This is a genomic window from Janthinobacterium salmonicoloratum, assembly GCF_051380845.1.
Lineage (GTDB): Bacteria > Pseudomonadota > Gammaproteobacteria > Burkholderiales > Burkholderiaceae_D > Janthinobacterium > Janthinobacterium lividum_F.
The window spans coordinates 170,065-225,216 of record NZ_JBNYXV010000006.1 but is presented as its reverse complement, the minus strand read 5'-3'; the positions used below and the strand labels follow the sequence as shown (position 1 = coordinate 225,216).

Sequence of the window (55,152 nt, the reverse complement as noted above, 5' to 3'; positions counted from 1 at the left end):
TATGCGGAATGAACAGGTAACGCGCATACGTGGCGTTACCCGTCAGGTAGGCGAACAGGCCCAGGGCCGTGCCCACCATCACGGTCGGCATGATGGCCAAACCATCGAGACCATCCGTGAAATTGACGGCGTTGCTGGTGCCGACGATGACGCAATAGGTCAGCGCAATGAAGCCCCACACGCCCAGCGGATAGCTGATGGTCTTGAAGAACGGGACGATCAGGTCGGCCTTCGGCGGCAAGTCCATGGCGAAGCCCGATTGCACCCAGGCGTAGATCAGATTCCACACCTGGCCGGCATTGGGCTCGGAGATGGAGACGGAAAACGCCAGGTAAAACGCGGCGGCGATGCCGATCAGCGACTGCCAGAAGTATTTTTCACGCGAGCGCATGCCTTCCGGGTCCTGGTGCACCACCTTGCGGTAGTCATCGGCCCAGCCGACGGCGCCAAAGCCCAGCGTGACGATCAGCACGGGCCAGATGAAACGGTTCGACAGGTCGGCCCACAGCAAGGTGGAAATGCCGATGGCGATGAGGATCAGCACACCGCCCATGGTCGGGGTGCCGTGTTTTTTCAGATGCGTTTGCGGACCGTCCGTACGCACGGCCTGGCCGACCTTCATGCGCGTGAGCATGCGGATCACGGCGGGACCGGCGCACAGGCCGATCAGGATCGCCGTCAGGGTGGCGAAGACGGCGCGGAACGTGATGAAGTTAAAGACCCGCAGTGGGCCAATGTCGTCCTGGAAATAATGAGCGAGCCAGAGCAGCATGATTAGTGAGCTTCCTTGTTATTGTTGTTTGAACCAATCAAATGCTGCACGGCCCGTTCCATCTTCATGAAGCGGGAGCCCTTGATTAATACTGTTGCATCCGAACGGCCGGACAAATGCGCATCGAGCGCCACCAGCAAACCGTCGAACTGTTCGAAATACTCCACGACCGTGCCTGATTCCTGGCTGGCGGCTTCCTGCGCCGGATTGACCAGATGGCGCGCCAGGCCGCCCGTCGCCAGCACGTGTTCGATGCCTTTGGCGGCGGCGTAAGCGCCGATCTCTTCGTGGAACTGCTGCCCCTGCGTGCCGACTTCGCCCATCTCACCCAGCACCAGGATGCGCGGTGCCGCGGCCTGCGCCAGTACATCGATGGCCGCGCGCGCCGAATCCGGATTGGCGTTATACGTGTCGTCGATGATGGTGGCGCCATTGGCGGCACGTTTTTTCTGCAGGCGTCCATTCACGGGAGAAAACGCCTCCAGGCCCTGCTTGATATATTCGATGGCAATGCCGGCGCCAATCGCGCATGCCACGGCCGCCAGCGCATTGCGCACATTATGATCGCCTGCCGCCTGCAAGCCGACGAAGAACTGGCGCAGGCTGCCGTCCTGTGCGCGCACGCTGACGAATAGATCGCTGCCAAAATCCTCGGCCGCGCGGTGCGTGCAGCTGACATCCGCCTCCTTCGACAGGCCGAAGGTGATGACGGCGCGCGCGCCGGCCAGTTCGCGCCACAGGGGCGTGAATTCATCGCCATGCGGGAAGACGGCCACGCCATCGTCGGCCAATGCCGCCAGCGCGGCGCCGTTCTCGCGCGCCACCGCTTCCACCGTATGCATGAATTCCTGGTGCTCGCGCTGCGCGTTGTTGACCATCGCCAGAGTCGGCGCGGCGATCGCCGCCAGGCGCGCGATTTCCCCCGGATGGTTCATGCCCATCTCGATGACGGCCGCCTTGTGTTCTTCATTCAGGCGGAACAGGGTCAGGGGCACGCCGATCTCGTTATTCAGGTTGCCGCGCGTGGCCAGCCGGCCTTCTTCGCCAAAGGCCGCCGCCAGGATGGATGAAATCATTTCCTTGACGGTGGTCTTGCCGTTGCTGCCGGTGACGCCGATGACGGGCAAGCTAAAACGGCCGCGCCAGAGGTTGGCGATGCGGCCCAGTGCGACCAGGGTATCGGCGACCACGATGGCCGGTACCTTGCTGTTATCCCAGCCTGCCGGCAGGCGCTCGACTACCACGGCGGCGACGCCGCGCGCGGCCACCTGGTCGAGGAAATCGTGGGCGTCGAAACTCTCGCCGCGCAGGGCGACGAAGAGCGAACCGGCTTGGGCGCTGCGGCTGTCGGTGGAAACGCCGTCAAAAACGGCGTCGCCCGTCAGCTGTGCGCCATCCAGTGACGGCATCAGTTCGGCCAGGCTGGCGTGCATGAGGCGGTCCATCAGTTCGTCCTCATCATCGTCAGGCGCGCGGACAGGGCCAGCTGCGCATGGTCTGCATCGGAGAACGGCAGTTTCTTGCCCTTGATTTCCTGGTACGGCTCATGGCCCTTGCCTGCCAACAGGATCACGTCCGGCTTGGCCGCGTGCTTGATGGCCGACAAAATGGCCCCGGCGCGGTCTTCGATGGCTTGCGGCTGCGGACCGTCGGCACGCATGCCGGCGACGATCTGCGCGATGATGGCGTGCGGATCTTCGCTGCGCGGATTGTCGCTGGTGACCAGCACGTGATCAGCCAGCTGCGCGATGGCGCCCATCTGCGGACGCTTGCCCGGATCGCGGTCACCGCCGCAGCCGAACACGCACCACAGCTGGCCGCCCCGCTCCTGCGCCACCTGGCGCAAGGCGGCCAGGGTTTTTTCCAACGCGTCCGGCGTATGCGCGTAATCGATGACGACCATTGGCGCCTCCTGGCCGCCCACCTGCTGCATGCGGCCCGGGGCCGGCTGCAGGGATTCGATGCCGTCGATGGCGGCGCGCAGGCCGGTGCCATGCGCCAGCAAGGCGCCCAGCACGGCCAGCGCGTTGCTGATATTGAAATGGCCCACCAGCTGCGTCTTGACCAGCGCCACGCCCAGCGCGCATTCCAGGTGGAAGTCGGTGCCGGCATGGCGGCTGCGGAACTGGCTGGCGCGCAGCATCAGCACGCCCGGCAAGTCGGGCAAGGCTGCCGCATCCTGCAAGGTGTAGCCAATCACCGGATATTCACCGGCCAGCTTGCCTTCCACGTGGCGCGCCAGGCGCAGGCCCATGGCGTCATCCAGGTTGATGACGGCCGTTTTCAGGCCGGGCCAATCGAACAGCTTGACCTTGGCCGCTTCGTAGGCCGCCATGTCGCCATGGTAGTCGAGGTGGTCGCGCGTCAAATTGGTGAACATGGCGACATCGAAATGCATGCCGGCCGCGCGGTCCTGGTCCAGGCCGATCGACGATACTTCGATGGCGACGGCTTTGGCGCCGGCGTCGCGCATGGCGGCCAGTTTACGCGCCAGCAGCACGGCGTCGGGCGTGGTGTAACCGGTGACGTCGAATTCGATGGCGCCGCGCGGCTTGCACAGGCCCACGCCCAAAGTCCCTATGACGGACGAGGTGTCACCGAGGCGCGCCAGGGCCTGCGCCAGCCATAGCGCGCACGAGGTCTTGCCATTCGTTCCCGTCACGCCGGCGCTGAACATGGCGCTGTCAGGCATGTCGTAAAAAGCATGCGCCACGGGGCCGGCCAAGCGTTTCAGGTCGCTGACCAGCAGATGCGGCACGCTCCATGCGGCGTTCCATTCGACGGCGTCATGCACGATGGCGGCGGCGCCCTGCTCGATGGCGGCGGCGATGAAATGCGTGGCGCCTGTGTAGGCGAAAAACACGTCGCCGCGCTGCACGCGGCGCGAATCGGACGTCAGCTGCCCGCACGGGGCAGCCGTTTTGATCCACAAACTGATGTCTTGTATGGTCATGAGTGACTTCACATGGCCTCCGGGCCGGCATTGGCCGGGACCACGATTTCGGTAACGGAGGAATCGGGCGGTACGTTCATCGCGCGCAGCGCGTTGGTCGCAATCGCCGCAAAAGCGGGAGCGGCAACCTGGCCACCATAGTGGGCGGCGCCGGTCGGTTCATCGATCATCACGGCAATGATGAAGCGCGGCGCCGACATCGGCACCATGCCCACGAAAGAGCCGATATATTTGCGCGGCATCGCATAGCGGCCGTTTTCAACTTTATAGGCGGTGCCCGTCTTGCCACCGACTCTGTAGCCGGCGACCTGGGCGCGCTTGGCCGAGCCGTGCGCGCCGGAGACCACCAGTTCCAGCATGGCGCGCATTTCGGCGGCCGTCTTCGGCTTGATCACTTGCTGGCCCACGGGCAGTTCATTGACCTTCTGGAACGACAGGGGAATCGTGTCGCCGTCGCGCGCGAACATCATATAAGAGCGCGCCAGCTGGATCAGCGACACGGAAATGCCGTTACCGTAGCTCATGGTTGCCTGTTCCACCGGGCGCCACGATTTATACGGGCGCACGCGACCGGCCACGGCGCCGGGGAAGCCCCATTTCGGCTGCTGGCCAAAACCCACCTTGGTAAACATTTCCCACATTTCCTGCGACGGCATGCCCAGTGCGATTTTCGAGGTGCCGATGTTCGACGACATTTCGATGATTTCGGAGACATTGATCACGCCGTGCGGCTTGGTGTCGGTGATCGTGCGGTCGGCGATGGTATAGCGGCCAGGGCCCGTGTCGATCAGGGTGGTCGGTTTGACCCGGCCCGTGTCGAGCGCCAGCGAGACCGTGATCGGCTTCAGGGTCGAGCCGGGTTCGAAGGTATCGGTCATGACGCGGTTGCGCAGCTGCTGGCCCGTGAGCTTGCGGCGGTCGTTCGGGTCGTAGCTGGGGTAATTGGCCAGGGCCAGCACTTCGCCCGTATGCACGTCGAGCACCACGGCGCCGCCGGCCTTGGCGTTGAATTTTTCCACCGCTTCCTTCAACTGCGTGAAGGCGATGTACTGGATCTTGCTGTCGACGGACAGGGTCAGGTCCTTGCCGTCATGCGGTTCGTGGATGAAGCCGATATCTTCGACGATGTGGCCCAGGCGGTCCTTGATCACGCGGCGGCTGCCGGTGGTGCCGACGAGGGTTTTCTGCTGCGCCAGTTCCATGCTTTCCTGGCCCACGTCTTCCACGTTGGTAAAGCCCACCACGTGGGTCATCACTTCGCCCTGTGGATAAAAGCGCTTGTACTCCTTGCGCTCGTCGATACCATCGATGCCCAGCTTGGAGATCTTGTCGGCCACGTCCATCTCGACCTGGCGTTTCAGGTAAACGAAGCTGCGATCCGAATCGAGCTTCTTGCGCAATTCGTTGACATTCATTTCCAGCAAGCCGGCCAGCGCATTGATTTTTTCGGGCGACGCCTGCAGCACGTCGTCGGGAATGGCCCAGATGGCTTTCACAGGGACTGACGACGCGAGCACCTGGCCATTGCGGTCGGTGATCTTGCCGCGCGTGGCCGGCAATTCCAGGGTGCGCTCATAGCGCGCCTTGCCCTGCTTTTGCAGGAACTGCGTCGACACGCCCTGCAGCCACAGAGCGCGCGCGCCCAGGCCGGCGAAAGCGAAGAACAGCAGGAACAGCACGACGCGCGAACGCCAGACGGGCAGGCGCACCGCCAGTACGGGGTTCTTCGAGAATGGCACGCCTTTCGATGCTGCCACCCGGCCGTTGCTGTTACCACCCAACTTCATTATTCGCCCTCCGTCAGGTATTGCGTACGCGCCGCTGTCAGCGGCGTCATGCTCAGATCGCGCCGTGCGATCGATTCGATGCGTTCATGCTTGCCCAGGGTGGACTGGTCCAGCTGCAGCTGCGCCCAGTCGATGTCGAGCTGGCGCGACAACGCTTGCGCGCGCTCCAGGTCGATCAGCAGGTGGCGCGACTGATACTGCGCGTTCACCAGCGACAGGCCGCAGCACACCAGCAGGGCCGACAGCACGACACATAGCTTGCCAGTCATCGGGGGCCGCCACTAAGTGGAATGGGCAAACGCTGCGCCACGCGCATCACGGCCGAACGCGAGCGGGGATTGCCCTCGATCTCGGCGTCGGACGGCTTCATCTTCGAAATCAGCTTCATTTCCGGCTGCGGCAAGTCGACCGCGCGGATCGGCAGACGGCGGTCAGGCTGCTCCACGTTCGCCTTCGAGGCGAAGAAGCGCTTGACCATGCGGTCTTCCAGCGAATGAAAGCTGATCACGGCCATGCGCGCGCCGGGCGCCAGGCAGGCATACGCCTGGTTCAGGCCGACCTCGAGATCCTCGAGCTCTTTGTTAATGAAAATGCGTATGGCCTGAAAGGTGCGGGTAGCGGGGTCCTTACCCTTCTCGCGGGTCTTGACGGCGCCTGCCACGATGCCGGCAAGCTGTCGTGTGCTTGAAATTGGCTGGACTGCCCGGCCAGCAACAATCGCCTTTGCAATCTGAAAAGCAAACCGTTCTTCCCCATAATCGCGTATCACTTTCTCTAAATTCTGCTCGGTTTCCACCGCCAGCCATTCGGCAGCGGAGATGCCGCGCGTGGTATCCATGCGCATGTCCAGCGGTCCGTCGTTGCGGAAGCTGAAACCGCGCGCAGCGTCGTCGACCTGCGGCGACGAGATGCCCAGGTCGAGCAAAATGCCATCGACCTGCTGCACGCCACGTTCGGCCAGGCTGGCCGTCATGGTGGCAAAGCTGTCGTGGACGATCTGGAAACGGGGGTCGCCGATCTGTTCGGCCGTGGCGATGGCCTGCAAGTCCTTGTCGAAGCCGATCAGGCGCGCGTCGGGCGCCAGGCGCGACAAAATCAATCGGCTATGGCCGCCGCGGCCAAACGTGCCGTCGACGTAAACGCCGTGCGCGCGGTCGCCCGACAGGTCGAGCGCATCGACCGCTTCATCGAGCAGCACCGTGCGATGCTGAAATTCCGGCACCGTGAGTTGTGTCATTACGGAGCCTTAGAAAGAAAAATTGGAAAGTACATCGGGGGTGCCGGCATCGATCGCCTGCTGTTCTTTGTCGGCCAACTTGGCGGCATCCCATATTTCAAAGTGGCTGCCCATGCCGATCATCATGACTTCGCGCGACAACCCGACGGCGTTGCGCAATTCGGGAGAGATCAGCACGCGGCCGGCCGAGTCCAGCTCGACGTCGACGGCGTTGCCGAGGAAGATGCGCTGCCAGGCGCGCGCCGACATGGGCCAGGCGGCGATTTGCTGGCGGTGGCTTTCCCACACGGGACGGGGGAAAAACAGCAGGCAGCCATCGGGGTGTTTGGTCAGGGTCAAGCGGCCTTCGCATTGAATCGCCAGCGCGTCACGGTGCTTGGCAGGGATAGACATCCTGCCTTTGGCATCGAGATTGATTGCGGACGCGCCTTGAAACACGGAAGACCTTTTTTGAGCTTGGGTTGCGACGCTTGCGCATCACGATGAAAAGGGAAAATTTCCCACAAAAACACACTTTTTCACACAGTTCCCCACTTTAGAGGAAGCAAAGATAGTGGTCAAGCGGTTTCCGATTGGTAAAACAGGAATTTTATTAATGAAATTAAGGACTTAGCGCATATCGTTGAAGGAGCTTCAAATAAAAATATATCGATAAATTAGATACTTATGAAAGATAGTGAATGTGCTACCTCATCTGCACACATGTGTTTTCCTACCGTAAACATCGAAAAAAACGAAATCAGAAAATTGAATTTTTTACAGTTAGTTGACACATGACAATACTTTCGTCATCCAGGCACAACAGCAATTAGCCACAGAGAAAGAGTTGGTTTAAAGCAAAAAACAATCGTCCATGGCGCGCACCGGCCCTGTTTTCCGGGGCTGAGCCCACGCGGGAAAAACTATTTTTGCAATGCAGCAATTAATTGAAAACAAGAAACTTTAACCAATTGTTCATCTTAGTTGTATATACAACTTTATCCTGAGTGCTATTCTTTTAGAAACAAAAAAAGCCCCGTTGCGGGGGCTTTTTTTGGCGCGCAACAGGCAAAGCGCCTGCTGCCGAGATGCTCCCTGGCGGGCCAGGGAGCAAGAATTCAAGTGAAGCAGGCCGGTAGGCCGGATTTTGTTACGGCGCCTTCCCTTGCAGGTCGGCACTATGACAGTCATTCCTCTAGGCGCCAGATTACTCGGGCGCTCAAGCTTTCTACCCGCACGCTCCGCGAGCAGCATCATCGCGTGCCTATTTGAAATTGCACCAGGTGGAGGTTACCGCGTTTCACCGTAACTTAATACGCTCGTCTCTGTGGCCCTATTCCTCGCCTTATACCTTACGGCTTTCGACGGACGGCCGTTAACCGTCACCCCGCTCTATGGAGTCCGGACCTTCCTCCCGCCAGCGCATTGCTGCGCCGGCCAGCGACTGTCTGGCCTGCTTCACCCGCCATTGTACCGCGCCGCAGCATGTTTCTGCAAAAAGGCCCGTGCAGGCGCGACACCGCTCACCGGGCCCCTCGTCGGGCCCCGGCCCGGGGGATTGTGTAATTCGGTGTCGCCATTTCAAAAGCCGGGCCAAATCGGCTCACATAGAATGAGGCAAGCTGCTTGCATGCAAGCGCATGCGCACCGCTTGCCCCACTTCTTTGCCACCCACTAGAACATAAAGAGCCGAACATGACGCAACAATCCCGTACCGGCGGCCAGATCCTGGTCGATGCCCTGCAGATCCACGGTGTCGACACCGCCTTTGGCGTGCCTGGCGAAAGCTACCTCGACGTACTCGACGCCCTGCACGATTCGGGCATCCGCTTCATCATCAACCGCCAGGAAGGCGGCGCCGCCTTCATGGCCGAAGCCTACGGCAAACTGACGGGCAAGCCGGGCATCTGTTTCGTCACGCGGGGACCGGGCGCCACCAACGCCTCGATCGGCGTGCACACGGCCTACCAGGATTCCACCCCGATGATCTTGTTCATCGGCCAGGTGGGCAATGATTTCGTCGACCGCGAAGCGTTCCAGGAAATCGACTACCGCCGCATGTACGGCCAGATGGCCAAGTGGGTGGCGCAGATCGACCGTGCCGAGCGCATTCCCGAATACCTGGCGCGCGCCTTCCAGGTCGCCACCAGCGGGCGCCCCGGCCCCGTCGTGCTGGCCTTGCCGGAAGACATGCTCATTTCCATGGCGACTGTCGCCGACACGCGCGCCTACCAGCCGGTGCAGGCGGCGCCATCGGACGCGCAGCTGCAACAGTTGCGCAGCATGCTGGCCGGCGCAAAGCAGCCGCTGGTCTTGCTGGGCGGCACCACCTGGACGCCGCAGGCATGCGCCGACCTGCAACAGTTCGCGGTAGCGAATCACCTGCCCGTCGCCTGCACCTTCCGCTTCCAGGACTTGCTCGACAATGCCCACCCGAACTACATCGGCGACGTCGGCATCGGCATCAACCCGAAACTGGCCGCGCGCGTGAAAAATGCCGACCTGGTCATCGCCATCGGCCCGCGCCTGGGCGAAATGACGACGGGCGGTTACACCCTGTTCGACTCGCCCGTACCACGCCAGCGCCTGGTGCACATCCATACGGATGCCGAAGAACTGGGCAGCGTCTACCAGGCCGAACTGATGATCAACAGCGGCATGCCGCAAGTCTGCGCCATGCTGGCCGCCATGGCCCCCGTCGACGCTTCCGTATGGAAACATACGCCTGCCGAAGCCAGGGCCGAGCTGGCCGCCTACCAAGAGCAGCCGCCCATCTTCCAGGATGGCCAGGCGCCGCTGGACCTGTGGCAAGTGACGCAAGAGATCATGGCGCAAGCGCCCCGTGACACCATCCTGACGAACGGCGCCGGCAATTACGCCTCGTGGGCACACCGTTTTTATCGTTACGGCGGCATGCGCACGCAGCTGGCGCCAACTAACGGCGCCATGGGCTACGGCGTGCCGTCCGGCGTGGCGGCGAAGATTGTGCACCCAGAGCGCACCGTGATCACCTTTGCCGGCGATGGCGAATACATGATGAATGGCCAGGAACTGGCCACCGCCGTGCAATACCAGGCAGGCGTGGTCATCATCGTCTTCAATAACCAGATGTTCGGCACCATCCGCATGCACCAGGAACGCGATTACCCGGGCCGCGTGTCGGGCACGACCCTGCACAACCCGGATTTTGCGGCCCTGGCGCAAGCGTATGGCGCGCATGGCGAAGTGGTGAATACGACAGAAGAGTTCGCTCCCGCCCTACGGCGCGCGCTGGCGCACGCCAAGGCCAACAACTTGCCGGCCCTGATCGAACTGCGCTACGACGGCAACCTGATCACGCCGAACGCCACTCTGGCCACCATCCGCGCCACGGCGGAAAAGGCGCAAGCGGCCAAATAAGCCCCTTGCAAGGCTGAAAATAACAAAGGCCCGGTCGATACCGGGCCTTTTTCTTTTTGACAGCAGCAATCGCTCAGGCAGCGGGCACTGGCGCGCTTTCCTCGGCAGGCACTGCCTCGGCGGGCGCCTCCGGCATCGGCGGGCATGGGGTGCAGTTTTTCAGGGGACGGCCGAAATCGCGCACGCGGCTCAGTTTCATGGGCATGCGCACGTTGCCGCCGCAGTAATCGCCTTCCAGGGTCAGGGTCTGTCCATCCTTCGAAAACTTGCCGACGATGGTGCGCTCTTCGCTGTCGGCGCCGGCGATGGTGAAGTCGAAGGCGCCCGTGGCGGCGTCCAGGTTGACGTCGTTGGCCACGATGGGCCAGCTCAGGGCGCCTGCCGTGAATTCATAGATGACGGAATCGGCCTCGGCAAAGCGGTGCAGGGTCACGCGCTGGCCGCCGATTTCACCGCTATCCTTTTGCAGGCACAGGTCGGAGTAGACGGCCACGCCGTAGCGCTCCAGTCCGGCCGGCTTCTTGCCCTTGACGGCAGCGACAGCGGCGCCCGTGGCGCCAGCGAGCAACAGCGCGGCCAGCATGGCGGCCAGGCGCGGCGATGGGTATGGATACATGGCATTCCTTTACTTGAGTAACGGCGCCATTATAACTGGCGCCGCACATGCAAAAACGCGCCGCCAGGACTAGCCTGGAGACGCGTTTCCTTGCTTATCAGCATCCCCGAAGGGATGCTGGCAGCGGTACTAAGCTTCGCTTGCGCGAATATTAGAACGAGTGACGAACACCAACGTTGAAGGCTTTGTCGCCCGTACCGACGTTGCTGTTGTTGCCAACAGTGTAGCCAGCGTTGTTTTTGTTCGAGATCTTAGCGTACGAAGCGTAGGTGCTGGTGCGCTTCGACAGAGCGTACGAGTAGCCCACTGCGAACTGGTTAGCATCGGCGTTCAGGCCCGATTTGTCGTTCACGTGGATAACCGAAGCCATCACGGTGCCGGCTGGACCAACTGGTACCGTTGCGCCGATCAGGGCGGTGGTGCTGTCGTCGCTGGTTGCGGCCGAGGTGTAGTTGAATGCATTCAGGTTGCCGTTGTTACGCAGCGAGCTGTTTGCACCTTTGTTGACGCCGTAGGCAGCATACGCTTTCGCAACTGCGAAGTCGTAGTTAGCAGCAACCAGCCAGTTACGTGCGCTGCCAGCATCGCTGATAGCGGTTTCGTTGCTGGTGGTGTTGTAAGCAACACGTGCGTTCAAAGGACCGTTAGCGTAGCCAACCGACGCGCCCATTTGGCGACCGATTTTGCTGGATACCAGGCTCTCTTGGCCGTTGTTGGCGGTGCTGTAAGCAACGTCAGCATCGAAGCCGTTGAAGTTTGGCGAGGTGTACAGCACGGTGTTGCTGGTGCGGGTCGTGTTCGCTGGGAACAAGTTCTTAGCGGAACCAGCGTAGCCAACTGCGAATGGATCAGCAACTTTCGACAGGGTGTTGTACCAAGGGGTGTATTGACGACCCAGGGTTACCGTACCAGCCGTTTTGCTGCTCAGGCCAACGTAGGCTTGACGACCAAACAGCGCTTCACCTTCTTGCGCACCGGTATCAACTTTGAAACCCGATTCCAGAACGAACAGTGCCGACAGGCCGCTGCCCAGATCTTCGGTGCCTTTGAAGCCCAGACGGGAAGCCGAAGCAACGCCGCTATCGATTTTGTTAACGTTGCCGTTAACACCACCGCGCTCGCTGACGAAACCAGCGTCAACGGTACCGTAGATAACAACGCTCGATTGAGCTTGGGCTACGCCAGTGGCTGCTGCCAGAACTGCCAGGGTGATCAGAGTTTTTTTCATTGCGATTTCCTTTAATTTTGAAGCAAAAAGTAATACAGCCTATGCATCTCGAGCTGCGCTCTAACAGAGCGCTTTTTATGAGTGAGGGCAAGGTCTCCACCTGCCACATTGCTGTTCCGGTCAGAGGAACAATTCATATCGGTATCGGCACGCTATTGCACCGATAAGCTTGAAGGCTGCAGAGCGACCGTATTTTCATGCGACGGTTCGGTGCTCAAAGGGCACCGGAAGCGGCACTATAACGACCGTTTCACATTCCATCAAGTTCCGACATGTTACTTCCGGTACCAGGCCGGTTGCTTTTTCAGGCATCCCGATCATCGCCAACCGTACTACGCGATAGAGCCAGTGCCCCTTGCCAACCAATGCATTGGCCTGATTGACCATTCCATCATAGCGCATGCCTTGTCGATACCCGTTGTATTAGTGCAACAGTATCAGGCATATGATTAAAACATCAACATGCTTTACCCATCATTTGCCCTGCATCATTTACGCGACAAAGCGCACAATTTGTCAGGCGATAATGGATAAACGGGACGAAGCATACACGGCATCGCCAATGTTTGCTGCCGGATGCCCGAAAACGGGAAATAAGGCGCCCTGTTTTGGTGCGTTGCCGCATTATTCAGGGGCGTAGGCGCGATTTTCGACGTCGTCGCACGCGTCGAAAAACTAGGCAGAGTATCAATATAATTACTGACTTTGCGGTAATTTAAATTGCTCACATAGAAATGTTTTTCCTGTTTTCCAGCACGCGCGCCGGGTGCCGGCTTGGAACGGATGAGGACGACTCTTGCTTGCAAATTCCGCATCAGTTGAAACAATTTCTTACAATGTTGCCTTCTCAATATTTTGACATTTTTGTCTCTAAAAAACGACACATTGACCGAAATCAAGTTTTCGCCAGCCCAATTCCACACAATTTACTTTTTCTTTTTCGCATTTTTTGCTTAAAAGCATCAAGAAACACGCTTAGCGCTGACTTGCGCGCCTGAGCATGCGCATGAAACCACCGAGCAATGGCAGTTTTTCATACAATTCTTCCACCGCATCCCAATAATCCCGGTGCAATATCACCCGTCCCTGCGCATCGAAACGCAGATGTGTTGCGCCACGGATACATTGTTCGCCAGATACCAGGCGTTTCATGCGAAAGCGAAACTCCCACGTCAGGAACGCTTGCTCCCCCTGCCCCAGGCTTTCCAGCACGACAAACCGGGGCGCATCGACTTGCACGAACATGTGCTCGAAGATGGCCAGGATGGCGGCATGGCCCTGTACCTCGTTGAACGGGTCCTTGAAGCGGGCGTCTGGCGCATACACGGCGCCCAGCTGTGCCAGGCCCTCCAGGCTCAGGTGCTCGTAAAACGCCACCAAGCGCGCCAGCGGAGCCTCCATGGTTGCACTCATAGGCCCGTCACCTTGCGGATCAGCCAAAAATAGGCGCGATACGGCAACAGCCGTGCCAGGCGCATGGCATTCGTGAAGCGCTTCGGAAAGTGGATGTGGAACTGGCCCCGCTCGATGCCGTCGAGCATGGCGGCGGCCGCGTCCTTCGCCGTCATCAAGGCCGGCATGGTGAAATCATTGTCCGCCGTCAGGGGCGTGGCGACAAAACCAGGATTGATTTGATACACATCAATCCCGCGTGGATGAAGGTCCAGGTACAGCGACTCCGTCAGGTTGATCAGCGCCGCCTTGCTGGCGCCATACGCAAGCGCCTTGGGCAAGCCGCCATAACCGGCCACCGAAGCGACGATGCCGATGCCGCCGCTGCCCTGACGCAACAGCCACGGCAAGGCCTGCTCCAGGCAATTGAAGACGCCGCCCACATTCAGGGCCAGCAAGCCCTGGGCTGCATCGAGGTCGAAGCTATCGGCGCGCATGGCCTGATAGCCGCCAGCAAGCACCAGTATCAGGTCGATATGCGTCCACTGCTGCTGCAATTCTACGCAGACGGCCCGCAGCTGCGCATGCTGGGTGATATCGAGCGGTAAAGCCTGCGCCAGCGGCTGTCCCTCGCACAGCTGTTCCAGGCTGGCGCGGTGGCGGGCTGACAAGGCCACGCTGGCGCCCTGCTCCAGCAGCAAGGTGGCACAGGCGGCGCCGATGCCGCTGGAAGCGCCGATGATCCACACGCGCTTGCCAGCCCAGCTGGTGATCTTGCGATTCATGGGGCCGCCTGTGGACGCTTGCTGAACGATAAAGTAACGGCGCCCAGGCTGAAACCGAACTTGCTCATGGCGGCGCGGTTAAGCATGACCTTGTCATCCATCAGGAACATCCAGTCCTCGAAGTCGACGTGGTAGACCGTGCCATCGACGGGCAGCGCCAGTACGTATTGCCAGCGCAGCGCATTGCCAGCCACTTCGCCGACGGCTTCCCCGATCACGTCGGGCGCCGTGCCGATGAAGCGTCCGGGCGCCGTCTTGCGCAAAGTCCACACGCGCCGTTGGCGGCTGCCGTCCGAGTACGTGAAATCCTCGTCCAGAATGCCCGAATCGCCCTGCCAGCTGGCGCGTATCACTACAGTGAAACGCTTGACCACCTTGCCAGAGCGGTCCTGGAAGATGCCGTGGGCATCGAGCGTGCCGTTGAAGTACTGTTGCAGATCCAGTAAGGGTAACTCCTGCGCGTAGGTGGCCGGCGTGGGCGGCGTGGAACAGCCGGCCAGCGCCAGCAACAGGGCCGCCAGCGGCAGGCGACGTTTGCAATAGTTCATGAAGCGCATGCGCGATTCTCCAGGTGGTCACTATATATATGTTGTAGGGGCGCGCGCCACAGCAGGAGCGCCGCCAGCAGTTTCAAGGCGCAGGGCAGCAAGGCGTAGCTTGCCGACAGGGCCGGCAAGCCGCCGCTGCTGCCCGGCACATAGCCGAGCCAGGCCAGCAGGGGCAAGGCGATGCCGGCCGCCAGCGCCAGGCTCATCTGCACGCCCCAGTTCCACCAGCCGAAATACGCCGCTTCGTGCCGGCCCGCATGACCGGCCGCGCCGATCAGCCCTGCCAGCAGGGCCGGCGGCAAGGCCAGGTCGGCCCCAAGCGCCAGGCCCGACAGCAAGCAGATGGCGGCAAAGCCCCAGGCGGCGCCCGCGCCCAGGCCATAGGCCCAGACAAACACGCTGGCGGCCAGCAGCATGGCGCCGCCCCAGGCGCGCGCTTCGCCAAAGCGGCGTGCCAGGGCCACCCACACGGGCATCGAGGCGGCCGCAGCGCAAAAATAGACGATCAGGAACGGTCCTGCGTAATGGCCCAGGCGCAAGTAGTCGGTGGCAAAGAACAGGAACAGGGTGGCGGGAATGGCAGCGGCCACGCCATTCACGAGCAGGACAGCAAACAGCCAGCGAAACGCGCGCTGGCGCAATGGCAACTTCCAGCCATTGCCGGAGACTGCTGCCTCGGCACTGCGCAAGACAGGACGCGGCGCGCGCGCCAGCAGCAGTGCGCCCGCCGCCAGCAGGCAGACGGCAAAGGCCAGCGACAAGCCGTCATAGCCGAGCACGGAAGTCAGCCCCGCCGCCAGGATCACGCCGAGCAAACCGCAGCCTTCGCGCACGGCCGCCACCCGCGCCCGCTGCGCGCGCGCTTGGCTCAGGGCCGCGCCCCAGCTCTGGTGCGCAATGCCGGCCAGGCCATAGGCGGCATAGACGAGCAGCAAGGCGGCCAGGAACCAGGCCAGGGTCGCCGCTTGCGGCATGGACGGCGGATGAAACAGGGCGCCAAAGCCCAGCAGCAGCAACGGTAGCGCGGCGCCGACATAGACGGCATAGCTGCGCCCGCCCCGCGCCATCCAGGCACCGAGGGCAGGATCGATGAAGGCGGCGGCGATGCGGGCCGCCAGCAGTACGGCGCCGATTTGCGCCAGGTCAAGACTGCTGCGCTGCGCATAAAACGGCGCCACATATATATAGATGGGCAGCGCCAGCATGGCCAGCGGCAAGCCGAACAGGCCATAGCTGAACAAGGCCGGCAAAGTCAAAGCGCTGGCCCCGGCAGTCATGGCAGCGGCGCGGCACTCTGCAACAGCGCGCCGCGCAGCTTGGGCGCCGTGGTCGATGGAGAGAGCCAGATGGCGAAGAAGGCGCGCGCAAAGTCGCCATCGCTCACGTCGGCCAGCACCTTGCCGTCGAGGTAAAAGCGCACGCCCGGTGCGATGCCGGCCCGGTAGGCGCCCGCGATGCGCTGATCTTCCTTGACGTCAGGAAAGATACGTTGCATGGTGGCCAGCCACGCCAGGCGCTGCGCTTCCGTGCCGGCGCCTATCTTCTGCATTTGTTCATAGCTGGCCTCGGCGATCTTCCTGCCATCGAGCGCACGCGCGTAGCGCAATTCCAGCACGAAGGGCGCCGTGGCCGACGCCGTGCCCTGATAGCCATTCGCGCCCACCCACAGTTGCGCGCGATAAATACGCATGCCAAACCACGTATAGTCGCCCTCGCCCGCCAGGCGGGCCTCGGGCACGTCGGCAGCGACAAAGGCAGGCGGCGCGGCCATGGCAGCGGACATGCTCAACGACAGCACAACAGCGGCAAGCAAGCGGCGCATGGTCAGTCCTTGATCAGGGTAAATTGCATCACATCCGTGTTATGCGCCTGGAAGGCAGCCTCGCAATACGCGAGGTAAAACTCCCAGGTCAGCAGGAAACGGCCATCGAATCCCTGCCTTTCCAACGCCGTGCGCTGGGCCAGGAAGCTGGCGCGCCACTGGCGCAAGGTTTCCGCGTAATCGAGGCCAAAGCTGAAGGCGTCTTGCACGCGCAAGCCCTGCGCCTCGGCGGCGCGGCGAAACTCGGCCGGCGAAGGCAGCATGCCGCCCGGGAAAATGTACTGTTGAATAAAGTCCGTGCTCTTGCTGTAGCGCTCGAACAAGGCATCGGCGATGACGATGGTCTGGATGCAGGCCCGTCCGCCTGGCTTCAGGTTGCGCGCCACGCACGCGAAATAGCCGGGCCAGTAGCTTTGCCCCACGGCTTCAAACATCTCGATCGAGGCGATGGCGTCGTACTGGCCGTGGCTGTCGCGGTAGTCGCACAGTTGCAGGTCGGCCTGCCCTGCCAGCCCCGCATCGTGCAGGCGCTGGCGCGCATAGGCGAGCTGCTCGGTCGACAGGGTCAGGCCCGTCACGTGGGCGCCGTAGCTGCGCGCCGCCGTTTCCGCGAAACCGCCCCAGCCACAGCCGATTTCCAGCACGCGCTGGCCCGGCTGCAGCTGCAACTGCTCCGCAATGCGCGCGTATTTCGCCCCCTGCGCCGCTTCCAGGCTGGCGCCTTCGGTAAACAGGGCGCTCGAATACGTCATCGACGGGTCCAGCCACAGCTGATAAAAGGCGTTGCCGATGTCGTAATGGGCGTGAATATTCTTCTTGCTGCCGGCACGTGAATTGCGGTGCAGCAAATGGCGCACCTTATAGATCAGGTTACCCCACCAGTTGCCGTAGATCAGAGATTCAATCTGCGCGCGGTTGCGTATCATCAATTCGATCAAGCCCGGCAAATTGTCCGTGCGCCAGTCGCCGGCGATAAACGTTTCCGCAAAGCCGATGTCGCCCGAGCGCAGGACGGCCGAACACAAACGCCAGTTATGCAAGTCCAGGGTGACGGGGTGGCTGCCGTCGCCGTACTGCAGGACGCTGCCGTCAGGCGTACGCAGGCGCAGGGCGCCATGCTGCAATTTTTGCAGCAGGCGCACAATCATGCGCCCGGCAGCGGGCATGTCCAGGTGCGCGTGGTCGTGCAAGTGCGCGGGGCAAGCGCTGCTGCGCGTGTGCAGGCCGGTCGGCAGGGAATCAGAGCTCATCGGGACACCTTTTCTTGTGGAGGGTGGGGTTTGCTGAAAAACGGCACGCGGCGCAGCCACAGGCGCAAGGCTTGCCAATGGATGCGCGCCATCACGCCAAACGTCATCAGGGGGTAGCGCAGCAAGGCCCAGGCGATGCCACCATCGCGCAGCGGCTGTGCCGTGCCGGACAAGCTCGTCTGCAGCAGCGGGCCAGCGAGGTCGTCGTAATCGACCCGGGCCAGGTGGCGCTCGCCGTCTTGTTCGCTATTGCGCAGGAAACGGAAGCGGTACCGGCCTTCCACCTTGCAAAACGGTGACACATGGAAAATTTTCTTGGCGACCAGTTCGCTGCCATACGCGATGGCGCCGCCCTGCTCGAGCAAGTACAGATGGCGCTCGCCAAAGGTATTGCGCACATCGCAGACCACGGCCCGCAGCGCGCCATCCGAGCGGTGGCAAAACCAGAAACTGATGGGATTGAAGACATAGCCGAACATGCGCGGCATGGTTTGCAGCCAGATTTCGCCACCCGCGTCCAACACGCCATGCTGGCGCAGCAAGCCATCGATCCAGTCCAGCAGCGGCGTCGCGCCATCGCCGTGGTCGCTGTCGCGGAAGGACAGCAGATTGGCGCCGTTGCGCGAAATCAAGCGTGCCGGGAAATCCTGCATCCCCATGCTGCGCAGCGGTAGGCGCAGATAAAACATGCCATAACTGAAAGCATGGGCGCGCGGACGCAGCCGCGCATGGCGCACCCGCCCCAGGCACAGCTGGGGCTGCGTCGGAGAAGGCTGCGTGGGATCACGCGGCATGGCCGAGCTCCGCGGATGCCAGGCCCAGCAGACTTTGCGCCACGGCCAAGCCCGACTTCAAGCCGTCTTCATGGAAACCGTAGCCCGTCCAGGCGCCCGCAAACCACGTGTGCTGCGCGCCCTGGAAACCGGCCAGGCGCGCCTGGGCGGCAATGGCCGCGCCATCGAACACGGGGTGGGCATATGAAAACTCGTCGATGATGGACGCCGGATCGGGTTCGTCGAGCGGATTGAGCGAGACGAGGACGGGCGTGCTGAACGGCAAAGGCTGCAGCTGGTTCAGCAAATAATGCACGCACACTTGCGGCGCCTCGCCTTCCGCCACTGCCGGCCGGCCCTGGTAATTCCAGGCCGACCAGGCACGGCGGCGCTGCGGCAGGCAAGACGCATCCGTATGCAGCACAGCGCGATTGGGCTGGTAGCGCACGGCTTCGAGCACGGAACGCTCGTCGTCGCGGATATCCGCCAGCAGGGCCAGCGACTGGTCGCTGTGGCAAGCCAGTACGACGTGATCGACATGCTCGACGCCGGCGGCCGTATGCAGCTCGACCATGCGCGCGCCGCCGTGCGGCTGGCGGCGCACGGCCAGCACGGGGCACGCCAGGCGCTGCTGCGGGATGGCCGCCAGCAGTTTTTCCACGTACACGCGCGAGCCGCCCCGCACCGTGCGCCATTGCGGCCGGTCGCTCACTTGCAGCAAGCCATGGTTGTGGCAAAAACGAATGAAAGTAGCCAAGGGAAAGGCCAGCATCTGGCGCGCCGGGCACGACCAGATGCAAGCGGCCATCGGCAGCAGATACCAGTGGCGGAACTCTTCGCCATAGCCGTGCAGGTCAAGAAACTCGCCCAGCGACAGGACCGGCGCCGGCAAGCTTCCCGTGGCAAGGGCGCTGGCCTGGCGGTTGAAGCGCAGAATATCGCGCAACATGCGCAGGAAGGCGGGGCGCAGCAGATTGCTACGCTGGGTAAACACGGTATCGAAATTGGCGCCCGCCCATTCCAGCACGCGGGCATCGGACGAGGCGCCCAGCGGCATCTTCACGGAAAACGACATATCGCTGTCTGCCGCCTCGACGCCCAGTTCCTGAAACAGCTGCACCAGGTTCGGATAGGTGGCGTGATTGAACACGAGAAAACCCGTATCGACGCCATGCGTGACGCCATCGAGCGTGACATCCACCGTGTGGCTGTGACCGCCAAAGTAGTCGCCCGCTTCATACAAGGTGACGTCCTGGCCCGCCTGCGCCAGGCGATACGCACACGACAAACCGGCAATTCCTGCTCCGACGACGGCAATTTTCATAAGTACACCTGTATTGAGTTTGTCCTGGACAAAACGAGCCTCATGGATAATCGATGAAATATTGATTCGTGTCAATGAGTGCTCTCAGCCATTCACAAACTTATACGCCGGCCATTTGCAATCGGATTCAGTTATTTGGTCCGGGGCAGCGGAAGGCGTAAAATGCATGCCACGTTCTTCCGCAAGCGAGCAAAGCCACCCTGGTATGGATACTGACCTGCAACCTACTTCCGCCTTCAGCATCGGTGATGTCGAACGCGACACCGGGCTGGCCAAGGAAACCTTGCGTGTGTGGGAGCGCCGCTACGCCTTCCCCCAGCCCCGGCGCGACGCCTTTGGCGAGCGCAGCTACCCTGCCGAGCAAGTACAAAAACTGCGCATGGTCAAGCGCCTGCTGGACCTCGGATTTCGTCCGGGAAAAATCATGCAGCACAGCACCGCGCAGCTGCAGCAGCTGGCCAGCGCCGGCAGCGCGGCGCAGCCCTTGCCGCAACCGCAACTGGCGCATTACCTGGCCCTGTGCCGCGGTCACCAGATGGCGGAACTGGGCGACGCCCTGCGCCAGGCGCTGGCCGTACTGGGTCTGAAAGCGTTCACCATCGACGTCATCGCCCCCCTCACCAGCATGGTGGGCGAAGCGTGGGCGTGCGGCGAACTGGCTGTATACGAAGAGCATCTATATAGCGAAACCTTGCAGACGGTGATGCGCCATGCCATTTTTTCGCTGCCGCAAGCTAGCAGCCCGTCCACGCGCTCGCCGCGCATCGTCCTCAGTACCTTCCCGCAGGAGCGCCATGGCCTGGGGCTGCTGATGGCCGAGGCGCTGTGTGCGGCGGCCGGCGCCCATTGCATGTCGCTGGGGGTGGAAACACCGCTGACGGACATCGTCGCGGCCGCCCGCGCACAGCGGGCCGATATCGTGGCGCTGTCGTTTTCCAGTGCCAGCAAGCAACGGCAAACGCGCGACAGCCTGCAGCAGTTGCACGCGAGCTTGCCGCCAGACATGGAATTGTGGGCAGGCGGACGCAGTCCCGTCCTGTACAAGCACCCGCCGCCCTTTTTGCATGTGCTGGACTTGCGGCAAGTCGAGGAAAGCATCGCCGACTGGCGCCGCCGCCGCCAGGCACTCGCCCTGCAAACCCACTGAACCGGCTGGAAAGCGCGGCAACTGCGGCGATCTCCGTGGATAGCCGGGCAATGTTGCCAATCGAACAGTAAAACATGAAGGGCCGGGCCCGCTCTGGTAGAATAGCCCGTAACAACAGTGTCCGGCGCCGCCGGGCCTTAGGTCAGCACCCGCCACCACACATCCATGTTTAGTTTCTTCAAGAAAAAACCCATCGCTCCCGAGGCTGCACCAGCCGAGCCCCTCGTCCTTCCCGCCGCCACGCCGCCTGCACCACAGCCTGCCGCTGCGCCCCTGAGCGGCGCGCCGGCCGAGCTCGTGCCTGTGATCGTGGCCGCCGAACCCGAGAAAAAATCGTGGATGACGCGCCTGAAGGCGGGCCTGTCAAAAACCTCGAACACCTTATCCGTGCTGTTCGTCGGCGCGAAGATCGACGACGCCCTGTACGAAGAGCTGGAAGCGGCGCTGCTGATGTCGGACGCCGGCATCGACGCCACGGAATTCCTGCTCACGGAATTGAAGAAAAAGGTCAAGGAAGACAAGCTGCTCGACGCCGCCGCCGTCAAGACTGCGCTGAAAGTGCTGCTGATCGACCTGCTCTCGCCGCTGGAAAAGCGTTTCGAGCTGGGCCGCCACAAGCCGCTGGTGATGATGATTTCCGGCGTAAATGGCGCCGGCAAGACCACCACCATCGGCAAGCTGGCCAAGCACATGCAGTCGAACAACCAGTCGGTGCTGCTGGCTGCGGGCGACACCTTCCGCGCCGCCGCGCGCGAGCAGCTGATGGTCTGGGGCGAGCGCAACAACGTCACCGTCATCTCGCAGGAATCGGGCGATCCGGCCGCCGTGGCCTACGACTCGGTGCAGTCGGCGAAAGCGCGCGGCATCGACGTGGTGATGGTCGACACGGCGGGCCGCTTGCCGACGCAGTTGCACCTGATGGAAGAATTGAAGAAAATCAAGCGCGTGATCGGCAAGGGCATGGAGGGCGCACCGCATGAAACCCTGCTCGTCATCGACGGCAACACGGGCCAGAATGCCTTGACGCAAGTGAAAGCGTTTGACGATGCCCTGCAGTTGAGCGGCCTGGTGATCACCAAGCTGGACGGTACCGCCAAGGGCGGCGTGCTGGCGGCAATTGCCCGCGTACGTCCCGTGCCCGTGTATTTCATCGGCATCGGTGAGAAAATTGAAGACTTGCAGCCTTTCGTGGCTGCCGAATTTGTCGAAGCGCTGCTCGGATAAGCCTATACATGATTGAATTTCAGCACGTCTCCAAGCAATACTCCGCCGACGCCGTGGCGCTCAGCGACATTTCGCTGAGCATTGCCAAAGGCGAGCTGGTTTTTCTGGCGGGCCCGTCCGGCGCCGGCAAATCCACCTTGCTGAAAATGATCGCCGCCATGGAACGCCCCACGTCGGGCAAGCTGATCGTCAATGGCCAGGACATGGCAAAGATCAAGCCGGCCGGCGTGCCGTTTTTGCGCCGTAACATGGGCCTGATCTTCCAGCAGCAAAAATTATTGAACGACCGCTCCATCCTGGCCAACGTCATGCTGCCGCTGCTCGTCGTCGGCGCCCACAAGGCGGCCGCCGAACAGCGCGCGCGCGCCGCGCTCGACAAGGTCGGCCTGCTCGACCGCGCCATGGCGCGCCCCCTGTCACTGTCGGGCGGCGAGCAGCAGCGCGTGTCGATCGCGCGCGCCATCGTCAACCGGCCACAGATCATCCTGGCCGATGAACCGACGGCCAACCTGGACCGCGCCAGCGCCGACAAGGTGCTCGACGCCCTGAAAGCGTTTCATTCGGTGGGCGTGACCTGCCTCATTTCCAGCCATGACGAACAGATGCTCGACGCCGCCGCCCGCGTAATCCACCTGAAAAACGGCCAGCTGGTCGCCATCGACAAGGCCACGCAAGCGCCCGTCTTCGCCCCGCCCGATCCCGATTTTGCGCCCGCCCCCGGCCCGGACGACGCGCAGGGAGAACAGCTATGAGAGGCTGGTTCCGTCAACACCGCTTCGCCCTCGGTTCGGCGCTGATTCATTTGCGCAAGTCGCCGGGCGGCTTTTTATTGAACGTGCTCGTCGTCGCCATCGCCCTGTCGCTGCCGTTCGCCGGCTTGACCATGCTCGACAATGTGCGCCCCATGTCGGAACAGATGTCGGTCGACCCGGAAATCAGCGTCTTCCTGAAGATCGACTTGCCGCGCGAGCAAGCCGTGGCCCTGGCCAGCGCCATGCGCAAGATCGTGGGCGAGCAAAAGGCGAAGATCGTCTTCATCCCACGCGAACAGGCGCTGGACTCGCTGAAAAACAAGAACGGCCTGGCCGACGTGCTCAGCACCCTGGGTGACAATCCCCTGCCCGACAGCTACGTGCTGAAGCTCGATGCCTTCAGCAGCGCCAGCGAGGCGCAGGACGTCGATGCAGTGGCGGAACAGTTGCGCCACCTGCCAGGCGTGGAATCGGCGCAAGTCGATTCAGCCTGGGTCAAGCGCCTGGCGGCCCTGCTCGGCGTGCTGCGCCTGGTGCTGCTGCTGCTGGCGATCACCTTGGGCGTGGCCGTAATCGCCGTGGTCTTCAATACCATCCGCCTGCAAGTGATGCAGCAGCGCGATGAAATCAGCATCTCGAAACTGATCGGCGCCACCGACACCTTCATCCACCGCCCCTTCTATTACACGGGCGCCCTGCTGGGCCTGTGCGCCGGTGCGCTGGCCCTGGGCGCCGTGGCGCTGGCCTTGCAGCCGCTGAATACGGCGATTGCCGAGTTTGCGCGCCTGTACGCGTCCGAATTCCAGCTGGTGCCGCTGGCGCCGCTGCCGATGGCTGGCTTGCTGGCCGTCAGCGCAGGCCTGGGCCTGATCGGCGCCTTCCTCTGCGTGCAGCGCCACCTGGCGCGCCTGAACTGACCTTCCCTTCCATGGCGGCGCCTGCGGTGCCGCCATGCGCCTCGTCATCCTTATACTGCTGTTGTCTTGATATTAAGCAAGTATTCTTAAGGTTCGCTTCAGCCAGAGGCCGTAGACTAGCTACGTTGTCGTGAAGCGGCCTGCAGCGCTGTCAGATCGCTGTTCATACACATTTATCAAGCATTGAATCGCCATAGCATTTAGGCTATCGGGACGATTAAATGTGCTGATTGGCACTCTCAAGCAGAGAGTGCTAATATAGGGACATACCAATAGCAGAACCGCCATGGACGCCAGATGAAGATGGTGCCGCGATCTGCAAAGTGCAAGACCGAATACGCAAAAACGAACAGACAAGCGGACCACGTCGCGTGACGTGGCCAACTGGAACAAAGCAAGACTACGAGGGAGAAAACATGACTATGATGTCCGCAACGTCCGCATTGGTTCCGACCAAAAGTAATGCGCTGGGCCTCGGGTTCACTGGCAATCTGGGCAATATTGACGCCTATATTTCGGCCGTGAACCGCCTGCCCATGTTGACCCACGACGAAGAAATTTCGCTGGCGACACGCCTGCGCGAAAAAAATGACCTGGCCGCCGCGCAAGAATTGGTGCTGTCGCACCTGCGCCTGGTCGTCTCGATTGCCCGCGGCTATCTGGGCTATGGTTTGCCGCACGCCGACCTGATTCAGGAAGGCAATATCGGCTTGATGAAAGCCGTGAAACGTTTCGATCCGGACCAGGGCGTACGCCTGGTGTCGTACGCCATGCACTGGGTGAAAGCCGAGATGCACGAGTACATCCTGAAAAACTGGCGCCTGGTCAAGGTTGCGACGACGAAGGCGCAGCGCAAGCTGTTCTTCAACCTGCGCAGCCACAAGACGGGCCTGGACGCGATGACGCCGAAGCAGATCGATGCGCTGGCCAAGCTGCTCGACGTGAAACGCGAAGAAGTGATCGAGATGGAAACGCGTTTGAGCGGCCGCGACATTGCGCTGGAATCGCCAACCGACGATGAAGACGACAAGTTTTCACCGATCGCCTACCTGTCGTCGGAGCAAAGCGAGCCGACCAAGGTGCTGGAAGCGGAACAGGTGACGCGTCTGCAATCGGAAGGCCTGGAAACGGCCTTGGGCAAGCTCGACGCCCGTTCGCGCCGCATCATCGAAGCACGCTGGCTGGCCAACGACGACGGTTCCGGCGCCACCCTGCACGCGCTGGCAGAAGAGTTCGGCGTATCGGCCGAGCGCATCCGCCAGATCGAAGTGGCGGCACTGAAAAAAATGAAGGGCGCCCTGGCCGCCTACGTGTAAGCACAGCAATGCCGCAATGCAAAAGGCGCCGCAAGGCGCCTTTTAGTTTTACAGTTTGATGTTTATCAACAGATAAACATTGTCAGCCGTTACGCTGCAGCCAAGCCCTTGGTGATCAGCTCGGCGACCAAATCATTCAGATCCGCGCCGCGCTCCTTGGCCAGGGTCTGCAATTGCAACACCAGATCGCTGTTCAGCTTGACGGCGAATGGCACCAGGCCCAGGGCCTGATCGCGCTTGCGCTGCTCGCGGCGGTCGACGACTACCGCTTCCTTACCGAATGCACCGGCGCCGGGAACATTCATCTTTCCCATCAGTTTCTTGGCATCGCTTTTCGCCAGGGCAGTTTTTTTCATGGTTGTTTCCTGATTTTCAAAACAGCCATTTTACGCAGTAATCGGCGCGCCGCGTGGCCGGCGCATCAATTCACCCGCAGCGCGCCAATGGTGCGCCGGAAAAATATCATTTTGTTACTATCATTTTATCCCACGCGTGGACAAGCACGCCAGGGACGCTCCACCTGAAAGGAAAAACATGCCTTACCTGACCCGCTCTTATCGTACCGTGCTACTTCCCCTGTTCTTCGCCTGCCTGGCCGTGCTGGCGGGCTGCGGCGCGGCCGGCAGCGCCGGCGACGCGGAAAACACGCCGCGCAGCGTCACCCACGTGCTCTCGCCGGGCGAACAGGTCGCCATCACGGCCACCGACACCCTGAAACTGGAGCGCGTCAACGACAGCCGCTGCCGCAAGGGCGCCGTGTGCGTGTGGAAAGGTTACGTCAGCTACAGTTTCAGTCTGCTCAACAGCGCAGGCGCCACGGACATCGTCTTGTCCGACTCCATGCCGGGCGCCGCCAGTTCCGTCACCGTCAACCACCTGACGTTCACCCTGCTTGACGTCGACCCGGCCACGCCGCCCGCCCTGAACGCGGCCGAGCCCACGTATCGGGTCAAGGTAAAAATCACGCAGGGCGCGCTGCCCCGCTAAACGCTAGGCATCGTGGCGCCGCTGGCTGTCAGCGGGCGCCTGTTGCCGGTCCAGCATGCCGTAATCGCGCACCACGGCGGCGATGCGCAGCCGGTAGTCGTCGAATACGCCCTGCCGGCCGGCCGACTGCGCCGCGCGGTGCGCTTCCAGTTGCCGCCACTGCGCCAGCGCCGCCTCGTCGCGGAAAAACGAGAGCGACAATAATTTACCCGGCTCGCTCAGGCTGCTGAAGCGCTCGATGGAAATGAAACCATCGACTTCATCTAGCAGGGGCCGCAGCGCAGCGGCCAGGTCCAGGTACTGCTGGCGCCCTTCCGCGCTGGGCCAGACTTCAAATATCACGGCGATCATTTCATTTCTCCTGGGCCAAAGACAGGAATGCGCGCGTTCAACGACGGCAGATAACTCCACGCCAGCGGCATGTCTTCCAGCCCATCGGCCCACGCTTGCAGGCATGCCGTGGCGATGGCGTGCGCGATGGCCTGGCCCGGACAGACGTGGCGGCCATGGCCAAAACCTGACTCCGCACGGCCGGCGCTGGCCAGCACCACGACGATCATTTGCCCGGCCGGCACGCGCACGCCATTGAACTCCACGTCTTCCTCCGTATAGCGGCGCGTGTTGTGGATGGCTGGATCATGCCGGCCGACTTTGCGCAGCATGGCTGGCCACAGCTGCGGTGCTGCGCGCAGTTGCGGCAGTAAATCCGCTTGGGTGCGCAGGGCCACGACAGCATTGCCCAGCAAGCCAGCCGTGGCGTCGCACGTCTGCGACAGCAGCCCCACGAGGTTGGCCAGCACGCCGCCCGAGGCTCGCCAGCCCAGGGCATCCGCCTCTGCCACGACCTTGGCCAGCAAGCTGCCGGGCCGCGCATCGCCCTCACGCAGCAATCGGCTAAAGCTTTGCAGCAAGGCATCGGCAGCCACCTGCGCGCCGGCCAGTTGTTCGGCATTGCTCAGCGGCGACAGGCAAGCGACAAAGGCGCGCGTCCAGGCAGCCAGCGCCGGCCATTGCGCCGGTGCAAAGCCCAGCAAATCCGCCATGGCGAACAGGGGCAGTTCGAACATCGCATCGTTTAGTTGCGCGGCGCTGTCGGGTACGCGGTCACCGGCAAGATGCATCGCCCGCCCCTGCAGGCGCGCCAAGTCCACCTGGCCCAGCGCATGCGCCAGCACCTGTTTCGGCACGGCATGCCGTTCGCCCTCATTCATGCGTACCAGTTCCGCAAAAATCGCGCCGCATGGCGTGCCCGCCAGGTTATGCGGCACTGCCAGTCCTGCTGGCCGCACGCGGCAAGCGGGATGCTCCAGCACGGCCCGCACACCGGCCGCGCCCGTCGCCAGCCAGCAATCGAGTGCCGCATCGAAACGCAGCGGCGGGCCTTCCGCCAGGCGGCGATAATAGTCATACGGCGCCGCATGGGTGACGGCGAAAAAAGGGTCGGCGGGATAGTCGAGCGGCATGCGCATTCCATTGCGGTGAAGTGGGGACACGAGTATGCTGCCCCTTCCACCACAACACTTCGCCCACGGACGAATCATGGATGACAAACTTCCCTCGGCCGACAGGGGACTGGCGCAACTGGCCGGCGCCATCGCCGAACCGGCCCGTGCGCGCATGCTGTGCAGCCTGCTCGATGGGCATGCGCGCACGGCCACGGAACTGGCGGCGCTGGCCGAGGTAGGCGCCTCGACGGCCAGCGCGCATCTGAGCCGGCTGCGCGAGGATGGCTTGTTGTCCATGCTGGCGCAGGGCAAGCACCGCTATTACCGCCTGGCCAACGCCAATGTAGGCCTGGCCCTCGAAGCGCTGCTGGTGGTGGCCGGCGTGGCGGCGACGCCCTTTACGCCCACCACGCCCGACCGCCTGCGCCATGCGCGCACCTGTTACGACCACATGGCCGGCAGCGTCGCCGTCGCCCTGCACGACCAGTTGCACGCGCAAGGCTGGCTGCTGGACGATGGCGGCGAAGGCGAGTATTGCCTGTCGGAAGCGGGCGCGGCTGGCATGGCGGCCCTGGGCATCGACGTGCCGCAATTGCAGCGCCAGCGCCGTCGCTTCGCCTGCGCCTGCCTGGACTGGAGCGAACGGCGCGCCCACCTGGGCGGTGCGCTGGGGGCCGCCCTGTTGCAACTGATGCTGCGCCAGCGCTGGGCCGAGCGCGAACTCGACAGCCGCGCCCTGCGTCTCACGCCGGACGGCGAACGGCGCCTGCTGGCCGCCTTCGGCGGCCGCTGAACGGCGCAGGCATTTTGTATCTCGAAAGCAACTATCGAGAGAAAAATGCCCTTTTAGTATTCTTTTCCTTCATCATATGCTGCGCCCTTGAGCGATCTTTTTTACCTTTCGGCTATGGAAAGAGTCCATCTTGAAAACAGCGTCACCCAGCACGAGTCCCGCCAGTACCTGCCATAACTGCAATACCAATGCGCCAGGCAACTTCTGCAGCGCCTGTGGCCAGGCGACGACCCTGCACGTGCCCAGCGCGCGCGAATTCCTGCATGAGTTTGTCGCGCATTATGTGGCGCTCGAAGGCAAGCTCTGGCGTACCCTGGCCTTGCTGCTGTTTCGTCCTGGCGCACTGAGCAATGAATATCTGGCGGGACGCCGCGTGCGTTATGTCGAGCCGCTGCGCGTCTACCTGACCTTCAGCATCCTGTTCTTTGCCATCCTCAAGTTCAGCAGTCCCGACGTATTCCTCACCGTCCACAGCCAGAAAGCCCAGGTGAGCGCCCATGGCCCCGGTCAAATTGCGGAAAACAAGTCATCGCCTATGCAGGTCAGCATTTTGGGCCAGACACCCACGCTGCCGCGCCAATGGCAAGACTTTGAGCAACTGCCCACGGCGGAGAAACAAAAACTCGTGGTGGACAGCTTTTTTCATTACGCGCCATACGCCATGTTTTGCCTGATGCCGCTGTTCGCCCTGTTCCTGAAAATCCTCTACCTGGGCAGCGGACGGCGCTATGGCGAGCATTTCCTGTTCGCCCTGCACAGTAACGCCTTCGCTTTCATCACGATGGCGCTGATGAGCTTGATCCCCGTCGACATTGTCCGTCTCGCGCTCGGCGCCTGGCTGCTCGCCTATCTGCCCTGGGCCATGTGGCGCGTGTATCCAAGTGGCAAACTGGCTACCGTCTGCCGCTGGCTGTTATTGATGGCCGCCTACTGCCTCGCCATGAGTCTGGCGATTGTGGCCTGCATCGCCATGGGCGTGATGCTGCGGCATTAAGGGGCGCTCTGGCGGCGCCATATCGGGCTATCATCCTGCACGCTATCTTTTTTGGGATGCATGATGATTGCCTTCGAAGGCTTGTCCAAACAGTACGGCACGTTCGAGGCCCTCAAACCATTGACCTTGCAAGTAGGCAAAGGAGAGGTCTTCGGCTTCCTGGGCCCGAACGGGGCCGGCAAGACCACCACCATCCGCATGCTGATGGGCATTCTCGTGCCCAGCGCCGGCCGCGTGCTGGTCGATGGCCTCGATTGCCACCGCGACGGCGCCGCCGTCAAGCGCAAGGTGGGCTATCTGCCCGACAATCCCATCTTTTACGACTATTTGCGGGGCCGTGAAATCCTGCAGTTCGTGGCTGAAATGCACGGCTATCCGCGCGCGGAAGCGGCCGCCCGCGCGGCGCGCCTGCTGACGGAATTTGGCCTCGACGAAGCGAGCGAGGATTTTGCCGTCAATTACTCGCTGGGCATGAAGAAAAAACTGGGCCTGGCCTGCGCGCTGATCCACGATCCGGCCGTGCTGATCCTCGATGAACCGATCAACGGCCTCGACCCGCGTGCTTCGCGCGACGTGCAGGAACGCTTGCTGCGCCGCGCCGCCGCCGGCACCACGATCTTCGTTTCCACACATCTATTGGATATGGCGCAAAAGCTGTGCAGCCGGGTGGCCATCATCCACCGTGGCGCCCTGGTCGCCACGGGCAGCCTGGACGATATCCGCCAGCAGTTATCCAGCGATGGCAGCCTGGAAGACCTCTTCTTGCAACTCACCGATGAAACGTCCCCGGCATGACACCGGCGCCGCCCACCGCCTGGCGCGCCGTCTGGCTGCTGACCCGCTTGCGCCTGCAGCGCCTGCTCAACGTCAGCGGCCGTGGCTTTTCCTTCAAGAAAAACAATAAAAGCCGCCCCGCCACGCCGGGCAAGCGTGGCGGACGCTGGCTGCTGACCGCGTTGCTGTTGCTGCCCATGCTGTTTTCCTTCGGCAGCATTGCCCGCCACAGCGTGCTGAACATGCATTGCCTGCTGGACCAGGTCGCCGCCTGCCAGGCACGCGGCAGCCTGCACACGGGCAGCCACCTGCTCGAGCCCGTCATCGCGCAACTGATGGCCACGCCCTTCAGCGCGGCGCTGGCGGGCGGCCTGACCCTGCAGCTGGCACTGCTGTGGCTAGTCAGCGTCTTGCTGCCGTTGGGCATGGGAGAACTGGCCAAGCCGGACTGGGACCTGGAATGGCTGGTCACCCTGCCCATCGCGAAAAGCACCTTGCTGTGGGCGCGCGTGCTCGAACGCACGCTCGTCAATCCGGCCGGCTTGCTGGCCCTGTGGCCCAGCACGACCGTCATCGCCTGGTATTCAGGCCAGGGCTGGTTTTCACCACTGTCCGGCCTGCTCGCCAGCCTGATCCTGCTGGCCCTGGCCGCCATGCTGCGCACCCTGATCGACACGGGTTTGCGCCTGTCGCTCAATGCGTCCCAACTGGGCAACCTGCAGGCAGTGATCTCGCTGGCGGGCCTGTTGCCCATGTATATGGGCATGTCGTTCGGCATGGGCACGGGCGGCTTCGCGTATGCCTGGGCCGCCGCCATGCCCGCCTGGAGCACCTGGACACCGCCAGGCTTGCTGCTGCGCCTGCTCAATGCATCTGACGTGGCGGCCCTGCTGATGCCAGCCGTCCTGCTGCTGGCGCAAACCGTGTTGCTGATGCTGCTGGGCATGGCCATCCTGCGCCGCCAGCTGCGCCAAGGCGTGGTCGGCGCGGGCCAGCGCGAAGGCGCGCGCAAGCCGGCACCAGCACCACTGCCGGCACGCCAGTGGCGCCTGCGCATCGGCACGGCGATCCAGCGGCGCGAGCTGACGTTACTCTTGCGCGATCGCAATTTTCTCGTGCAAACCCTGCTGATGCCCTTGCTGATCCTCGGTGGCCAGGCCCTGTTTACGGGCCAGGCGCGCGACGTGCATGCGCTGCTGGAGCATCCCGTCCTGCTGGCAGCAACGGGCTTTTTCCTCGGCACCTATGTGCTGATGATGTCGGCCTTCCAGACCCTGAACAAGGAAGGCGGCGCGCTGTGGCTGCTGTACACCTTTCCCATCTCCGTCGAGCAGGCGCTGCGGCAAAAGGCGCAGCTGTGGGCCGTACTGGCCCTGCTGTACCCTTTGACCCTGTTCGGCGTGGCGCTGGCCTGGCTGCCCGCCTGGTCGTGGCAGACGGCGGGCCTGATGCTGCTGGCCCTGGCCGGCATCCCTTTGTATTCGCTGATCGCCGTGGCGCTGGGCGTGTTTGCCAGCGACCCGCTGGCCACCGAAACAACGGCAAAGGTGCGCCCCACCTATATGTACCTGTATTTGCTGCTCACCGGCCTATACCTCGCCGCGCTGGCCGCCGGCAGCCTGGTGCAGCAACTGGTGTTTGTCGTGCTCACGGGCGCGCTGGCCGTGGCCCTGTGGCAAAAGGCACGCGACTCTCTGCCCTACCTGCTCGATCCCGCCGCCTCGCCGCCGGCCACGGTGGCGGCGGCCGACGGCCTGATCGCCGCCATGCTGTTTTTTAGTCTGCAAACACTGGCCTTGATCCTGCTCAAAAGTACAAGTGCAACGCCGCTGGCGCAGCTGGCCATCGCCTTGGGCGCGGCCGGCGCGCTCACGTATGCGCTGCTGCGCCTGGTCTATTGGCGCGCCAGGACGACCGGCGTGCCGCGCATCGGACAGGGCCGCCAGCCGTGGCGCCGGGGAGGCGCGGGCGCCTGTGTCGCGGTCCTGTTCGGCATCGGCTACGCGGCCCTGTTGCCAACGCCTGCCGCGCCCCTGCAGGGTGTTCTATCCTGGAACGGGCTGTGGCTGCTGGCCGTGAGCGTGCTGGCCGCGCCCCTGTGCGAAGAATTCATCTTCCGCGGCTTGCTGCAGGGCGGCTTGCGTCGTTCTCTGCCGGCCTGGCAGGCGATCGGCATCGCCGCCGCGCTGTTTGCCATCGTGCAGCCGCCCGCCGCCATGCTGCCCGTCTTCGTGCTGGGTCTGTGCACGGGCATCGCGTACGAACGCAGCGGCGCGCTGCTGGCGCCCATGCTCACGCACGCACTCTACAACGCTGCCATGCTCGGCTATCAGATGAATAGGTGATTGTTGCCGGGTTTGCTAGAATCGCACACGTTTCCGTCCGTATCCCAAGCAATGACTACGCACAGATCACGCATGCATCCACGCTTATTCGCCCCATTTATCCTCGTTGCGCTGCTGAGCGGCTGCACGGTACTCGCCCTGCGCCCCAACAGCGGCGTCGAAAACCGCACGTTTACCGTGCAGGAAAGCCCGCGCCTGCGCATCGACGCGCCCAAGGCGCGCATCCAGAATCCCATGCCCAATGACCATTTCATCGGCATCGCCCTGTCCGGCGGGGGCAGCCGCGCGGCCAATTTCTCGGCCGCGTCGCTGGAGCAGCTGGAGCAGTTCGGCCTCGTCAGCGGCGCCTCGGCCATCTCCGGCGTCTCGGGCGGCGCCATCGCGGGCGGCTACTATGCGCTGCACGGCAAACAGACGGATTGGCCCTTGCTGCGCAGCAAACTAAAAACGGATTTCTTTGGCCAGACCATTTTGAAACCGGCCAACCTGACGACGATGTTGTTGACGAACAAGACGCGCACCTCGTTCCTGTCCGACGTGCTGGACGATGTGCTGTACGACAAAAAAACCTATCAGGACTTGCCGCACGACGGCCCCATCTTCCTGGCCAACGCGACGGACGCCACCGATGGCGGCAAGCGCGTGGTGTTTTCTTACGAGTATTTCTACAGCACCCTGCATTCGCCGATCCAGGATATCCGCCTGGCCACGGCCGTAGCCACCTCGGCCGCCTTTCCCGGCGTGTTCGATTCCGTCACCTTTGAACGTTTCCGCCCGAAAAACAGTTTCGTGCCGGAACTCGGTTCCGAATCGCGCGAATCGCCGTCCTACGTGCACCTGTTCGACGGTGGCGCGGCCGACAACCTGGGCGTGGAAACCCTGTGGGATGTGGCGCTGACGCAGTTGTATGGCAACGACATGGCCTTCGTGCCGCCGCGCCTGAACAGCAAGCCCTTCATCCTCATTTCCATCGATGCCAACGCACCCAATTCCAGCGCCGTATTTGAAAAGATGTCGGATGAGCGCCAGCCGCTGGACCGCATCTTCAACAAGAATATCTACGACGCCGTCGACGCCCTGTTTTCGCGCCAGCGCAAGGAAAACCTCGTCAAGATGGGCTTTGGGCAAGCCCGCTTCGATACCATCACGCATGAAAACTTTGGCGACCTGAGCCAGAAATTCGTCAAGGGCAAGCGCACTTCGGCTTTTGCCATCCCCGTGCTGTGCCGCCCCCACCTGGGCCAGTTCCGCTGTGAAGTCGATGCAGCCGATCCCTTGCCAGGCCAGATCCGCACGCGGCTGGAAGGCTTTGCCTGGCATATTTCCATCGACCAGATCGCCTCGCTGGCGCTGCGCCTGGCCAGCGAGGACGTGCAAATCGACGGTGCCCGCAAGGAAGAGCGCGCCGCCCTCGTCAAGCTGCAGCGCCTGGCCACGCAAACGAAAACCCATTTGAAGCTGACGGGCCCGGAAAATTGCAGCCCGGAAGTATTGCAATCGGCCCTGTACAGCGCGGCGCGCGTGCTGATCCTCGACGACGAAGAATCGCGCTTTGCCCTGTGCGACTACATGCTGGCGGGCCAGCTGATCAATGACGACACCGTCTGCAAGCAGCGCTATATCCACGCCGTACCCCGCTTTGCCATCGAAAGTGAAGATTTACAGTACCGCAACCTGAGTTCGGACGGCAATTCCGTGAACGTGCCGATACGCTGCAAGAAGTGAGCGCGCACAAAAAAAGCCCGCACGATTGCTCGTGCGGGCTTTAGCGCAAGGATTCCAAGCGCCCGGCTGATTTAGATCAACCGACTACGCCTGCGCATGTAGCTGCGGCTTAACGCACCTTCCAGTTCCTGCTCCGTTTTATGCTGGTTCACCGTGTACAGGGCCCACAGGGCCGCCGGCGCCCAGCCGATCACAGTGCACTGCATGATCAAGGCGGCAGCACCGGCCAGCGGGCGCCCCAGCATGAAAAACGTGAGACACGGAAGTAGCAAGGCTATCAGCAATCGCATCACGACATACTCTCCTTCAATATAGAGCAGCGGACAAGGGCCGGTATCCGGTCCGTCCCCCGCCCGCTGCGTACTGCTCCTTACAACTACAATTTATAGATGCACGGCAATCTGCGGCATGAGGTCGTCAAAGGTGCGACCGTTGCCGTTTTCTCCGATGGCGTGCATCTTCCATTCGCCGTTATGGCGGTACAGCTTGGCCATGATCTGTGCCGTGTGGGAACCTTGCACAGACAGGTTGAAACGCGCGACTTCCTGGTTATTGCTGGCATTCAAGATGCGGCAATAGGCGTTTTCCACCTGCGAGAAGTTCTGGCCAGTAAAGCTGTTGACGGTGAAGACCAGGCTTTTCACGTTCGCCGGCACTGTCGACAGATCGACATTGATCTGTTCGTCGTCGCCATCGCCCGCGCCCGTGCGGTTGTCGCCCGTGTGGACAATGCTGCCGTCCTTGCTTTTCAGCTGGCGGAACCAGACGATGTCGGACGTGCCCTTGTTTTCATCGAACATGACGCACGAGGCGTCCAGGTCGACGGCTTCCGTCTTCGAACCGAAACCGAGGAAACCCTTGGTCTTGACCGCATCCCAGCCCAGGCCCATGGTGATACGGGTCAGGGTGGCACCAGCTTCTTTGTCCAGAGAAATCTTCTGGCCCTTGCTCAAATTGACAGACATACGCTTAGCTCCTGTTTGGTTAGTTGCATTCACTGCTCTTACGCCGGCTTGCTTTGGGTCCAGGCGAGGAAGGCCGCGCGGTTGCGCGAACACACGAGGATTTTTCCCGTGCCTGAAAACTTCAGTACCATGCCCTCGCCGCTGGTCTGGCTATTGATCAGGTTCCCCAGAAAGCCGCCACTGCTGCCGGTCGTCATGGAAATTTCGTATTGCAGGCGGTTGTCCCAGCACACGACGTGCGAGTTATCGATCACCACGTCCTTGCCAGGCGTCACTTCCAGTGTCGACATCGCGCCAAAACCGGACACCGCCAACTGGCCGCTGCCTGCCGTCTCGGTGATGAAAAAACCACCGCTCTGGGCAAACAGCGCATTGCCAAGGCTTTGCGTGCGCACCTTCAATTCCACGCCAGCACTGGCCGCCACGAAAGCGCCGTCACTGATCATGTATTGCTGGGCGCCAACCTCGAGCACCCGCATCGCGCCGGGCAAGGTGGGCGACAGCAAACAATCGCCGTCGCCCCGCATGGCCTCGATATGCTGCTGAAAGAACGATTCCCCGTTGGCAAAGGTGCGCATCAGCGCGGCGCCGATGCCGCCAGTCATCTTGCCTTTCAGCTCAAGATTGGTTTCCATCATCACCATCGCGTTGGATTCGCAATAAATCTTCTCGCCCTTGGCAAGCGACACATGCAGGAACGGGTCGACATCCCCGGTAATATTGAAAACTGGCATACAACTGTTCCTTCCTTGACGATGATGGTGATGGTGGCGGCCCGCACCGCGGACCGCCTTTACTATTGACGACTTATACGCCGACGCCGAAAGACGCGGCGAGCGGGCCCAGGCCGCCTTTATATCCCTGGCCGATGGCCTTGAATTTCCAATCGGCGCCATTGCGGTAGATTTCACCGAAGACCATGGCCGTTTCCGCCGAACCGTCTTCCGACAGGTCGAAGCGGGCGATTTCCGTGTTGCCGTTGGCATTTACACAGCGTACATACGCCTTCGATACCATACCAAAGTTTTGCTTGCGCGCTTCGGCATCGTGAATCGTCACGCAGACGGCGATCTTGTCGATCTCGGCTGGCACCGTGGCCAGGTCGACGATGACGGTTTCATCGTCGCCATCGCCGGCGCCGGTGGTGTTGTCGCCCGAGTGGGTGACGGAACCGTCGCTCGACTTCAGGTTGTTGTAGAAAATCATGTCGACGTCGGCGCGTACCTTGCCGTCGGCCTTCAACAGGAACACGGAACCGTCGATGTCGAACGCGGCGCCATCGGTGGCGCGGGCATCCCAGCCCAGGCCGATGATCATCTTCGAAATGCCAGGGGCTTCCTTGCTCAGGTTGACGTTGCCGCCTTTTTGCAGACTGATTGCCATGATGTATTACTCCTATGTGGGTTGTATATGACCAAACACCTGGCGTCCTCCACCGGCCTGACTCCCCAGGCCGGCGGCGACGCTTGCTACAACTTGCCGACAAACCGGTGTAGTCGTTTGCCGCGCATTCTTTACACTGCTGTTGCCTTGACTGGTTCCAGCGCTTCCATCTTGCCTTCTTCGAGGGCCATCCTGCGCTTGTAGCGGATCGACGACCACAGCGAGGCGAGAATGAAGGCTACCCCGATCAGACCCGTGAAAATCTCGGGAATGTGGAACTTCATGCTGACCAACATGATCACGGCCAGGATACCGATCGCATAGTGCGCGCCGTGCTCCAGATAAACGAACTCGTCGAGCGTACCCTTGCGCACCAGGAACACTGTCATCGAACGCACGAACATCGCGCCGATCGCCAGACCCAGCATGATGATCACGACATCCTTGGTGATGGCAAACGCGCCGATCACGCCGTCAAAGCTGAACGAGGCGTCGAGCACTTCCAGGTACAGGAAGCCGCCAATACCGCCGCGCTTGATGATGTCGCCCATGTTGCCGTCGCCGTTATCGCCTTCCAGCAAGCCACTGATCACATCGACGCCCACGTAGGTCAAGATACCCCACAGGCCGGCCGTCAGGACCACCAGCTTCTGGCCTTCTTCGATCATCGACAGGCTGACCATCAGGGTACCCAGCGCGATCATCACGGAAATCGACGAGATCTTGCCCAGCGCACCCAGTTTTTCTTCAATACGGCCCAGCCAGTGCGTTTCTTTTTCCGAGTCCAGCAGGAAGTTCAGGAACACCAGCAGCAGGAAGATGCCGCCGAAAGCCGCCACTTCCGCATGGTGATTCGTCAGGTGCATCGAATACTGTTCCGGATTGCTCAGGGCCAGATTCCACACTTCCATCAAGCCCAGGTCCGCCGCTTGCGCGACGATGACCAGCGGGAACAGCAGACGCATGCCGAAGACGGCGATGATGATACCCACGCCCAGGAACAGGTTCTGCCAGAACTTGTCCCAGTTCTTCAGCACCGAGGCGTTGACCACCGCGTTGTCAAACGACAGCGAGACTTCCATCACGCCCAGAATCACCGCAATGCCCAATGCCGACAGCATGGTCGACACGCCACCGTGCGTGTAACCCCACCAGGCGGAAATGCCCAGGCAGATAAATGTCACTAGAAATGACACTCTGAAATGTTTCATCGATAGTTCCCCTTTATCCAAATTCAATGGAACGTAGTATAAGGACATGTGACACATTTAAAAATGGAAGATAATGGAAGTATTACTTCGTAAAAACAGAAGATAGGTGCATGCGATGAAAACGACCGGTTTCAATTACCGCCATTTGTACTTCTTTTGGGTCGTCGCCAAGGAAGGCGGCGTGACGCGTGCGGCGGAACGGCTGGGACTGGCCGTGCAAACCATCAGCACCCAGCTCGCCCTGCTGGAAAAGGAACTGGGCAAGTCCCTGCTGCAGCCGCAGGGACGGCGTCTGGTACCGACGGAAGCGGGCCGGCTGGCGCTCGGCTACGCGGACCAGATTTTTTTGCTGGGCGAACAGATGCAGGAAGCGCTGGCCGACACCGACGCGGAAAAGATGCGCCTGACGGTGGGCATTTCCGACTCGCTGCCGAAACTGATGGCGTATCGGATGCTCGACGCCACGCGCAGCCTGGACAAGCCCGTCAAGCTCGTGTGCCTGGAAGACGAATTCGAGTCCCTGCTGGCCGACCTGGCCCTGCACAAGCTGGACCTGGTCTTGACGGACCGTGCCGTGCCGGCCGGCGCCAGCCTGCGCGTGTCCAGCCACCTGTGGGGAGAGAGCGCCATGAAGCTGTTCGGCATCCCCGCGCTGGCCGGACAATACCGCGACAATTTCCCGCACAGCCTGCACGGCGCGCCATTTCTGCTGCCCGCGCGCAATAACGCCTTGCGCGGGCGCATCGACGAATGGATGGTGCAACAGGGCGTGCGCCCCGACGTGGTCGGTGAATTCGAGGACAACGCCATGCTCAACGCGTTTGGCCGCAAGGGACTGGGCCTGTTCTTCGCGTCCGCCAGCCTGGCGGCCGATATCGAGGAGCAATTCGGCGCCGTGCTGGTCGGTGACGCTTCGTCCCTGCGCGAGCAGTTTTATGTCATCTCGAACGAGCGCAAGATCATGCACCCGGCGCTCGATGTGATCCTGGCGGCCATTCAGGGCCACCCGAAGATTCACAAGGAAACCTGATAAATCCATTCGAAAATAACGTTTGAATAATCAATCAAAAGCGATTGTAATGAAGCCTGAGACAAACACGCGCCTGTCCCTCGCCGGAAGGGCGCGATCACCATAAAAAAACAGGAGCGGCACCATGTCCACGGCAGGCAAGACGATCGATATTCCCGATCTCATCAATAACAACAAGATCGGCTCCTTCCAGATCGGCATGCTGATCCTGTGCGGCCTGTGCGTCATCATGGATGGCTTCGACGTGCAAGCCATGGGCTATGTGGCGCCCGCCATCATCGCCGACTGGCATGTCAGCAAGGCCAACCTGGGGCCCGTGTTTGGCGCGGGTTTGCTGGGCATGCTGGTCGGCTCGCTCGTCTTCAGCATCACGGCCGACAAGTTCGGCCGCCGCCCCGTGCTGATCGGCTCGACCATCTTCTTCTCGCTGTGCATGCTGGTCACGCCGCTGGCGACGAACATCGAGCAATTGCAGCTGATCCGTTTCATCACGGGACTGGGCCTGGGCGCCGTGATGCCAAACGCCATGGCGCTGGCTGGCGAATACAGCCCGCTGCGCAAGAAAGTCACCCTGATGATGCTGGTCTCGTGCGGCTTTACCCTGGGCGCCGTGCTCGGCGGCCTGTTGTCGGCCGCGCTGATTCCCGCATTCGGCTGGCAATCCGTGTTTTACGTGGGCGGCGTGGTGCCGCTGGTCATCGGCGTGCTGATGTTCTTCCTGCTGCCGGAATCGATGCAATTCCTGGTGCTCAAGAAGCGCAAGCTGGACAAGGTGGCGCAGTGGTTGAAGCGTATCGACCCGACGGTGACCATCACGGCCGACACGCAATACGTCGTGCACGAGAAGGAACACAAGGGCGCGCCCGTGCTGCAATTGTTTACGGGCGGCCGCGCGAAGATGACGATCTTACTGTGGGTCATCAACTTCATGAACTTGCTGAACTTGTATTTCCTGTCGAACTGGCTGCCGACGATCGCCAAGGAGGCGGGCCTGTCGACGGCCAACGCCGTGCTGGCCGGGACGGCCCTGCAAGTGGGCGGCACCATCGGCACCCTGGTCATGGGTCAGCTGATCGACCGCTCCAGCTTCCGCCGCGTCCTGCTGCCGTGCTTTTTGGTCGCCGCCGTGGCGATCGCCCTGATCGGCCGTCCGGACGTGTCGCTGGCCTTCCTGTTCATCACGATCTTCATCGCCGGCTTTTGCGTGGTGGGCGGCCAGCCGGCCGTCAATGCCCTGGCTGCCAGCTACTATCCAACCACCCTGCGCTCGACGGGTATCGGCTGGAGCCTGGGTATCGGACGCATCGGCTCCATCATCGGCCCCGTGCTCGGTGGCGAGCTGATCCGCCTGAACTGGCCCAACAGCACGATTTTCCTCGTCGTCGCCATCCCCGCCATCGTCTCGGCCGTCATGGTCTTTGCCATGCGCGGCGGCCCGCAAACGGCGGCCAAAGCGTAAGGGCACCGGCCGCGCGCCCGCTGCTACCAGGCGGCAGGCGCGGCCAAATTAGGCTATGGCGCCCTTCGTCGTTTAAGATGACGTTTTTACAGTCCATCTTCCGCGCCCCCATGCACAATGTCTTGCTAGTCCTGCTCGCCCTCTTCCTGGTCGCGCTGAACGGTTTTTTTGTTGCCGCCGAATTTGGCATCGTCACCTTGCGGCGCACACGCATCCGCGCCATCGCTAAGACACAGGGATTGCGGGGCCGCATCCTGGCCAAGGTGCATGGCCAGCTGGACGCTTACCTGTCCGCCTGCCAGTTGGGCATCACCCTGGCGTCGCTGGGCCTGGGCTGGGTCGGTGAACCGGCGTTTGCCGGCTTGCTGGAGCCGCTGTTCGGCGCCATCGGCGTCACGTCGCAAGAGCTGATCCACGGCGTCTCGTTTGTCGTCGCCTTCAGCGTGATTTCCTTCCTGCATATCGTCGTGGGCGAACTGGCACCCAAATCGATGGCCATCCGCAACCCGGAAGCCGTCGGCCTGTGGAGCGCGATTCCCCTGTATGGCTTCTACTGGGCCATGTATCCGGCCATTTACCTGCTCAATGCCAGCGCCAACTGGGTGCTGCGCATGGCGGGCCTGTCCGGCAAGGGCGGCCACGATGCCCATTATTCATCCGAAGAATTGAAACTGATCCTGCGCACCAGCCAGCCCGGCGAGAAGTTTACGCGCGACGAACGCAACATCCTGGCGCAGTCGCTCGATTTCGAACAGATGACGGTATCGGACCTGATGCGCCCGATCAATGAAGTGATCGCCCTGCACGCTTCAAACACCCTGGAAGAAAACCTCGACACGGTGCTGCGCAACCGCTTCAGCCGCTACCCGTATTTCGACATGAATGAAGACGACGTGCTGGGCGTGGTGCACTTGAAGGACCTGTTCTTTGCCCAGCAAGCGGGCAAACCGATCACCTCGCTCACGCCGTTTCTGCGCCCCGTGGACATCATTTCCGCGCGCACGCCGGCGCTAGAACTGTTCCGCCGCTTCCGCGACGGCGCGCCCCACTTCGCCCTGATCGGCGAAAAGGGCAAGCGTCCGCTGGGTTTCATTACTTTGGACAACTTGCTCGGCGCCATGGTGGGCGAAATCCGCGATGAATTCCGCCGCAATGAAAACGACTGGCTCAAGCAAAGCGACGGCACCCTGATCGGCAAGGCCAGCCTGCCCATCTTTTCGCTCGAACGCATCCTCGGCATCGATATCGAAAACGAGGAACTGGGGCTCGACGACGTGGAATCGGTGGGTGGCTTGATCATGGTCAAGCTGGGTGACATTCCGAAGCAGGGCCAGCGCATCACCTTTGTCGAATTCGACATCGTCGTCAAGAAAATGAACGGACCCCGCATCGTGCTGATCAAGGTGATCCCGAAACAGGAACGCGACCTCGATGCGGACTTGCGCGATTAATCTTTTTTCAAGGTAATCGTATCTTTTCCCTGCGGCACGGTGGTTTCCCCCACCGTCCACGTTTGCAGCAAGCTATATAGCACCGCCAGCAGGGTCGGCCCGATGAAGATGCCGACGAAACCGAAGGCCAGCACGCCGCCCAGCACGCCCAGCAGCACCAGCAAAAACGGCAGGCTGCTGCCGCGGCTGATCAGCATGGGTTTGACCACGTTGTCCACGCCGCTGATCAGCAGCGCGCCCCACACCAGCATGAAAATACCCCAGCCCGTCTGCCCATCCGTAAACAGCCAGATGGCGGCGCCGCCCCAGATCAGCGGCGGCCCCACGGGGATCAGCGAAAAGATGAAGGTGGCCACGCCCAGCAACGCCACGGCCGGCACGCCGGCGATCAGAAAGCCGATCACCGCCACCAGGGCCTGCGCCAGCGCCGTGCCCAGCAAACCGTACATGACGCCGCGCACGGTGCGGCTGATCGTCAGGCCCACGCCGGGCGCGCTGTCGCCGATGATGCGGCCAGCGCCCGTCATCAAGGCGCGGCTCAGCTGCTGACCGTCGCGGTAGAGGAAGAAGCTGACAAACACGGCCAGGCTGGTCTGTGCCAAACCCGTGCCCAGCAGGATGCCGCCCGAGGCGAGGAAGTGGCGCGCCGGTTCCAGCATGGTCTTGCCCAAATTCAGTAATTCCTCGCGGTCGGCGAGCAGGCGCTCCACGTAGCCAGCGATGGTTTCGCCCACCACGGGTATGCTGGCCAGCCAGGCCGGTGGATGCAGGCCGCCCGATTCCAGCGCGGTGCGCAACTGTTCATAGATGCGCGACACATTGTCGGCCAGGTTGTAGGTGACGAGGGCAAGCGGCAGCACGATGACCAGGATCAATGACAGGGTCATGATGGCGGCCGCCCAATTGCGGCGGCCTTTCAGGCGGTCGAGCAGGAGGATATACAGGGGCCAGCTGGAAATGCCCACGCAGGCGGCAAACAGCATGGCGGCGAGGAAGGGCCGCAAGACGAAAAAGCAGCCGATCAACAAGAAGATGATGGCTGCCAGGCGGGCATGGGGTTCGAAACGTTTATCCATGTACTGCGTATCCTGAAGATGGCGCCCCGGGGGCGCGACCGGGTCAGGATAGCAGAAGTTTAAGATCGTGCGCGATGGCGGCAGGCTTTTCGCCGTGGCGCACGAACAGGCGGATCTTGCCTTCGCGGTCGAAGACATAGGTGCCGGCCGTGTGGTCGACCGTGTAGCTCTCGTCCGTCTCGCCCTCGACCTTGGCGTAATACACCTTGAATTCCTTGGCCACCTTGGCCGTCGCTGCCGCATCGCCATACAGTCCCACGAAGCGCTTGTCGAAGGCCGGTACATATTCGGCCAGCAACGCTTGCGTGTCGCGCTCGGGGTCGACGGTGACGAACAGCACTTGCACCTGGTCCGCCTGGGGCCCCATTTCCTGCATCACCTGCGCCATGTCGGCCATGGTGGTGGGGCAGACGTCCGGGCATTGCGTGTAGCCAAAGAACACCAGCACCAGCTTGCCCTTGTAGTCGGTCAGGGTGCGCGAGTGGCCCGTATGGTCCGTCAGCGCGAACTCGCGCGCGTAGCCCAGGCCCGTCACGTCCGTATTCTTGAATTCCAGCTTCGGTGCGGCAGGCTTGCCGCAACCGGCCAGGACGGCGACCAGGGCGGCCGCCAACAACAGCGTCAGGTATTTTTTCATGTTCCGAGGGGTATGTAGTGGTCGACCAGCAAGGCCGCGAACAGCAATGCCAGGTAAATGATGGAATACGTAAAGGCTTTGCGCGCGATCAAGTCCGTGTAGTGGCGGTACATCTTCCAAGCGTAATACAGGAAGCCGGCGTTGAGCAGCACGGCCGAGGCCAGGTAGATCAGGCCGCTCATGCGCACGGCAAAGGGCAGCAAGGTGGTGGCGGCCAGCGCGATCGAGTACAGCCAGACGTGGAATTGCGTGAATTTCAAGCCGTGCGTGACGGGCAGCATGGGCAAGCCCGAGCGCGCGTAATCGTCGCGGCGGTACATGGCCAGCGCCCAGAAGTGCGGCGGCGTCCAGACAAAAATGATCAAGACCAGCAGCCAGGCCTGCATCGGCACGTCGTTGGCGACGGCCGCCCAGCCCAGCGCGGGCGGCATGGCGCCGGACAGGCCGCCGATGACGATATTTTGCGGCGTGGCCGGTTTCAGCACCATGGTGTAGATCAGGGCATAGCCGACAAAGGTGACAAAGGTCAGCCACATGGTCAGCGGATTGACGAGGTGATACAGAATCGCCATGCCCAGGCCGCCGATCACCAGCGCGAACACCACCGTCTGTTTCACCGTGATATCGCCCATGGCCATCGGGCGGCGCGCCGTGCGGGCCATGCGCGCATCGATTTCGCGCTCGGCCAGGCAGTTGACGGCAAACGCGGCGCCGGCCAGCAGCCAGATGCCGAGGGTGCCGAACACCACCGCGTGCCAGTCCGGCAACTCCTCGCTGGCCAGGAACATGCCGATGACGGCGCAAAACACGGCCAGTTGCGTCACGCGTGGCTTGGTCAGCGCCCAGTACTGGGCGATGCGGGGGGATGGTTTACGGCTGATGGTCTGAGTAGTCATTTATGCGATACGGGAAGGACTGGCTGGTGCCGAGGGCACTGGCGCGGAGGCGGAAGCAGGTGTCCGCGCTACATCGAGTTGGAATTTAGCCTTGTAGTTTAACATGGTCAGCAATAACACGAGCAGCGCCGCGCCGCCGTTATGCAGGACGGCAATCGACAATGGCCAGCTCAGGTAAATCGTCGCCAGGCCCGTGGCTGCCTGCAGGGCCAGCACCAGCACCACCCAGCGCGCCGTGCCGCGCAGGGACGGCAGTTTCCACGCGCGCAATACCGTATAGCCGATGCCGGCCAGCACGATGAAGGCGAAATTGCGGTGCACCCAGTGGATGGCTGTCAGCGCGGAAAACGGCAGATAGTGGCCGGCGGCCGTCTTGCCCAGTTCGCGCCACAAATGGAAACCATGCTCGAAATCCATCTCTGGAATCACCTTGCCGCCGCACAGGGGGAAATCCGTGCAGGCCAGGGTGGCATAGTTGGTGCTCACCCAGCCGCCCAGCGCGATCTGCACCGTCAACAACACCAGCGACATGACGGCCAGCGCGCGCACGGGACGCAGCACGGCAGCGTCCGCATCGGCGCGCAGCAAGGGTTTGACGGCACGATCCTGGCGCCCGCCCAGCCATGTCAGCATGGCCAGCAAGCCCATGCCCAGCAACAAGTGGATGGTGACGATCACCGGTTGCAGCTTCAAGGTGACGGTCCAGGCGCCGAAGGCGCCCTGCAGGCAGACGAACAAAAACAGCGCCGTCGGCAGCGCCGGGGCGAATTCTTCGCGTTTGTTTTTCATCCACTGTCGCCACGCCTGCACCATCATCGCCACGATCAGCACGCCAATGGCCATGGCCAGGTAACGGTGCGTCATTTCAATCCACGCTTTTACCACCGTGACGGGGCCCGTCGGCATCAGGGTTTCCGCCGCCACGATATGCTCGTGCGCGAGGAAAGGATTGGCCGAGCCATAGCAGCCGGGCCAGTCCGGGCAACCGAGGCCTGAATCGGACAGGCGCGTAAAGCCGCCAAACATGATCAGGTCGACCGTCAAAAAGACGGCGATCCACACGAGCTTGCGGTATTTATTGGCGTCCGCGGACACCCAGACCATGGTCAGCGGCAGCAGCGCCACCAGCAGACCCGTCAAGCCCAGCTGGGCCAGCGCGGAAAGATGCATCGTCGGCATGCAGACTCCTCAACCGATCGCCGAAGCTTTGAGCAGCTTGGCGATGTCTTTCTTGATCTTGTTCGGGTCTGCGTCCTTCGGAAAGCGCATCATCAGATTGCCCAGCGGATCGATCAAATACAGATGGTCGCTGGTCTTGCCGCCCGGCTCCACTGGCAGCCAGGCTTTCAAGGCATCGCTATTGACGCGCAGCATGCTGGTGCCATCGAATTCGCGCATCACCAGGGTGTCGAGCGGCTGGGCATCCGTCACCAGCCAGACCCGTTCCAGGCGTTCGCGTTCCTTGCCCTGCATGAGGCGCAGTTGTTGCATGTCAAACAATTGCTTTTTGCACGCTTCCTGGCAATCGGATGGCCCCGTTTGCAGCAGCACCCACTTGCCCTTGAATTGCGCCAGCGGCGCCGCCTTGCCATCGAGTTCCGTCACCTGCAATTGCGCCTCGGGAATCGGATGCAGACGCGGGTCGATCAGGGCGCCGTAGTTGTTGCGGCCCGTGGGCTTGATGATGTAATACGTGAAATACGAGGCGATGATGGGAAAGGCGCACACGGCCACCACGGCCAGCAGTTTCCAGCGTCCCGTATTTTGTGCCTGCTTGCCGCTGCTGTCTTGCGTTGCTTCAGGGTTGTTTGTTTGCACGTCGAAATCCTGTAAAGACAAAAAATAAAAAAGCCATCAGTGCCAGTGCATACCACTGGAATGCATAGCCTCGGTGCTTGTCGGCGCCCAGGTCGGGCGCCGGCCAGTCGCGCACGGGAAGCTGGCTGGATGCTGGCGCTGTTGCAGTCCGATCAACTGCGGCGACTGTTTGTTCGAGAATGAAGGGTTGCAAGGCCAGGCCGCTGGCCTGTGCCAGCTGGCCGATGTCAGCATTTTGCACGATGGCGCGCGGCGCCAGCGGCGGCGCCGTGCCCAGCTCCATCACATGGCCCGCGTTCAGGCGCGCGATGCCGGCAATCGTGACCGTGCCGGCCGGCGTGGCGTAATCGGGAATGCGGGTGCGCTCGGTATTATTGCGCGGCAACCAGCCCTGCGCCACCAGCACGTGCGTGGCGGAACCGACAATCTGGAAGGGCGTGAGCACGTGGAAACCGGCCTGGCCCTTGTAGGGGCGGTTGTCCAGGTACACCGTCCAGGCGGGCACAAAATGGCCCGTGACGGTCACGCGGCGATATTCGATCGCTTGCGCATCGGCCGGCAGCAGGTGCGCGGCCGTCAACGCCAGGGGCGCGGCCAGGTTGCCCGCTTCCAGCCGGGCGGCGCGGGCGATTTTCTCGTCGCCACGGCGCTGCTGCCATTGCGCCAGCGACACGCCCAGGGCTACCAGTAGCAGCGTTACAACAAATGGAATCCATCTAAAATGGAAGCGGATACGCATTACAATGAAACCTCCTCAAGCCTGGCGCTACCATCCATGAAAATCCTCGTTGCCATTGCCTTCATCCTGATTCTGGGCAGCCTGGGCTCGGCCCTGTTTTTCCTCATGCGCGACAAGGGCAAGAGCAACCGCACCGTGCAGGCGCTGGCCCTGCGCGTGGGCTTGTCGATCACCCTGTTTTTGCTGATCCTGCTGGCGCACAAACTGGGCTATATCCAGCCGACCGGCATCCATTAGCGCCCGACATTGCCTGATTGGCAAATTCTTCGCACTAAGAAAAAAGCCGTACCTAGGATGTCCCGGTACGGCTTTTTTTATGGTGCCGGCGCGCCCCTCAACAACGCGCGCCCTGCCCCGCCATTATAACCAATACACGACCACGTACAGGCCCAGCCAGACGACGTCGACAAAGTGCCAGTACCAGGCGGCGCCTTCGAAACCGAAGTGGTGCTCGGGCGTGAAGTGGCCTTTCAGCACGCGGTACAGGATGACGGACAGCATGATGGCGCCCAGGGTCACGTGGAAACCGTGGAAACCCGTCAGCATGAAGAAAGTGGCGCCGTAGATGCCCGACGTCAATTTCAAGTTCAGTTCGCTGTAAGCGTGGATGTACTCGTAGACCTGGAAGCCCATGAAGATGGCGCCCAGCACGATGGTGGCGAACAGGAACAGGGCCGTCATGGCGCGGTGGCCCGTGCGCAGCGCGTGGTGCGAGATGGTCAGGGTGACGCCCGACGTCAGCAGCAGGGCCGTATTAATGGTCGGAATCCAGAACGGCGTCATGGTGGTAAATTCCTGCACCGTGCCGGCCGGACCCGTATTGCCCCAGTGGGCGGCGAAATCGGGCCAGATCACCTTGTGGTCGAGGTCAGCCAGCCATGGCATGGAAATGCTGCGCGCATAGAACAGGGCGCCGAAGAAGGCGGCGAAGAACATAACTTCCGAAAAGATGAACCAGCTCATGCTCCAGCGGAAAGAGTGGTCGATGCGCTCGCTGTACAGGCCCTGCTCCGATTCGCTGATGGCGTCGCCGAACCAGAAATACAGCACCAGCAGGATGCCCGCGATGCCCAGGTAATTCACGTACGGGCCCCAGGAGACGTCGTTGACCCAGGCCGAGGCGCCGATCATGGTCAGCAGCAGGCTGGCGCCGCCCAGCATGGGCCAGCGCGAGGGGCCGGGCACGAAATAATAAGGTACGGCGGCGTGGTTGGAACTCATCATCATCTCCTCAAAAACTTATAGGGTGGTTTTTTATAATTTATAAAACGACGAATTTAACAATCGAAATCAAGATGCCGATCAGGCAAGCCACCACCAGGAAGCCGGCGATGACGATGTGCACGGGATTGAGCTTGGCCGAATCCGTGTCGAAATCGCTCTTGCGGCGCAAGCCTGTGAATGACCACACGACGGCCCGCAGCGAATACAGGAACGACGCTTTTTCAGGCTGCTTGGATTCGCCCATGGCACTCTCCTATTGGACGGCCGGCGTCTGAGCCTGGCTCAGACCGGCAATCTCGAAAAACGTGTACGACAGGGTGATGGTCTTCACCTCTTTCGGCAGGGCCGGATCGAGGAAGAACACCACCGGCATCTGCCGCGCTTCGTTGGGCTTCAAGGTCTGCTGCTTGAAGCAGAAGCACTCGACCTTCTTGAAATGCGGCGTGGCGCTCTGCGGCGCGTAACTGGGGATGGCTTGCGCATTGACGACGCGGTTTTGCGTATTGACCACTTCATACATGACGGTCACCAGTTCACCCGGATGCACTTGCATGCTCGAGACGGTCGGGCGGAAGCGCCATGGTCCCTGCGCATTGCCATCGAACTCGACGGTGATACTGCGCGTCGTATCGACCTGCGTATTGTTGTCGTAAGCCACCGTGCCATCTTTTTGCGTCAGCACGTTGATGCCCATCACTTCGCAAATCTGCTTGTAGACGGGAATCAGGGCATAGCCAAAGCCAAACATCAGGACGGCAATGACGATCAGCTTGCCCAGCATCTTGCGGTTCAGGCCGCGTGTTTCCTGTTGGATCGGCGTCGTCACGTCAGAGCCACATGCGCTTGACGAACACGGACAGGAAGAAGAAGGCCGCCAGGGCGGCCAAGATCAGCCCGGTACGCAGGTTGTTCGGTTTTTTACGTTCGGTCATGACAGGCACTTTATTCAAGACGGGCCGCGGAACACGCCGGCCCGGGATACCTATTACTTCACTGTCGGCGGCGTTTCAAACGTGTGGAACGGCGCCGGGCTCGGCACGGTCCATTCCAGGCCTTCCGCGCCTTCCCATGGTTTCGCCGGCGCAGCCTTGCCGCCGCGAATGGTCGGCAAGACCACGAAGAACAGGAAGTACACTTGCATCAGGCCAAAACCGAAACCGCCGATCGAGGCGATCATGTTGAAGTCCGTGAACTGCGCCGGATAATCGGCGTAGCGGCGCGGCATGCCGGCCAGGCCCAGGAAGTGCATCGGGAAGAAGGTCACGTTGAAGGTGATCAGCGACAGCCAGAAGTGGATCTTGCCGCGCGTCTCGTTGTACATATGGCCCGTCCATTTCGGCGACCAGTAGTAGAAGCCGGCGAACAGGGCAAACAGCGAACCGGCCACCAGCACATAGTGGAAATGCGCCACCACGTAATAGGTATCCTGCAGCTGGATGTCGATCGGCGTCACCGCCAGGATCAGGCCCGTGAAGCCGCCCATGGTAAAGACGAAGATGAAGCCCACCGAGAACAGCATCGGCGTCTCGAACGTCATGGACCCCTTCCACATGGTGGCGATCCAGTTGAACACTTTCACGCCCGTCGGCACGGCGATCAGCATGGTCGCGTACATGAAGAACAGCTGGCTCGTCACCGGCATGCCGGTGGTAAACATGTGGTGCGCCCAGACGATGAACGACAGGATGGCGATCGAGGCCGTGGCGTACACCATGGACGCGTAGCCGAACAAGGGCTTGCGGGCAAACGCGGGCAGGATCTGCGAGACGATGCCGAAAGCCGGCAAGATCATGATGTAGACCTCGGGATGGCCGAAGAACCAGAAGATGTGCTGGTACATGACGGGGTCGCCGCCGCCTGCCGCGTTAAAGAAGGATGTGCCGAAATGGCGGTCCGTCAGGGTCATGGTGATGGCGCCGGCCAGCACGGGCATGACGGCGATCAACAGATACGCGGTAATCAGCCAGGTCCAGCAGAACATCGGCATTTTCATCAGGGTCATGCCAGGCGCGCGCATGTTCAAAATGGTAACGATGATGTTGATCGAGCCCATGATGGACGAGGCACCCATCAGGTGCATGGCGAAAATGGCCATGTCCATGCCAGGGCCCATCTGCGTCGACAGCGGCGCATACAGGGTCCAGCCGGCAGCCGTGGCGCCGCCCGGCACGAGGAAGGACGTGGCCAGCAGCAGCGCTGCCGGCGGCAGCAGCCAGAACGAGAAATTGTTCATGCGGGCAAAGGCCATGTCGGACGCGCCCACTTGCAGCGGGATCATCCAGTTGGCGTATCCGACGAAGGCCGGCATAATGGCGCCAAACACCATCACCAGGCCGTGCATGGTGGTCAGCTGGTTGAAGAATTCAGGGTGAAAGAATTGCAAGCCTGGGTGAAACAGTTCCGTACGGATCATCAGGGCCAGCACGCCGCCCGACAGCAGCATGATGAACGAGAACCACAGGTACAGGGTACCGATATCCTTGTGATTGGTGGCAAACAGCCAGCGGCGCAGGCCATGGGGATGATCGTGGGCATGGTCGTGACCGGCGTGATCCAAGGTGCTAGTGCTCGTGCTAGTACTCATATACGGCTCCTAATTACTTGCGTGCAGCCACGACTTCGGCTGGTTGAACGATGTTCTCTTCGGCCTTGTTCGACCAGGAATTGCGCGTGTAAGTGATCACTGCAGCAATTTCCGTGTCGGACAGCTGTTTCCAGGCGGGCATTTCCGCTGGATACTTGCCGCTCTTTTGCCCGTTCAGCAAGACATGCATCTGTTCCGCTTTCGGACCGTTCACCACGGCAGAGCCGTCCAGCGGCGCAAATGCACCGGGCACGCCCTTGCCTGTCGCCTGGTGGCAGACCACGCAGTTGGCCGTATACACTTTCTCGCCCTTGACTTTCAATTCGTCGATGGTCCACACCTTGCTTGGATCATCGGCCAATGCCGCCATTTCCTTTTGTTTTACATCAACCCAGGCCTTGTAGTCATCTGCCGAGACGACCTTGACGACGATGGGCATGAACGCGTGTTCCTTGCCGCACAGCTCGGCGCAATTGCCGCGGAAGGTGCCGATATGGTCGGCCTTGAACCAGGTATCGCGCACGAAACCGGGAATCGCATCCTGTTTCACGCCAAAGGCGGGTACGGACCAGGCGTGGATGACATCGTTGGCCGTCAGCACCACGCGGATCTTCTTGTTGACCGGCACGACGACCTCGTTATCGACTTCGATCAGGTAGTTTTCGCCCCGTTTTTCCGTCGGCGGCATGCCTGGCGCGCCCACTTGCGAGCGCGGCGTGGCCAGGTTGGAGAGGAAGGAAATGCCTTCGCCCTCGCCTTTCAGGTAGTCATAGCCCCATTTCCACTGCATGCCGGTGGCCTTGATGGTGATGTCGGCGTTCGAGGTGTCCTTCATGCCGACCACGGTGCGCGTGGCAGGCAGGGCCATACCGATGACGATCAGGAAAGGCACGACGGTCCAGGCGATCTCGACGGTGGTGCTTTCGTGGAAAGTGGCCGGTTTGTGGCCCAGGGACTTGCGATGCTTGAAGATGGAATAAAACATGACGCCGAACACGGCCACGAAGATCACCAGGCAGATGATCATCATCAGGGTGTGCAAATCGTAGATTTCATGGGCGATCTGTGTCGCCGGCGGTTGCAGATTCATTTCGAACGGCACGGGACCGCCGGTGCCGGGATAGGTGCCGGCAGCCGGTGCCGCCGTGGCCCATCGCCCGATGCCAAACGCTGTCAAAGACAGCCCGAGCAGCAACGATTGAAGTCGCTTTGCATGTGTCATGTTTTCCCCAACCACCCAAAAATAATGATATTTTAAACGGCTGCGGACTTCTCCGTACTGGACCGCTGCCGCTCCTCCATGAAAGCAACACGGCCAGAATACGGCCATGTGCGTCAAGCACCAGCGAATTCCATGCTGGCTGCCGCAGCAAAAAACGGCGGCGCGCAACCATGCTGGAACCCTGTTTTTCTTCCCCACCTTGAAATGGCCTCGTGTGGAAGATGGTTACTATACTAATGCAGTAACTTCGAATAAGTCTTGCTTTGTTTTTTTTATTTTGTATGCAGCCCTTGTTTTTTGTACTTAAGTAATCCTCAGGAAATTATTGTGAATTTATGACGAACAGAACCGGATGCTATGCAAGGCGTCCGCTGCGACGCAGTGCGAGCACTGCTAGCAGTGGGCAACGCCGCAGAGCGCCGGTTATGGAAGTCAGAAATCACAATAATTTATTGGGGGTTACTTAGTAAGCTGACAAACAATCAACGATTATAATCAAGTAAACTTGAATCCATCAAGCAATAATCGGCTTTGTGCGCGCCCTTCTCCTGGCCGTCGCGCGCTTTGCAACGCTTGCTGCAACATCGCGCGCGAATGCCGACCAAGTGTCGGTTTCTTTAGCTTTTTATTTGGGCTTGCGCGGTAAATCGAAACGGATAATCGCTTCGCCATTGCGCGTCACGCGCGGCGCGGGACGGAAGGCGTGGCCGTAGATCACCTCGAAACTCAGGCCCAGCTTGCCATCGGAACGGCGCGTTTTTTCCAGCGCATCGAGCATGCGCTGCCAGGCCGCCTTGCCCATCAGGCCGCGCCGGCGCGTGGTGAGCGGATTGCCGCCAAAGGCGCGCACATCCGCCAGCAGTTTTTCCGCCGTGTCGTAGGTCACCGTGATGATCTCCATGTCCAGCACGGGCGTGGAAAAGCCCGTCTCGACCAGCATGTCGCCGAAGTCGTGCATGTCGACGAAGGGCAAGGCATGCGGATATAAATCGGCCTCGGCAAAGGCCTCGCGCACTTCGCGGAAGGTGTCCGGGCCGAAGCAGGAAAACATCAGCAAGCCGTCGAGGCGCAGCGCGCGCCGCCATTCGGCAAAGACGCGGTCGGGCTGGGCATGCCAGTGCAACGCCAGGTTGGACCACACGAGGTCGATGCTGCCCTGCGCCAGCGGCAAGTCGCCGAGGTCGCCGCACAGCAAATCCACGCCCGCCTTGGCCGGCAGGAGCTTGCTGAGGAACTGGTTCAGGCTGGCCAGTTTCGACGCGGGCGCGCGCGCCGCCTGCATCATCGCTTGCGCTGCATCGAGACCGATAATCTGCGCGGCGGGATAATCCTTGTGCAACTGCGCCAGGTCCGCGCCGGGGCCGCAACCGGCGTCGAGCACGCGCAAGGGCGTGATTTTCACCAGCTCCAGGCGCTCGTGCATGCGTGCCGACACTTCGCGGCGCAGGAAGTCCGATGGCGCGATGCGCGCCGGACGGGAAAAGAAATCGCGTACTTGCACCGCATCGATGGGCGCACTCATTTTGGGCGGACTGGTGGGAACTGGCATGTTGAAACCGGTGAGGTGAGATAATGTCGGCAGTGTACATGGAACAACGCCATCGCGATGCGGACCGCCGCCAAGCCCCGCCTTGATGCCGCATGGCAGGCGCTGCGACTGTGGCTGGGCGCCACGGTGCTGCCCGCGCAATGCGCGCTGTGCGGCATCGGCTGTCCGCAAGTGCTGTGCCCGCCCTGCCGCGCGCAGTACCTGGGGTTGCTGCGGCCGCGTTGCCGCCAGTGCGCCAATCCGCTCGCTGACATTGAGGTGGCGCTGCTGTGCGGGCGCTGTTTGCGCCAAAGGCCCGCGTATGACGCCACGATCACGGCGTTTGATTATGCGGCGCCCGTCGACCAGTTGCTGTTGCAGCTGAAATTCGGCGCGCGCCTGGCGCTGGCGCCCCTGTTGGCAGAACTGCTGCATGTTGCCATTCAGCAACAACAAGCATGGGAAACGCCGCAGCTGCTGTGCCCGGTGCCGCTGGGTCCGGCCCGACTGGCCGAGCGGGGCTTTAACCAGGCGCTGGAAATTGCCCGCCCGCTGGCGCGCCTGCTGGACATACATTTACAGCCCCGCCTGGCGCTGCGGGTGCGCGAAACCCGTGCGCAAAGCGGCGTGGCGCCGCAGGAACGGCAAGCCAACCTGGCGCACGCGTTTGCCATCGCGCCGGAACACGGGGCGTTATTGCAAGGATGCCATGTTGGCATCGTCGACGACGTGATGAGCAGCGGCCATACCGTCAACGCCCTGGCGGCCACTTGCAAGCGCGCGGGGGCGGCAAAGGTCAGCATATTGGTCGTGGCGCGCACGCCGCCGCGAGATTCGCTATCGCATTAAATTCGCTATCGCATTAATTTGCTATATATATGAGGAGAGCATTTTGTTTCACGTTGTGTTGGTAGAACCTGAAATCCCGCCCAATACGGGCAACGTCATCCGCCTGTGCGCGAACACGGGCGCGCAACTGCACCTGGTCGAACCGCTGGGCTTTCCGCTCGACGATGCCAAGATGAAGCGCGCCGGCCTCGATTACCACGATTACGCCAAGATGAAGGTGCACAAGAACTGGGCGGCGTTCCTGGCCGACACCCAGCCCGACCCGGCCCGCATGTTCGCCATGACCACGCGCGGCTCGCGCCCGTTCGGCGACGTGGCCTTCTTGCCGGGCGACGTGTTCGTGTTCGGTTCGGAAACGAAAGGACTCGACCCCGCCCTGCGCGACGGTTTTCCGGCTGAGCAGCGCATCCGCCTGCCCATGCGCCCCGACAACCGCAGTTTGAATTTGTCGAATACGGTGGCCGTCGTGGTGTACGAGGCCTGGCGCCAGCATGGCTACAGTGGTGGAGCTTAACGCTGTGCCAGCTGCGGCGCGGTGCCGTCCGCGTCCAGCATCACCAACTGCGTGCGCAGGTCGCGCGTGGCGGCCAGCTTGCCGTTCACATACAGGTTCGTCTTGACGCCATACACACCTTGCGACACGCCGACCGGCAAGGTCAGCTCGAAGGAGTTTTCAAAGCGCCCACCCGACTTGTTGTTGCTGGCCAGCGCTTTGGAGCCGGACTTGAAGGGCTGGCCCTGCGGATCGAGCACCACCAGCTCTTCGCGCACGTCGTTGACGCTTTGCGCGCTGCCG

The 55,152-nt window shown here is 61.7% G+C and carries 57 protein-coding genes and 1 other RNA gene (2 of these 58 cut by a window edge); 18 read left to right on the top strand and 40 right to left on the bottom strand.

Translation table 11 applies throughout. The features are described 5' to 3' along the window. The 8 genes from mraY to rnpB form a co-directional block, all read right to left on the bottom strand. Positions 1-772, bottom strand: partial view of a phospho-N-acetylmuramoyl-pentapeptide-transferase gene (gene mraY, locus ACQ4WY_RS24220; RefSeq protein ID WP_101483926.1) — the 5' portion only. 404 nt of this gene lie to the left of the window's left edge; only the first 772 of its 1,176 coding nucleotides appear in the window; it begins with the start codon at positions 770-772; the stop codon falls past the left edge of the window. 2 nt (positions 773-774) lie between these two features. Then, complete coding sequence (locus tag ACQ4WY_RS24215; RefSeq protein WP_436506298.1) at positions 775-2,205, bottom strand: UDP-N-acetylmuramoyl-tripeptide--D-alanyl-D-alanine ligase; 1,431 nt, start codon at positions 2,203-2,205, stop codon at positions 775-777. Positions 2,206-2,216: 11 nt separating this feature from the next. Then, the gene (locus tag ACQ4WY_RS24210) at positions 2,217-3,725 is read right to left on the bottom strand and encodes a UDP-N-acetylmuramoyl-L-alanyl-D-glutamate--2,6-diaminopimelate ligase (RefSeq protein WP_436506256.1); all 1,509 of its coding nucleotides are present in this window, start codon (positions 3,723-3,725) and stop codon (positions 2,217-2,219) included. Positions 3,726-3,733: 8 nt separating this feature from the next. After that, complete coding sequence (locus ACQ4WY_RS24205; protein WP_436506255.1) at positions 3,734-5,512, bottom strand: peptidoglycan D,D-transpeptidase FtsI family protein; 1,779 nt, start codon at positions 5,510-5,512, stop codon at positions 3,734-3,736. Further along, a complete protein-coding gene (gene ftsL, locus ACQ4WY_RS24200) occupies positions 5,512-5,781 on the bottom strand; it encodes a cell division protein FtsL (protein WP_034748894.1) in 270 nt (89 codons plus the stop codon). The genes ACQ4WY_RS24205 and ftsL overlap by 1 nt, the downstream gene beginning before the upstream one ends. Continuing rightward, on the bottom strand, positions 5,778-6,749 hold the full coding sequence (gene rsmH / locus ACQ4WY_RS24195; RefSeq protein WP_436506254.1) for a 16S rRNA (cytosine(1402)-N(4))-methyltransferase RsmH: 972 nt from the start codon (positions 6,747-6,749) through the stop codon (positions 5,778-5,780). Before rsmH ends, ftsL begins: the two co-directional genes overlap by 4 nt. Before the next feature lie 9 nt (positions 6,750-6,758). Beyond that, a complete protein-coding gene (mraZ, locus tag ACQ4WY_RS24190) occupies positions 6,759-7,187 on the bottom strand; it encodes a division/cell wall cluster transcriptional repressor MraZ (protein WP_071079390.1) in 429 nt (142 codons plus the stop codon). 661 nt (positions 7,188-7,848) lie between these two features. Further along, an RNA gene (rnpB, locus tag ACQ4WY_RS24185) (RNase P RNA component class A) lies at positions 7,849-8,188 on the bottom strand. A gap of 235 nt (positions 8,189-8,423) precedes the next feature. Between rnpB and ACQ4WY_RS24180 the strand changes: the two genes are divergently transcribed. Continuing rightward, on the top strand, positions 8,424-10,127 hold the full coding sequence (locus ACQ4WY_RS24180; RefSeq protein ID WP_436506253.1) for a thiamine pyrophosphate-binding protein: 1,704 nt from the start codon (positions 8,424-8,426) through the stop codon (positions 10,125-10,127). A 73-nt stretch (positions 10,128-10,200) separates the two neighbouring features. Here ACQ4WY_RS24180 and ACQ4WY_RS24175 read toward each other — a convergent pair whose 3' ends face one another. From ACQ4WY_RS24175 to ACQ4WY_RS24130, 10 genes are all read right to left on the bottom strand, one after another. Next, entirely contained in the window at positions 10,201-10,743 is a 543-nt protein-coding gene (locus ACQ4WY_RS24175; RefSeq protein WP_353658822.1) for a hypothetical protein, read from the bottom strand. Positions 10,744-10,894: 151 nt separating this feature from the next. After that, on the bottom strand, positions 10,895-11,971 hold the full coding sequence (locus ACQ4WY_RS24170) for a porin (RefSeq protein ID WP_436506252.1): 1,077 nt from the start codon (positions 11,969-11,971) through the stop codon (positions 10,895-10,897). Between the two features lie 975 nt (positions 11,972-12,946). Beyond that, entirely contained in the window at positions 12,947-13,384 is a 438-nt protein-coding gene (locus ACQ4WY_RS24165; RefSeq protein ID WP_436506251.1) for a nuclear transport factor 2 family protein, read from the bottom strand. After that, complete coding sequence (locus ACQ4WY_RS24160; protein WP_436506250.1) at positions 13,381-14,148, bottom strand: SDR family NAD(P)-dependent oxidoreductase; 768 nt, start codon at positions 14,146-14,148, stop codon at positions 13,381-13,383. Before ACQ4WY_RS24160 ends, ACQ4WY_RS24165 begins: the two co-directional genes overlap by 4 nt. Further along, positions 14,145-14,705: a DUF3833 domain-containing protein gene (locus ACQ4WY_RS24155; RefSeq protein WP_436506249.1), complete on the bottom strand. Its 561-nt coding sequence runs from the start codon at positions 14,703-14,705 to the stop codon at positions 14,145-14,147. The genes ACQ4WY_RS24160 and ACQ4WY_RS24155 overlap by 4 nt, the downstream gene beginning before the upstream one ends. Beyond that, the gene (locus ACQ4WY_RS24150; RefSeq protein ID WP_436506248.1) at positions 14,693-15,973 is read right to left on the bottom strand and encodes an MFS transporter; all 1,281 of its coding nucleotides are present in this window, start codon (positions 15,971-15,973) and stop codon (positions 14,693-14,695) included. Before ACQ4WY_RS24150 ends, ACQ4WY_RS24155 begins: the two co-directional genes overlap by 13 nt. Then, positions 15,970-16,518, bottom strand: a complete 549-nt coding sequence (locus ACQ4WY_RS24145) for a chalcone isomerase family protein (RefSeq protein ID WP_436506247.1) — start codon at positions 16,516-16,518, stop codon at positions 15,970-15,972. The genes ACQ4WY_RS24150 and ACQ4WY_RS24145 overlap by 4 nt, the downstream gene beginning before the upstream one ends. 2 nt (positions 16,519-16,520) lie before the next feature. Next, complete coding sequence (locus ACQ4WY_RS24140; RefSeq protein WP_436506246.1) at positions 16,521-17,768, bottom strand: class I SAM-dependent methyltransferase; 1,248 nt, start codon at positions 17,766-17,768, stop codon at positions 16,521-16,523. Further along, positions 17,765-18,562 carry a DUF1365 domain-containing protein gene (locus ACQ4WY_RS24135; protein WP_436506245.1) on the bottom strand — a complete coding sequence of 266 codons (798 nt, stop codon included), beginning with the start codon at positions 18,560-18,562 and terminating at the stop codon, positions 17,765-17,767. The genes ACQ4WY_RS24140 and ACQ4WY_RS24135 overlap by 4 nt, the downstream gene beginning before the upstream one ends. Beyond that, positions 18,552-19,865, bottom strand: coding sequence for an NAD(P)/FAD-dependent oxidoreductase (locus ACQ4WY_RS24130; protein WP_436506244.1), 1,314 nt, complete (start codon positions 19,863-19,865; stop codon positions 18,552-18,554). The genes ACQ4WY_RS24135 and ACQ4WY_RS24130 overlap by 11 nt, the downstream gene beginning before the upstream one ends. A 166-nt stretch (positions 19,866-20,031) precedes the next feature. On the opposite strand from ACQ4WY_RS24130, the gene ACQ4WY_RS24125 reads away from it, so the two are divergent. The 5 genes from ACQ4WY_RS24125 (at position 20,032) to rpoH (ending at position 25,221) form a co-directional block, all read left to right on the top strand. Then, a complete protein-coding gene (locus ACQ4WY_RS24125) occupies positions 20,032-21,012 on the top strand; it encodes a MerR family transcriptional regulator (RefSeq protein WP_436506243.1) in 981 nt (326 codons plus the stop codon). 165 nt (positions 21,013-21,177) lie between these two features. Then, positions 21,178-22,236: a signal recognition particle-docking protein FtsY gene (ftsY, locus tag ACQ4WY_RS24120; protein ID WP_436506242.1), complete on the top strand. Its 1,059-nt coding sequence runs from the start codon at positions 21,178-21,180 to the stop codon at positions 22,234-22,236. Between the two features lie 8 nt (positions 22,237-22,244). After that, complete coding sequence (locus tag ACQ4WY_RS24115; protein WP_436506241.1) at positions 22,245-22,988, top strand: cell division ATP-binding protein FtsE; 744 nt, start codon at positions 22,245-22,247, stop codon at positions 22,986-22,988. Further along, complete coding sequence (ftsX, locus tag ACQ4WY_RS24110; RefSeq protein WP_436506240.1) at positions 22,985-23,905, top strand: permease-like cell division protein FtsX; 921 nt, start codon at positions 22,985-22,987, stop codon at positions 23,903-23,905. Before ACQ4WY_RS24115 ends, ftsX begins: the two co-directional genes overlap by 4 nt. Before the next feature lie 422 nt (positions 23,906-24,327). Next, positions 24,328-25,221, top strand: coding sequence for an RNA polymerase sigma factor RpoH (gene rpoH, locus ACQ4WY_RS24105; protein ID WP_436506297.1), 894 nt, complete (start codon positions 24,328-24,330; stop codon positions 25,219-25,221). An 89-nt stretch (positions 25,222-25,310) separates the two neighbouring features. Here the strand turns inward: rpoH and ACQ4WY_RS24100 are convergent, their stop codons facing one another. Then, complete coding sequence (locus ACQ4WY_RS24100) at positions 25,311-25,577, bottom strand: hypothetical protein (protein WP_436506239.1); 267 nt, start codon at positions 25,575-25,577, stop codon at positions 25,311-25,313. Positions 25,578-25,755: 178 nt separating this feature from the next. Between ACQ4WY_RS24100 and ACQ4WY_RS24095 the strand changes: the two genes are divergently transcribed. Continuing rightward, entirely contained in the window at positions 25,756-26,208 is a 453-nt protein-coding gene (locus ACQ4WY_RS24095) for a hypothetical protein (protein ID WP_436506238.1), read from the top strand. Between the two features lie 3 nt (positions 26,209-26,211). On the opposite strand, the gene ACQ4WY_RS24090 is transcribed toward ACQ4WY_RS24095, so the two are convergent. Continuing rightward, a complete protein-coding gene (locus ACQ4WY_RS24090; RefSeq protein WP_436506237.1) occupies positions 26,212-26,559 on the bottom strand; it encodes an antibiotic biosynthesis monooxygenase family protein in 348 nt (115 codons plus the stop codon). Beyond that, positions 26,556-27,671, bottom strand: a complete 1,116-nt coding sequence (locus ACQ4WY_RS24085) for a cytochrome P450 family protein (RefSeq protein ID WP_436506236.1) — start codon at positions 27,669-27,671, stop codon at positions 26,556-26,558. Before ACQ4WY_RS24085 ends, ACQ4WY_RS24090 begins: the two co-directional genes overlap by 4 nt. 76 nt (positions 27,672-27,747) lie before the next feature. Between ACQ4WY_RS24085 and ACQ4WY_RS24080 the strand changes: the two genes are divergently transcribed. From ACQ4WY_RS24080 to ACQ4WY_RS24060, 5 genes are all read left to right on the top strand, one after another. Further along, positions 27,748-28,446 (top strand): ArsR/SmtB family transcription factor, encoded by a 699-nt coding sequence (locus ACQ4WY_RS24080; protein WP_436506235.1) that lies wholly within the window; start codon positions 27,748-27,750, stop codon positions 28,444-28,446. 130 nt (positions 28,447-28,576) lie between these two features. Next, positions 28,577-29,440, top strand: coding sequence for a DUF3667 domain-containing protein (locus tag ACQ4WY_RS24075; protein WP_436506234.1), 864 nt, complete (start codon positions 28,577-28,579; stop codon positions 29,438-29,440). A gap of 60 nt (positions 29,441-29,500) precedes the next feature. Further along, complete coding sequence (locus ACQ4WY_RS24070; RefSeq protein WP_436506232.1) at positions 29,501-30,235, top strand: ABC transporter ATP-binding protein; 735 nt, start codon at positions 29,501-29,503, stop codon at positions 30,233-30,235. Beyond that, positions 30,232-32,559: a CPBP family intramembrane glutamic endopeptidase gene (locus ACQ4WY_RS24065; protein ID WP_436506231.1), complete on the top strand. Its 2,328-nt coding sequence runs from the start codon at positions 30,232-30,234 to the stop codon at positions 32,557-32,559. The genes ACQ4WY_RS24070 and ACQ4WY_RS24065 overlap by 4 nt, the downstream gene beginning before the upstream one ends. Positions 32,560-32,631: 72 nt before the next feature. Continuing rightward, positions 32,632-34,284 carry a patatin-like phospholipase family protein gene (locus ACQ4WY_RS24060; RefSeq protein WP_436506230.1) on the top strand — a complete coding sequence of 551 codons (1,653 nt, stop codon included), beginning with the start codon at positions 32,632-32,634 and terminating at the stop codon, positions 34,282-34,284. Between the two features lie 71 nt (positions 34,285-34,355). On the opposite strand, the gene ACQ4WY_RS24055 is transcribed toward ACQ4WY_RS24060, so the two are convergent. The 5 genes from ACQ4WY_RS24055 to ACQ4WY_RS24035 all read right to left on the bottom strand — a co-directional run bounded on the left by ACQ4WY_RS24055 (position 34,356) and on the right by ACQ4WY_RS24035 (position 37,843). After that, positions 34,356-34,574, bottom strand: a complete 219-nt coding sequence (locus tag ACQ4WY_RS24055) for a YqaE/Pmp3 family membrane protein (protein WP_086139074.1) — start codon at positions 34,572-34,574, stop codon at positions 34,356-34,358. A 93-nt stretch (positions 34,575-34,667) separates the two neighbouring features. Beyond that, on the bottom strand, positions 34,668-35,249 hold the full coding sequence (locus ACQ4WY_RS24050) for a TerD family protein (protein ID WP_353658841.1): 582 nt from the start codon (positions 35,247-35,249) through the stop codon (positions 34,668-34,670). A 38-nt stretch (positions 35,250-35,287) separates the two neighbouring features. Next, positions 35,288-35,983 carry a TIGR00266 family protein gene (locus ACQ4WY_RS24045; protein WP_436506229.1) on the bottom strand — a complete coding sequence of 232 codons (696 nt, stop codon included), beginning with the start codon at positions 35,981-35,983 and terminating at the stop codon, positions 35,288-35,290. A 73-nt stretch (positions 35,984-36,056) separates the two neighbouring features. After that, entirely contained in the window at positions 36,057-36,632 is a 576-nt protein-coding gene (locus ACQ4WY_RS24040) for a TerD family protein (protein WP_034784897.1), read from the bottom strand. Between the two features lie 131 nt (positions 36,633-36,763). After that, complete coding sequence (locus tag ACQ4WY_RS24035; RefSeq protein WP_353658842.1) at positions 36,764-37,843, bottom strand: DUF475 domain-containing protein; 1,080 nt, start codon at positions 37,841-37,843, stop codon at positions 36,764-36,766. A 115-nt stretch (positions 37,844-37,958) separates the two neighbouring features. Here ACQ4WY_RS24035 and nhaR point away from each other — a divergent pair, with 115 nt between their 5' ends. The 3 genes from nhaR to ACQ4WY_RS24020 all read left to right on the top strand — a co-directional run bounded on the left by nhaR (position 37,959) and on the right by ACQ4WY_RS24020 (position 41,783). Continuing rightward, positions 37,959-38,873: a transcriptional activator NhaR gene (gene nhaR, locus ACQ4WY_RS24030; protein ID WP_353658843.1), complete on the top strand. Its 915-nt coding sequence runs from the start codon at positions 37,959-37,961 to the stop codon at positions 38,871-38,873. A gap of 124 nt (positions 38,874-38,997) precedes the next feature. Continuing rightward, positions 38,998-40,332 carry an MFS transporter gene (locus ACQ4WY_RS24025; protein WP_436506228.1) on the top strand — a complete coding sequence of 445 codons (1,335 nt, stop codon included), beginning with the start codon at positions 38,998-39,000 and terminating at the stop codon, positions 40,330-40,332. A 110-nt stretch (positions 40,333-40,442) separates the two neighbouring features. After that, positions 40,443-41,783: a hemolysin family protein gene (locus ACQ4WY_RS24020; protein WP_436506296.1), complete on the top strand. Its 1,341-nt coding sequence runs from the start codon at positions 40,443-40,445 to the stop codon at positions 41,781-41,783. Here the strand turns inward: ACQ4WY_RS24020 and ACQ4WY_RS24015 are convergent. The 6 genes from ACQ4WY_RS24015 to ACQ4WY_RS23990 are packed head-to-tail and all read right to left on the bottom strand — an operon-like array spanning position 41,780 to position 46,949. Continuing rightward, positions 41,780-42,859 carry an AI-2E family transporter gene (locus tag ACQ4WY_RS24015; RefSeq protein ID WP_436506227.1) on the bottom strand — a complete coding sequence of 360 codons (1,080 nt, stop codon included), beginning with the start codon at positions 42,857-42,859 and terminating at the stop codon, positions 41,780-41,782. The two genes, ACQ4WY_RS24020 and ACQ4WY_RS24015, sit on opposite strands and share 4 nt — an antisense overlap. 43 nt (positions 42,860-42,902) lie before the next feature. Beyond that, positions 42,903-43,496, bottom strand: a complete 594-nt coding sequence (locus ACQ4WY_RS24010) for an SCO family protein (RefSeq protein WP_436506226.1) — start codon at positions 43,494-43,496, stop codon at positions 42,903-42,905. Continuing rightward, positions 43,493-44,392 carry a heme o synthase gene (gene cyoE, locus ACQ4WY_RS24005; RefSeq protein ID WP_219116550.1) on the bottom strand — a complete coding sequence of 300 codons (900 nt, stop codon included), beginning with the start codon at positions 44,390-44,392 and terminating at the stop codon, positions 43,493-43,495. Before cyoE ends, ACQ4WY_RS24010 begins: the two co-directional genes overlap by 4 nt. After that, on the bottom strand, positions 44,393-45,562 hold the full coding sequence (locus tag ACQ4WY_RS24000) for a COX15/CtaA family protein (RefSeq protein WP_436506295.1): 1,170 nt from the start codon (positions 45,560-45,562) through the stop codon (positions 44,393-44,395). Positions 45,563-45,580: 18 nt separating this feature from the next. Next, the gene (locus ACQ4WY_RS23995; protein WP_353658848.1) at positions 45,581-46,210 is read right to left on the bottom strand and encodes an SCO family protein; all 630 of its coding nucleotides are present in this window, start codon (positions 46,208-46,210) and stop codon (positions 45,581-45,583) included. Continuing rightward, entirely contained in the window at positions 46,191-46,949 is a 759-nt protein-coding gene (locus ACQ4WY_RS23990) for an SURF1 family protein (protein ID WP_436506224.1), read from the bottom strand. The genes ACQ4WY_RS23995 and ACQ4WY_RS23990 overlap by 20 nt, the downstream gene beginning before the upstream one ends. A 36-nt stretch (positions 46,950-46,985) precedes the next feature. Here ACQ4WY_RS23990 and ACQ4WY_RS23985 point away from each other — a divergent pair, with 36 nt between their 5' ends. Beyond that, positions 46,986-47,186, top strand: coding sequence for a twin transmembrane helix small protein (locus tag ACQ4WY_RS23985; RefSeq protein WP_034748996.1), 201 nt, complete (start codon positions 46,986-46,988; stop codon positions 47,184-47,186). 123 nt (positions 47,187-47,309) lie between these two features. Here the strand turns inward: ACQ4WY_RS23985 and ACQ4WY_RS23980 are convergent, their stop codons facing one another. The 7 genes from ACQ4WY_RS23980 to ACQ4WY_RS23950 form a co-directional block, all read right to left on the bottom strand. Further along, positions 47,310-48,170: a cytochrome c oxidase subunit 3 gene (locus ACQ4WY_RS23980; RefSeq protein ID WP_353658850.1), complete on the bottom strand. Its 861-nt coding sequence runs from the start codon at positions 48,168-48,170 to the stop codon at positions 47,310-47,312. A gap of 40 nt (positions 48,171-48,210) precedes the next feature. Further along, positions 48,211-48,417, bottom strand: coding sequence for a DUF2970 domain-containing protein (locus ACQ4WY_RS23975; protein ID WP_034749002.1), 207 nt, complete (start codon positions 48,415-48,417; stop codon positions 48,211-48,213). A 9-nt stretch (positions 48,418-48,426) separates the two neighbouring features. Then, positions 48,427-48,999 carry a cytochrome c oxidase assembly protein gene (locus ACQ4WY_RS23970; RefSeq protein ID WP_436506223.1) on the bottom strand — a complete coding sequence of 191 codons (573 nt, stop codon included), beginning with the start codon at positions 48,997-48,999 and terminating at the stop codon, positions 48,427-48,429. A gap of 1 nt (position 49,000) precedes the next feature. Beyond that, on the bottom strand, positions 49,001-49,105 hold the full coding sequence (locus ACQ4WY_RS23965) for a cytochrome oxidase small assembly protein (RefSeq protein WP_219116544.1): 105 nt from the start codon (positions 49,103-49,105) through the stop codon (positions 49,001-49,003). A gap of 53 nt (positions 49,106-49,158) precedes the next feature. After that, positions 49,159-50,757: a cytochrome c oxidase subunit I gene (ctaD, locus tag ACQ4WY_RS23960; RefSeq protein ID WP_436506222.1), complete on the bottom strand. Its 1,599-nt coding sequence runs from the start codon at positions 50,755-50,757 to the stop codon at positions 49,159-49,161. A 13-nt stretch (positions 50,758-50,770) separates the two neighbouring features. Then, entirely contained in the window at positions 50,771-51,979 is a 1,209-nt protein-coding gene (gene coxB, locus ACQ4WY_RS23955) for a cytochrome c oxidase subunit II (RefSeq protein ID WP_436506221.1), read from the bottom strand. A gap of 625 nt (positions 51,980-52,604) precedes the next feature. After that, positions 52,605-53,528, bottom strand: a complete 924-nt coding sequence (locus tag ACQ4WY_RS23950) for a methyltransferase domain-containing protein (protein ID WP_436506220.1) — start codon at positions 53,526-53,528, stop codon at positions 52,605-52,607. A gap of 57 nt (positions 53,529-53,585) precedes the next feature. Here ACQ4WY_RS23950 and ACQ4WY_RS23945 point away from each other — a divergent pair, with 57 nt between their 5' ends. Continuing rightward, positions 53,586-54,356, top strand: a complete 771-nt coding sequence (locus ACQ4WY_RS23945; RefSeq protein ID WP_436506219.1) for a double zinc ribbon domain-containing protein — start codon at positions 53,586-53,588, stop codon at positions 54,354-54,356. A 43-nt stretch (positions 54,357-54,399) separates the two neighbouring features. Then, positions 54,400-54,870: a tRNA (uridine(34)/cytosine(34)/5-carboxymethylaminomethyluridine(34)-2'-O)-methyltransferase TrmL gene (gene trmL / locus ACQ4WY_RS23940; RefSeq protein WP_133988631.1), complete on the top strand. Its 471-nt coding sequence runs from the start codon at positions 54,400-54,402 to the stop codon at positions 54,868-54,870. Here trmL and ACQ4WY_RS23935 read toward each other — a convergent pair. Beyond that, positions 54,867-55,152, bottom strand: the final stretch of a protein-coding gene (locus ACQ4WY_RS23935) for a hypothetical protein (protein ID WP_436506218.1). Its footprint extends 461 nt past the window's final position; only the last 286 of its 747 coding nucleotides appear in the window; the start codon falls outside the window, past its right edge; its stop codon occupies positions 54,867-54,869. The genes trmL and ACQ4WY_RS23935 overlap by 4 nt on opposite strands.

Coding starts and splice junctions, on each gene's coding strand:
- ACQ4WY_RS24215 (WP_436506298.1), bottom strand. CDS start 2,205: ATGCACGCCAGCCTGGCCGAACTGATGCCGTCACTGGATGGCGCACAG.
- ACQ4WY_RS24210 (WP_436506256.1), bottom strand. CDS start 3,725: ATGACCATACAAGACATCAGTTTGTGGATCAAAACGGCTGCCCCGTGC.
- ACQ4WY_RS24205 (WP_436506255.1), bottom strand. CDS start 5,512: ATGAAGTTGGGTGGTAACAGCAACGGCCGGGTGGCAGCATCGAAAGGC.
- ftsL (WP_034748894.1), bottom strand. CDS start 5,781: ATGACTGGCAAGCTATGTGTCGTGCTGTCGGCCCTGCTGGTGTGCTGC.
- rsmH (WP_436506254.1), bottom strand. CDS start 6,749: ATGACACAACTCACGGTGCCGGAATTTCAGCATCGCACGGTGCTGCTC.
- ACQ4WY_RS24180 (WP_436506253.1), top strand. CDS start 8,424: ATGACGCAACAATCCCGTACCGGCGGCCAGATCCTGGTCGATGCCCTG.
- ACQ4WY_RS24175 (WP_353658822.1), bottom strand. CDS start 10,743: ATGTATCCATACCCATCGCCGCGCCTGGCCGCCATGCTGGCCGCGCTG.
- ACQ4WY_RS24170 (WP_436506252.1), bottom strand. CDS start 11,971: ATGAAAAAAACTCTGATCACCCTGGCAGTTCTGGCAGCAGCCACTGGC.
- ACQ4WY_RS24165 (WP_436506251.1), bottom strand. CDS start 13,384: ATGAGTGCAACCATGGAGGCTCCGCTGGCGCGCTTGGTGGCGTTTTAC.
- ACQ4WY_RS24160 (WP_436506250.1), bottom strand. CDS start 14,148: ATGAATCGCAAGATCACCAGCTGGGCTGGCAAGCGCGTGTGGATCATC.
- ACQ4WY_RS24155 (WP_436506249.1), bottom strand. CDS start 14,705: ATGCGCTTCATGAACTATTGCAAACGTCGCCTGCCGCTGGCGGCCCTG.
- ACQ4WY_RS24150 (WP_436506248.1), bottom strand. CDS start 15,973: ATGACTGCCGGGGCCAGCGCTTTGACTTTGCCGGCCTTGTTCAGCTAT.
- ACQ4WY_RS24145 (WP_436506247.1), bottom strand. CDS start 16,518: ATGCGCCGCTTGCTTGCCGCTGTTGTGCTGTCGTTGAGCATGTCCGCT.
- ACQ4WY_RS24140 (WP_436506246.1), bottom strand. CDS start 17,768: ATGAGCTCTGATTCCCTGCCGACCGGCCTGCACACGCGCAGCAGCGCT.
- ACQ4WY_RS24135 (WP_436506245.1), bottom strand. CDS start 18,562: ATGCCGCGTGATCCCACGCAGCCTTCTCCGACGCAGCCCCAGCTGTGC.
- ACQ4WY_RS24130 (WP_436506244.1), bottom strand. CDS start 19,865: ATGAAAATTGCCGTCGTCGGAGCAGGAATTGCCGGTTTGTCGTGTGCG.
- ACQ4WY_RS24125 (WP_436506243.1), top strand. CDS start 20,032: ATGCCACGTTCTTCCGCAAGCGAGCAAAGCCACCCTGGTATGGATACT.
- ftsY (WP_436506242.1), top strand. CDS start 21,178: ATGTTTAGTTTCTTCAAGAAAAAACCCATCGCTCCCGAGGCTGCACCA.
- ACQ4WY_RS24115 (WP_436506241.1), top strand. CDS start 22,245: ATGATTGAATTTCAGCACGTCTCCAAGCAATACTCCGCCGACGCCGTG.
- ftsX (WP_436506240.1), top strand. CDS start 22,985: ATGAGAGGCTGGTTCCGTCAACACCGCTTCGCCCTCGGTTCGGCGCTG.
- rpoH (WP_436506297.1), top strand. CDS start 24,328: ATGATGTCCGCAACGTCCGCATTGGTTCCGACCAAAAGTAATGCGCTG.
- ACQ4WY_RS24100 (WP_436506239.1), bottom strand. CDS start 25,577: ATGAAAAAAACTGCCCTGGCGAAAAGCGATGCCAAGAAACTGATGGGA.
- ACQ4WY_RS24095 (WP_436506238.1), top strand. CDS start 25,756: ATGCCTTACCTGACCCGCTCTTATCGTACCGTGCTACTTCCCCTGTTC.
- ACQ4WY_RS24090 (WP_436506237.1), bottom strand. CDS start 26,559: ATGATCGCCGTGATATTTGAAGTCTGGCCCAGCGCGGAAGGGCGCCAG.
- ACQ4WY_RS24085 (WP_436506236.1), bottom strand. CDS start 27,671: ATGCCGCTCGACTATCCCGCCGACCCTTTTTTCGCCGTCACCCATGCG.
- ACQ4WY_RS24080 (WP_436506235.1), top strand. CDS start 27,748: ATGGATGACAAACTTCCCTCGGCCGACAGGGGACTGGCGCAACTGGCC.
- ACQ4WY_RS24070 (WP_436506232.1), top strand. CDS start 29,501: ATGATGATTGCCTTCGAAGGCTTGTCCAAACAGTACGGCACGTTCGAG.
- ACQ4WY_RS24065 (WP_436506231.1), top strand. CDS start 30,232: ATGACACCGGCGCCGCCCACCGCCTGGCGCGCCGTCTGGCTGCTGACC.
- ACQ4WY_RS24060 (WP_436506230.1), top strand. CDS start 32,632: ATGCATCCACGCTTATTCGCCCCATTTATCCTCGTTGCGCTGCTGAGC.
- ACQ4WY_RS24055 (WP_086139074.1), bottom strand. CDS start 34,574: ATGCGATTGCTGATAGCCTTGCTACTTCCGTGTCTCACGTTTTTCATG.
- ACQ4WY_RS24050 (WP_353658841.1), bottom strand. CDS start 35,249: ATGTCTGTCAATTTGAGCAAGGGCCAGAAGATTTCTCTGGACAAAGAA.
- ACQ4WY_RS24045 (WP_436506229.1), bottom strand. CDS start 35,983: ATGCCAGTTTTCAATATTACCGGGGATGTCGACCCGTTCCTGCATGTG.
- ACQ4WY_RS24040 (WP_034784897.1), bottom strand. CDS start 36,632: ATGGCAATCAGTCTGCAAAAAGGCGGCAACGTCAACCTGAGCAAGGAA.
- ACQ4WY_RS24035 (WP_353658842.1), bottom strand. CDS start 37,843: ATGAAACATTTCAGAGTGTCATTTCTAGTGACATTTATCTGCCTGGGC.
- nhaR (WP_353658843.1), top strand. CDS start 37,959: ATGAAAACGACCGGTTTCAATTACCGCCATTTGTACTTCTTTTGGGTC.
- ACQ4WY_RS24025 (WP_436506228.1), top strand. CDS start 38,998: ATGTCCACGGCAGGCAAGACGATCGATATTCCCGATCTCATCAATAAC.
- ACQ4WY_RS24020 (WP_436506296.1), top strand. CDS start 40,443: ATGCACAATGTCTTGCTAGTCCTGCTCGCCCTCTTCCTGGTCGCGCTG.
- ACQ4WY_RS24015 (WP_436506227.1), bottom strand. CDS start 42,859: ATGGATAAACGTTTCGAACCCCATGCCCGCCTGGCAGCCATCATCTTC.
- ACQ4WY_RS24010 (WP_436506226.1), bottom strand. CDS start 43,496: ATGAAAAAATACCTGACGCTGTTGTTGGCGGCCGCCCTGGTCGCCGTC.
- cyoE (WP_219116550.1), bottom strand. CDS start 44,392: ATGACTACTCAGACCATCAGCCGTAAACCATCCCCCCGCATCGCCCAG.
- ACQ4WY_RS24000 (WP_436506295.1), bottom strand. CDS start 45,562: ATGCATCTTTCCGCGCTGGCCCAGCTGGGCTTGACGGGTCTGCTGGTG.
- ACQ4WY_RS23990 (WP_436506224.1), bottom strand. CDS start 46,949: ATGCGTATCCGCTTCCATTTTAGATGGATTCCATTTGTTGTAACGCTG.
- ACQ4WY_RS23985 (WP_034748996.1), top strand. CDS start 46,986: ATGAAAATCCTCGTTGCCATTGCCTTCATCCTGATTCTGGGCAGCCTG.
- ACQ4WY_RS23980 (WP_353658850.1), bottom strand. CDS start 48,170: ATGAGTTCCAACCACGCCGCCGTACCTTATTATTTCGTGCCCGGCCCC.
- ACQ4WY_RS23975 (WP_034749002.1), bottom strand. CDS start 48,417: ATGGGCGAATCCAAGCAGCCTGAAAAAGCGTCGTTCCTGTATTCGCTG.
- ACQ4WY_RS23965 (WP_219116544.1), bottom strand. CDS start 49,105: ATGACCGAACGTAAAAAACCGAACAACCTGCGTACCGGGCTGATCTTG.
- ctaD (WP_436506222.1), bottom strand. CDS start 50,757: ATGAGTACTAGCACGAGCACTAGCACCTTGGATCACGCCGGTCACGAC.
- coxB (WP_436506221.1), bottom strand. CDS start 51,979: ATGACACATGCAAAGCGACTTCAATCGTTGCTGCTCGGGCTGTCTTTG.
- ACQ4WY_RS23950 (WP_436506220.1), bottom strand. CDS start 53,528: ATGCCAGTTCCCACCAGTCCGCCCAAAATGAGTGCGCCCATCGATGCG.
- ACQ4WY_RS23945 (WP_436506219.1), top strand. CDS start 53,586: ATGCGGACCGCCGCCAAGCCCCGCCTTGATGCCGCATGGCAGGCGCTG.